At 72.3% G+C, this 55,074-nt stretch carries 39 protein-coding genes; 24 read left to right on the top strand and 15 right to left on the bottom strand.

Translation table 11 applies throughout. From position 1 onward, the window contains the following. The 3 genes from ACPXCB_RS30140 to ACPXCB_RS30130 all read left to right on the top strand — a co-directional run. Positions 1-2,099 (top strand): toxin glutamine deamidase domain-containing protein (locus ACPXCB_RS30140; RefSeq protein WP_425879377.1); only part of this gene is annotated, 2,099 nt, incomplete at its 5' end. A gap of 284 nt (positions 2,100-2,383) precedes the next feature. After that, entirely contained in the window at positions 2,384-3,175 is a 792-nt protein-coding gene (locus tag ACPXCB_RS30135) for a hypothetical protein (RefSeq protein ID WP_425879375.1), read from the top strand. After that, positions 3,132-3,428: a hypothetical protein gene (locus ACPXCB_RS30130; RefSeq protein ID WP_425879374.1), complete on the top strand. Its 297-nt coding sequence runs from the start codon at positions 3,132-3,134 to the stop codon at positions 3,426-3,428. Before ACPXCB_RS30135 ends, ACPXCB_RS30130 begins: the two co-directional genes overlap by 44 nt. A 174-nt stretch (positions 3,429-3,602) precedes the next feature. On the opposite strand, the gene ACPXCB_RS30125 is transcribed toward ACPXCB_RS30130, so the two are convergent. Then, complete coding sequence (locus ACPXCB_RS30125; protein WP_425879372.1) at positions 3,603-4,082, bottom strand: hypothetical protein; 480 nt, start codon at positions 4,080-4,082, stop codon at positions 3,603-3,605. Positions 4,083-4,622: 540 nt separating this feature from the next. Here ACPXCB_RS30125 and ACPXCB_RS30120 point away from each other — a divergent pair. The 4 genes from ACPXCB_RS30120 to ACPXCB_RS30105 all read left to right on the top strand — a co-directional run bounded on the left by ACPXCB_RS30120 (position 4,623) and on the right by ACPXCB_RS30105 (position 9,340). Then, positions 4,623-5,588 (top strand): carbohydrate ABC transporter permease, encoded by a 966-nt coding sequence (locus ACPXCB_RS30120; RefSeq protein ID WP_425879370.1) that lies wholly within the window; start codon positions 4,623-4,625, stop codon positions 5,586-5,588. Further along, positions 5,585-6,415 (top strand): carbohydrate ABC transporter permease, encoded by an 831-nt coding sequence (locus tag ACPXCB_RS30115; protein WP_311414101.1) that lies wholly within the window; start codon positions 5,585-5,587, stop codon positions 6,413-6,415. The genes ACPXCB_RS30120 and ACPXCB_RS30115 overlap by 4 nt, the downstream gene beginning before the upstream one ends. Positions 6,416-6,435: 20 nt before the next feature. Beyond that, positions 6,436-7,845, top strand: a complete 1,410-nt coding sequence (locus ACPXCB_RS30110; RefSeq protein ID WP_425879368.1) for an ABC transporter substrate-binding protein — start codon at positions 6,436-6,438, stop codon at positions 7,843-7,845. Positions 7,846-7,975: 130 nt separating this feature from the next. Beyond that, positions 7,976-9,340: a PQQ-binding-like beta-propeller repeat protein gene (locus ACPXCB_RS30105; protein WP_425879367.1), complete on the top strand. Its 1,365-nt coding sequence runs from the start codon at positions 7,976-7,978 to the stop codon at positions 9,338-9,340. Positions 9,341-9,545: 205 nt separating this feature from the next. Here ACPXCB_RS30105 and ACPXCB_RS30100 read toward each other — a convergent pair whose 3' ends face one another. Next, a complete protein-coding gene (locus tag ACPXCB_RS30100) occupies positions 9,546-12,401 on the bottom strand; it encodes an ATP-binding protein (RefSeq protein WP_425879365.1) in 2,856 nt (951 codons plus the stop codon). Next, positions 12,398-12,880 carry a hypothetical protein gene (locus tag ACPXCB_RS30095; RefSeq protein ID WP_425879364.1) on the bottom strand — a complete coding sequence of 161 codons (483 nt, stop codon included), beginning with the start codon at positions 12,878-12,880 and terminating at the stop codon, positions 12,398-12,400. The genes ACPXCB_RS30100 and ACPXCB_RS30095 overlap by 4 nt, the downstream gene beginning before the upstream one ends. A gap of 6 nt (positions 12,881-12,886) precedes the next feature. On the opposite strand from ACPXCB_RS30095, the gene ACPXCB_RS30090 reads away from it, so the two are divergent. Continuing rightward, complete coding sequence (locus ACPXCB_RS30090) at positions 12,887-13,333, top strand: response regulator (RefSeq protein ID WP_425879363.1); 447 nt, start codon at positions 12,887-12,889, stop codon at positions 13,331-13,333. 19 nt (positions 13,334-13,352) lie between these two features. Here the strand turns inward: ACPXCB_RS30090 and ACPXCB_RS30085 are convergent, their stop codons facing one another. From ACPXCB_RS30085 to ACPXCB_RS30075, 3 genes are all read right to left on the bottom strand, one after another. Next, complete coding sequence (locus ACPXCB_RS30085) at positions 13,353-14,408, bottom strand: hypothetical protein (protein ID WP_425879361.1); 1,056 nt, start codon at positions 14,406-14,408, stop codon at positions 13,353-13,355. A 153-nt stretch (positions 14,409-14,561) separates the two neighbouring features. Then, complete coding sequence (locus tag ACPXCB_RS30080) at positions 14,562-20,024, bottom strand: carboxyl transferase domain-containing protein (protein ID WP_425879359.1); 5,463 nt, start codon at positions 20,022-20,024, stop codon at positions 14,562-14,564. Between the two features lie 245 nt (positions 20,025-20,269). Beyond that, complete coding sequence (locus tag ACPXCB_RS30075; RefSeq protein ID WP_425879357.1) at positions 20,270-20,701, bottom strand: MmcQ/YjbR family DNA-binding protein; 432 nt, start codon at positions 20,699-20,701, stop codon at positions 20,270-20,272. A gap of 325 nt (positions 20,702-21,026) precedes the next feature. Between ACPXCB_RS30075 and ACPXCB_RS30070 the strand changes: the two genes are divergently transcribed. Both ACPXCB_RS30070 and ACPXCB_RS30065 read left to right on the top strand, forming a co-directional pair. Further along, positions 21,027-22,250 (top strand): multidrug effflux MFS transporter, encoded by a 1,224-nt coding sequence (locus tag ACPXCB_RS30070; RefSeq protein WP_425879381.1) that lies wholly within the window; start codon positions 21,027-21,029, stop codon positions 22,248-22,250. A gap of 106 nt (positions 22,251-22,356) precedes the next feature. Further along, on the top strand, positions 22,357-23,193 hold the full coding sequence (locus ACPXCB_RS30065; RefSeq protein ID WP_425879356.1) for a TIGR02452 family protein: 837 nt from the start codon (positions 22,357-22,359) through the stop codon (positions 23,191-23,193). 136 nt (positions 23,194-23,329) lie between these two features. Here ACPXCB_RS30065 and ACPXCB_RS30060 read toward each other — a convergent pair whose 3' ends face one another. Continuing rightward, on the bottom strand, positions 23,330-23,860 hold the full coding sequence (locus tag ACPXCB_RS30060; protein WP_425879355.1) for an SRPBCC family protein: 531 nt from the start codon (positions 23,858-23,860) through the stop codon (positions 23,330-23,332). A gap of 184 nt (positions 23,861-24,044) precedes the next feature. On the opposite strand from ACPXCB_RS30060, the gene ACPXCB_RS30055 reads away from it, so the two are divergent. Together ACPXCB_RS30055 and ACPXCB_RS30050 are read left to right on the top strand one after the other, a co-directional pair. After that, the gene (locus ACPXCB_RS30055) at positions 24,045-25,370 is read left to right on the top strand and encodes a flavin monoamine oxidase family protein (protein ID WP_425879354.1); all 1,326 of its coding nucleotides are present in this window, start codon (positions 24,045-24,047) and stop codon (positions 25,368-25,370) included. A gap of 160 nt (positions 25,371-25,530) precedes the next feature. Then, positions 25,531-26,907, top strand: a complete 1,377-nt coding sequence (locus ACPXCB_RS30050; protein WP_425879352.1) for an FAD-dependent oxidoreductase — start codon at positions 25,531-25,533, stop codon at positions 26,905-26,907. Positions 26,908-27,361: 454 nt separating this feature from the next. Here the strand turns inward: ACPXCB_RS30050 and ACPXCB_RS30045 are convergent, their stop codons facing one another. The 4 genes from ACPXCB_RS30045 to ACPXCB_RS30030 form a co-directional block, all read right to left on the bottom strand. Further along, positions 27,362-28,849, bottom strand: coding sequence for an FG-GAP-like repeat-containing protein (locus ACPXCB_RS30045; RefSeq protein WP_425879379.1), 1,488 nt, complete (start codon positions 28,847-28,849; stop codon positions 27,362-27,364). A gap of 216 nt (positions 28,850-29,065) precedes the next feature. Then, complete coding sequence (locus tag ACPXCB_RS30040; RefSeq protein WP_425879350.1) at positions 29,066-30,058, bottom strand: alpha/beta hydrolase; 993 nt, start codon at positions 30,056-30,058, stop codon at positions 29,066-29,068. A gap of 68 nt (positions 30,059-30,126) precedes the next feature. After that, complete coding sequence (locus ACPXCB_RS30035; RefSeq protein ID WP_425879348.1) at positions 30,127-32,193, bottom strand: N-acetylmuramoyl-L-alanine amidase; 2,067 nt, start codon at positions 32,191-32,193, stop codon at positions 30,127-30,129. Positions 32,194-32,213: 20 nt separating this feature from the next. Further along, a complete protein-coding gene (locus ACPXCB_RS30030) occupies positions 32,214-33,665 on the bottom strand; it encodes an FG-GAP repeat domain-containing protein (protein ID WP_425879346.1) in 1,452 nt (483 codons plus the stop codon). A gap of 295 nt (positions 33,666-33,960) precedes the next feature. On the opposite strand from ACPXCB_RS30030, the gene ACPXCB_RS30025 reads away from it, so the two are divergent. The 7 genes from ACPXCB_RS30025 to ACPXCB_RS29995 all read left to right on the top strand — a co-directional run bounded on the left by ACPXCB_RS30025 (position 33,961) and on the right by ACPXCB_RS29995 (position 46,371). Then, positions 33,961-37,236, top strand: a complete 3,276-nt coding sequence (locus tag ACPXCB_RS30025) for a DUF2961 domain-containing protein (protein ID WP_425879345.1) — start codon at positions 33,961-33,963, stop codon at positions 37,234-37,236. Continuing rightward, positions 37,236-39,359, top strand: coding sequence for a family 43 glycosylhydrolase (locus tag ACPXCB_RS30020; RefSeq protein WP_425879343.1), 2,124 nt, complete (start codon positions 37,236-37,238; stop codon positions 39,357-39,359). Before ACPXCB_RS30025 ends, ACPXCB_RS30020 begins: the two co-directional genes overlap by 1 nt. 121 nt (positions 39,360-39,480) lie before the next feature. After that, complete coding sequence (locus ACPXCB_RS30015; protein ID WP_425879342.1) at positions 39,481-41,037, top strand: sugar ABC transporter ATP-binding protein; 1,557 nt, start codon at positions 39,481-39,483, stop codon at positions 41,035-41,037. Then, entirely contained in the window at positions 41,034-42,116 is a 1,083-nt protein-coding gene (locus ACPXCB_RS30010; RefSeq protein WP_425879341.1) for an ABC transporter permease, read from the top strand. The genes ACPXCB_RS30015 and ACPXCB_RS30010 overlap by 4 nt, the downstream gene beginning before the upstream one ends. Positions 42,117-42,142: 26 nt before the next feature. Next, the gene (locus tag ACPXCB_RS30005; protein WP_425879339.1) at positions 42,143-43,144 is read left to right on the top strand and encodes a substrate-binding domain-containing protein; all 1,002 of its coding nucleotides are present in this window, start codon (positions 42,143-42,145) and stop codon (positions 43,142-43,144) included. A 63-nt stretch (positions 43,145-43,207) separates the two neighbouring features. After that, complete coding sequence (locus ACPXCB_RS30000; protein WP_425879338.1) at positions 43,208-44,740, top strand: FGGY-family carbohydrate kinase; 1,533 nt, start codon at positions 43,208-43,210, stop codon at positions 44,738-44,740. After that, on the top strand, positions 44,737-46,371 hold the full coding sequence (locus ACPXCB_RS29995; protein ID WP_425879336.1) for a fucose isomerase: 1,635 nt from the start codon (positions 44,737-44,739) through the stop codon (positions 46,369-46,371). Before ACPXCB_RS30000 ends, ACPXCB_RS29995 begins: the two co-directional genes overlap by 4 nt. A gap of 24 nt (positions 46,372-46,395) precedes the next feature. Here the strand turns inward: ACPXCB_RS29995 and ACPXCB_RS29990 are convergent, their stop codons facing one another. After that, positions 46,396-47,448 carry a LacI family DNA-binding transcriptional regulator gene (locus tag ACPXCB_RS29990; protein WP_425879335.1) on the bottom strand — a complete coding sequence of 351 codons (1,053 nt, stop codon included), beginning with the start codon at positions 47,446-47,448 and terminating at the stop codon, positions 46,396-46,398. A gap of 454 nt (positions 47,449-47,902) precedes the next feature. Here ACPXCB_RS29990 and ACPXCB_RS29985 point away from each other — a divergent pair, with 454 nt between their 5' ends. Continuing rightward, a complete protein-coding gene (locus ACPXCB_RS29985) occupies positions 47,903-48,199 on the top strand; it encodes a hypothetical protein (protein WP_327028263.1) in 297 nt (98 codons plus the stop codon). A 16-nt stretch (positions 48,200-48,215) separates the two neighbouring features. Here the strand turns inward: ACPXCB_RS29985 and ACPXCB_RS29980 are convergent, their stop codons facing one another. From ACPXCB_RS29980 to ACPXCB_RS29970, 3 genes are all read right to left on the bottom strand, one after another. Next, positions 48,216-49,487, bottom strand: coding sequence for a glycoside hydrolase domain-containing protein (locus tag ACPXCB_RS29980; RefSeq protein WP_425879333.1), 1,272 nt, complete (start codon positions 49,485-49,487; stop codon positions 48,216-48,218). 103 nt (positions 49,488-49,590) lie between these two features. Next, complete coding sequence (locus ACPXCB_RS29975; protein ID WP_425879331.1) at positions 49,591-51,051, bottom strand: SDR family NAD(P)-dependent oxidoreductase; 1,461 nt, start codon at positions 51,049-51,051, stop codon at positions 49,591-49,593. A 319-nt stretch (positions 51,052-51,370) separates the two neighbouring features. After that, entirely contained in the window at positions 51,371-51,595 is a 225-nt protein-coding gene (locus tag ACPXCB_RS29970; RefSeq protein ID WP_425879330.1) for a hypothetical protein, read from the bottom strand. 270 nt (positions 51,596-51,865) lie between these two features. Between ACPXCB_RS29970 and ACPXCB_RS29965 the strand changes: the two genes are divergently transcribed. From ACPXCB_RS29965 to ACPXCB_RS29950, 4 genes are all read left to right on the top strand, one after another. Continuing rightward, a complete protein-coding gene (locus ACPXCB_RS29965; RefSeq protein ID WP_425879328.1) occupies positions 51,866-52,243 on the top strand; it encodes a DMT family transporter in 378 nt (125 codons plus the stop codon). Continuing rightward, the gene (locus tag ACPXCB_RS29960; RefSeq protein WP_425879326.1) at positions 52,240-52,569 is read left to right on the top strand and encodes a DMT family transporter; all 330 of its coding nucleotides are present in this window, start codon (positions 52,240-52,242) and stop codon (positions 52,567-52,569) included. Before ACPXCB_RS29965 ends, ACPXCB_RS29960 begins: the two co-directional genes overlap by 4 nt. Positions 52,570-52,710: 141 nt before the next feature. Beyond that, a complete protein-coding gene (locus ACPXCB_RS29955) occupies positions 52,711-53,454 on the top strand; it encodes a glyoxalase (RefSeq protein WP_425879324.1) in 744 nt (247 codons plus the stop codon). 43 nt (positions 53,455-53,497) lie between these two features. Beyond that, on the top strand, positions 53,498-54,598 hold the full coding sequence (locus ACPXCB_RS29950) for a calcium:proton antiporter (protein WP_425879323.1): 1,101 nt from the start codon (positions 53,498-53,500) through the stop codon (positions 54,596-54,598). Positions 54,599-55,074: the final 476 nt, after the last annotated feature.

Here is a 55,074-nt window from a genome sequence, read left to right as displayed (position 1 = left end):
TCGGGGAGCACTTCGGTCGTGAGATGGCCGGCGAGGTGATGGCTGACCAGGCCGCGAGACTGGCTACCGGGCAGGGGTTGACCTCGGTGGAGGACGCGGCCCGTGCGGCGGCGTCGGGTGCGCGTGGTTCCGCCACCGCGCAGGCCGACGCGGCGTTGCAGGCACGGCTCAACGGCCAGCTCAGCGCCCTGGCCGGCATGCCGTTCGACTCGGCGGACAATGCGGCCCCCGCACAGCCCTCGTCTCCCATCGCGAGCGCGACACCAAGCGCGGAGCCATCCCACCATCCGCTCTCGGCGCCAGACTCGGCGACGTCCCGTTCTGGGCATGCCGTCGACGTTGACACGTCGCCAGTCGGCACCAGGGCCGCGGCGGGGTCGTTCACCCCTCCCGATGCAGGCGCGGCCGAATCCGGCAACCGGATCCCCGACCAGCGCGGGAGCGGATCCAGCGCCCCGTCCCGGGATTCCGACGCCGTCTCCGCCGCGTATAGGGCCGCCCCGGCGGTCGATGGTGCGCTCGCCGAGGCGCGAAACGCTCCAGGGGCGGATGCCGGGAATCGGGGCGTGGTCCCGGCGCCACAGGTCGAGGCACCGAAGGCTCCGCTCGACCCGACGCTCTCCTCCGTCGCGCCGACCGCACCCACGACAGTTGCTCCCGCCTCGTCCGGTGTCCCGGGCCCCGTCAGCGATCCGGTACCCGGTGCGGGGCTGACCGCGCAGAACACCAGCGTCGCGACAACCGCTCCGCAAACGACCGGCGGACCTGCCTCCCACGGTTCGGTTGCCAACGCAGCGCTCGCCGGCGTTCCGGGGGCGCAAGCGTCCGCGGTGATCCCCACGATGCCGGTCACGTCCGGCGAGACGGCGGCGAGAACCGCCGCACCGCAGGCGTGGTCCCCACGGGTTTCAGAGGTGGCACCGGAAAGACCTGTCGACCCGTCATCGCCTGACCGCACGCCCGACGTGGCACCACACCCGCCGAGAACGCAAGGACAGCCGTCCCCGCGTCCGCGCACCCCGGAGTGGTACGCCGCAAGGTGGGCTGCGGACCAGGACGCGTTCGAGCGACGCCGCTACCGGGGGCACTTCGAGTTCCAGCGCACGACTCATGAGCAGAATCGCCGTCTGGACAGTGCGGCGCGACTGCGTCAGGCCGCCGAACGGAGTTACGACGAGGCTCGTTGGCTGGTCAGCGAGGGTCGTCGCCTGGCGCAGGCCGGACATCGCGCCGCCGCTGAGCGCTACTTCATGGGTTCCCGTGACCGGGAGCGCTGGTATCACCAGCAGAACGATCTGGCAGAAGCGGTACTCGCCGGAGCGTCCGCCCCAGGTGTCGTCGCCGTCGCTGATGCGGACTTTCGTCGGATCAATGATGACGTCGGCACCCTGGCGTACGGTGCCGTGGAGACCGTCGACCGTTCGGCGTTGACGGGCGACGACCATCCGCCGCCGATCGACCGGTCACGCGACTACGGCCGGCCCGGCGGTCTGCGTCCGCCGCTGGCGCTGCACCAGACCGACATCGAGCGGCAGGTCCCCCGAGAACCCGACGGAAGCGTCCGCCGTAACGCCGACCCGCGAGAGGGCGGCTGGTTCGGCCTGGTCAACGACGGCGGACCGCAGGCCGACGCGACCCGCGGCATCAACTGCATCGACTGCACCCTGTCGATGTTCGACACCTGGATGCACGGCCGCCCCCGGGTGGCCGCCCCCCGCACCTTCGACGCCTACCTGGCGGGCGACGTCACACGCCCCATCAACGGCGAACGAGACGGCATCGGACGGGTGGAAGACATCACCGGAGGACGCTTCCAACGCCTCTGCCAGCCCACCCAGGACATCCAGGGCCCCCAACGACAACACGCCATCGACACCGGATACCGCAACCTCCACGCCCAACTACGCCTCGGCGGCCACGGCAGCTTCGCCTTCGTCATCAACAACTGGGAACAGGGCGGCGCCCACATCTGGGTCGCCCTCAACCAGAACGGCACCATCCTCTACCTCGACCCACAGACCGGCGCCGTGTCCACCACACCCCTCTACCGGCACCACGGCGCCGCGCACCCCACAACGCCGTCGACACCGAAGTCCTGATACTCGGCTCCGACGGCAGACCCATGCCACTGGGCGGACTACGACGAGGACGATTCAGCCAACGACCAGACCTACCGCAATACCCACCCGCCGACACCGACCAGGGATACGGCGAACTACACCTCAACCGCACGTATCTCCTGGACGGACCAGGCTCAGTAGGCTCAGGACCCCCGGTCGGTGAGGACCCGCCGGACCAGGGGGAGCCAGATGAGCTGTCACCGCTACTTGCGCAGTTGTCGCCTCAGGAGCATGCTGCCCTGGCCCTCCTGCGAAGCCAAGCCGTGGCTGCTGCTGACGAGGTCGAGGACGCGCTGGCAGATGTGGGAGCGCGGGTGACAGCGCGATTGAGGCTTGATCAGCCAATCGCCCTGCAAGATCGGGAATTCAGGGTGAAGGCCCTCGACTCGCTGATTCGTAAGTACCTTGACGAAGCGCAGGCGCTCGGCATTTCGGTGGAAGAGTTCAGTCGAGACGTGAACGACGTCCTCAGGTTCTCGTTCTCCATGCCGTCGAAAGACTGGTACAGGGACGCCGTGCGGGCGATCCTCGCGGAGTTGACCGAGATGGGATATGGTGTCGACGCCGAAAGCTGCAAGAACTTTTGGCGTACGGGCAATCGATTCTACGGGTTCAACTGCACAATCGTTTCGCCAGGCGGGCAAATTTTCGAGGTGCAACTGCACAGCGATGCATCCAGGGAGTCCTGGCTGCTGACGCATGAGGCGTACGAGGTGTTGCGTCGGAGTTCTGAGGCTCCTGAGCGGCGCATTCGTGCCCTCATGCAGATGCTTCTCGTCAACCGGAGGTCCGGGATGCCGGGCCAGGTGCCGCCAGGGCTTTCCGATGACTTCCCGGCCAAAGACGCCACTTTCGCGAAGTGGATACTTGCGAACCGTCGAGTCTGGGGCGAATACCTACGCAGGTTGGCCGATGAGGGGCGTAGCTTTTCGCAGGCCGTTGAGGACTTCGGCTTGACGGCAGAAGACTTTCCGATCTCCGACGAAATCCTCGTGCGACTGGGGAAGAGTGATGTTGACGTACTACGTAATTTACCGAGACGACGCCAAGGCTAGACCGGCGGGAATTTTCATAATGGATCCGGCCACTGAGTCCGCTGTCCTGTGGAACCATCGTAAGGCTGCCTGGACATACGACCCGGGCCTCGTTCTCAGGTTCCTCGACGATTATCGCAACCTGGACAGGTATGAGAACGTCGACAGGTCTGCGGTCGAAGGCGTGGTGCAGGAGGTCACTGGAGGCGAGTGCCTGCCGGACGAGGATTCGATTGCACTGATGCTTGAGGAAGGGCTCCGATCGGCTCAGTGAGTTCGCTGGCGATCGAGCGAGACGTTCTCGGCGGAGCAGGCACCCCTGACCTCGCCGGGCGGCAGCAGTGCGACCGGGGCGGACTGGCGTGTTCGTACGCGCGCAGCAAAAGCACGCGTTGCTCGGTGGAACAGCGCTGTCCGGGCGGTGAGTCGGGCTGGATGCGCGTACCGCTCACCGCCCCGGCTCCGGCTCCCGCTGTTCGGGCTCGTCTGCCGTGTGCCCATGACTGAGGAAGTACGCCCCGAGGGCGCCGGCGAGGGTGCCGAACACCACCACGGAATAGACGGCCAGCACCAGTTCGAGGATCTGCGCGAACGTGTCGGTCGCGCAGAGCGGCACACCGCTGATGGTGGTGAGCGCGGCGTCGTGCAGGGCCTGCCCGTGGTTCCGGTAGGAGCCGGTCACTGTCAGCAACTGCCCTGCGGTCGCGATGACCGTCACCGTCACGACGGCGAGCCAGGCCAGCCGGTCGGTGAGCAGTCGGCCGGCCGAGCGGGAGCCGCGAACGGCGGCGGCGACCACTCCGGCTCCCCGGGCCGCCCGAAGCGCGATGGCCGCGCGGGCGAACCGCAGGAAGGGTACGGCGAGGAAGATCACCTGCCACCAGTTCTGCTTCCAGAACTGCCGGGCAGTGCCGAGCCATCCAGGCACGCAGGACGAACTCCGCCACGAACACGGCCCACAGGATCCAGTTGGCGACCGTGAGGACGCTGCTGAGTGCCTCGTCGTGAGTGACCGACTGTACGAGCACCAGCAGCAGGAACCCCATCGGCTTGTCGAGCCGGCCGGTGAGGCCGTCAAGACGGGAATCCTCCTCTCGACGGTTCCGCGCCCCGGTTGCACGTCCGCCCTCGGGTCGGCGGCGGTCGCCGTGATCGTCGGAGTGGCCTGCCGGCACGGTCACGTACCGCAGGGGTGCTCGGCATCGGTGGGACCGGGCCGGACCGCCCGCGACGCGTCCAATCCGCAGCGGGCACGTTGCGGGCCACCGGCCACGATCGTCTGCATGGTCTGGCTCCTCGGGCCGGTGGTGTCGGGACGCGGTGTCGACAACCGACCGTAGGGGCTCGACCACGCCCGGGCTGCCCGTTTGCGTCAAGAGCCGAGATATTCGCGGCGCCTGCCCCCGCGCTGACGGCACATCCCGCCCGAATGATGTCTATCCCTCAATGTCGTTGGTAGGGTGCTGCGGTGCCTCCCCCTGCCACCGTCGGCGCGCCACCGGGCGACCGCTCCCTGACCTCAGATTCCACGCCCTCCACCGCCCGACAGGTGCGGCGCGCACGCTTCAGCGAGTCCGGTCTCGCGTGGCTGATGCTGCTGCCCTCGGTGGGGGTCTTCGCACTGTTCGTGTTCTGGCCGCTCGGGCGGACCCTGTACCTGTCGGTGCACGGCAACGACATCTTCGGCGCCGCGTCGGAGTACGTCGGCGCGGCGCACTACCGGGACATGCTGTCCGGTGAGTTCGGCAAGGTGCTGGCCACGACGGCGCTGTTCACGCTCTTCTCGGTGGTGCCGGCCGTGCTGGGCGCGCTCTTCGTGGTGCTGCTGCTGGAGGCGCGCATCCGGGGCGTACGGGCGCTGCGCACCGCGTTCGCGCTGCCGTTCGCGTTCTCGGTGGCGACCGCGTCGGTCATCTTCGCCGTCATCTACAACCCGGCGATCGGGGTGGCGAACGGCCTGCTCGGCTCCCTCGGCTTCGACCGGGTCAACTGGCTCACCGACCCGTCGATCGCGTTGCTCGCCGTCTGCGCCGCGACGGTGTGGATGAACTTCGGCTACAACATCCTCGTGCTCTCCGCCGGGGTCTCGGCGATCTCGCCCGAGGTGGTGGAGGCGGCGCGGCTGGACGGCGCGACCGGCTGGCGGCTGGCGACGCGGATCACCGTTCCGCTGCTCTCCCCGCAACTGTTCTTCCTCGTCGTGATCTCCACGATCCACGCCCTGCAGAGCTTCGGGCAGATCCACATCCTGACCAAGGGCGGGCCGGACCAGGCCACCACGACCCTGGTCTACTCGATCTACGAGAAGGCGTTCGCCTTCGGCTCCTCCGACTTCGGCGCGGCCAGCGCGCAGGCCGTCGTGCTGCTGGTCATCATGCTCGGCTGCACGGCCGTCCAATTCGGCGTCCTCGAACGGCGGGTCCACTACCGATGAAAAAGCTCAACCTCGGCCGGGTCGCCGTCTACGTCGTGCTCGGCCTGGCCGCGATCCCCGTGCTGTTCCCGGTCTACTACGGGTTCGTCGGCGCCGTGATGGGCCCCGGCGACCTGGCGACCTATCCGCCCGCGCTGGTGCCGAGCGCGCTGCACTGGCAGAACATCACCGACGTGTTCCGCTCGGTGCCGCTCGGCCGCTTCTACGCGAACTCCGCCGTGCAGGCCGGGATCATCACCGTGGCGCAGGTCGTCACCAGCATCTTCGCCGCGTACGCCTTCGCGTTCCTGCGCCTGCCGGCGAAGGCGGCGACGTTCAGCCTCTTCCTCGCCACCCTCATGGTGCCGTGGGAAGCGATCATCATCCCCAACTACCTGGCCATCTCCGACTGGGGCCTGACGCGCGGCGGGCTGACGTACCTCGGCCTGGTGCTGCCCTTCCTCGCCTCGGCGTTCGGCACGTTCCTGCTGCGGCAGGCGTTCCTGCAGTTCCCGACCGAGCTGCGCGACGCCGCGGTGATCGACGGGTGCGGCCACTGGCGGCTGCTGTGGCGGGTCATCGTGCCGCTGTCCAAGCCCTCCATCGCGGCGGTCGGGGTCTACGTCTTCCTCTCGGCGTGGAACCAGTACTTCTGGCCGCTGATCCTGATCCGCGACACCGAGTTCCAGACGCTGCAGATCGGCATCTCCCAGCTCAACGACGCCGAGGCGGCGCAGCCGGGCCTCGTCCTCGCCGGCGTCGCGTTGTCCCTGATCCCCACGCTGGCCGTCGTGATCTTCGGCCAGCGCTACATCGTCCGCGGGCTGACCGCCGGGGCGCTGCGTTGAACCATCGAGAAGGAGAACCAATGAGAAGACCTCGGCTCCGCCGGACCGCGGCGGCGTTCGTCGCCGTCGTGGCCGCCGCCGCGCTCACGGCCTGCGGCGACTCCGGGTCCGGCACCGACGGCGGCAGCGGCGCGCTCGACGCGCCCGGCGCCGAGGTGCTGGCGAAGGCCACGGACAAGACCACGATCGAGTTCTGGCACGCGATGAAGGGGGCCAACGCCACCGCCGTCGACCAGCTCGTGGCCGACTTCAACGCCCAGAGCGGCGGCAAGGTCGAGGTCAAGGCGGTCTTCCAGGGAAGCTACGACGAGACGATCGCGAAGTACAAGGCGTCGGTGCAGCAGAAGAGCACGCCGGCCCTGGTACAGATCTACGACATCGGCAGCCGCTTCATGGTCGACTCGAAGCAGGTCGTGCCGATGCACAAGTTCATCGAGAAGGACGGCTTCAACGCCGGCGACATCGAGCCGAACATCGCCAGCTACTACTCGGTCGACGGCAAGCTCTGGTCGATGCCGTTCAACTCCTCGACGCCCCTGCTGTACCTCAACAAGGAGGCGTTCGAGCGGGCCAAGCTCGACCCGACGAAGCCGCCGAAGAACCTCGACGAGATCGGCGAGCTGGCGAAGAAGCTCACGATCAAGGACGCCAGCGGCAAGACCGTCCAGTACGGCTTCAACGCCGCCATCTACGGCTGGCTGGTGGAGCAGCTGCTCGCCACCGACGGCAAGGAGTACTGCGACAAGGGCAACGGGCGCAGCGGCCTGGCCACGAAGGTGCAGTTCGACCAGGAGACGGCCGTACGCGTCGCGCAGTGGTGGACGGACCTGGTGAAGGGCGGCTACGCGACGAACACCGGCCGCAAGACCGACGACGCCCAGGCCGCCTTCAAGTCGGGCACGGTCGCCATGCACCTGGAGTCCACCAGCGTGCTGCGCGGCTACGTCGACGCCGCGAAGGGCAAGTTCACCGTGCTCACCGCCCCGTACCCGAAGGTGAGCGCCTCCTCCACGGGCGGACCGATCATCGGTGGCGCGTCGCTGTGGATCAACGGCGTCGGCCACAACGACAAGGAGAAGCGGGCCGCCTGGGAGTTCGTGAAGTTCGCCTCCGGCCCGGTCGAGCAGGCCAAGTGGCACACCAGCACCGGGTACGTGCCGATCAACGCCAAGGCGCTCGACGAGCAGATCGACAAGGACTGGATGGCGAAGTTCCCCCAGTTCCGCACCGCCGTCGACCAGCTGCACGCGCTGCCGCCGTCGGTCGCGTCGGCCGGGTGTCTGCTGGGCGTGATGCCGCAGGCCCGCAAGGCCTCCGAGGACGGCCTCGAGGCGGCGATCGTCGGTAGCAAGCCGGCCGAGCAGGCCATGAAGGACGCTGCGGCGAGCGTGCAGGGCGCCATCGACAGCTACAACAAGTCGGTCAGCTGACCACCGCACCGCGCTGATCGTCGAGAAGGGCCAGTTCCGGCGGGACTGGCCCTTCTCCGCTGCCACCCCCACGTCGTGGGGTGCGGGCGGATCCTATGGTGGGCTCTGCCACCGATCGAGGGAGAGACCGTTGTCACCGTCGCACCGCCCGCCCCGTCTGAGCGTCGCAGGGGCAGCCCTGAGCCTGCTCGTCGGGCTCGCCGCCTGCACCGGGCCACGGGCGGAGCCGCCCGAGCGGCCGGCGCCGGGGATCGCGGTGACCCAGGAGAGCCTGCGTGGCGGCGGGACCGGAGCGGAGGGGGAGGGCCCGGAGCCCACCTGGTCGGTGACGGCCAGGCGGCTCGACCAGCCGTTGACGCAGCTCGGCCAGGTCGTCGTCGTGCCGGACGGGCGGGAACTGCGGGCGGTGGACCGCTTGACGGGGCAGGACCGCTGGCGTCACCCGTTCCCGGTGGCCTACCAGTACGCGGTCGCCGGCGACCTGATCGTGCTCAGCGCCAGCAACGGAGGGTTGCTGGAGGTGCTCGACGCGGCCACCGGCGCCACCCGCTGGCGGGCCGAGGACACCCAGGACGTCGTCGTGCAGCAGCAGGTCGTGTACGACCGGGAGTGCGTCGGCACCGGACAGTCCGCGAAGTGTGTCGTCATCGCCCGGGACGTCCGCGACGGTCGCCAACTGTGGAAACTGCCCGCCGACCGGTTCGCCCGGGTGAGCGACGAGGCGCTCGGCGTCCGCGCGCCGTACGCCGCGCCCACCCAGCGGTACGTGTCGGTGCGGCTGAACGGGCGCACCTACACGAGCGTCGCGCCCACCACCGGCAAGGCCGGCGCCGGACGCCTGCCGAGCCGGGCCTGGCACGGCTTCGTGGCCGGCAACCTGCTGGTGACCACCGACCACGATCCGCCCCGGGACGACCGGCGGTGCACCGTCAGCATCGCCACCGTCGACGCGGCCACCGGCGCCGGAGGCTGGTCCGGCGAGGTCTTCAGCGGGCGACGCGAGGACGGCGAGTGTGCCAAGCGACTGGCGCACGACCGCAGCGGGCTGACCCTGATCGGGGGCGGCACCCGGCTCGTCGCGGTCACGGACGCCGGCCGGCCGCAGGTGGTCGACCTGCGGACCGGCAGGACGCAGTGGGAGGGCGTCGCCCCCGGCGTACCGATCGACGGGGACGAACGGTCCGTGCTGGTGCGGCGCACCGCCGACGAGGGCGAGCTGGCCCTGCTCGACATGGCCACCGGCGCGACGCGGTGGAGCGCGCCGGACCCGGGACTGTCCGGCACCTCGGCCAGCTGGCGGTCGAGCGTGACCGGACGCCTCGTGGCGGTCAGCGGCGCGGTGCAGGAACGACCGGTCGTGCTCGTCCACGACGTGTCGACCGGTCGCCAGCTCGGCCGGTACCCCGGTTGGCTCGCCGGCGCCGGGGACGACTGGGTCGCGGTCAGCCACTCCGGGGGCTCGGACGGGATCGCACTGGACCTGTACGTCTTCTGACCGGCGCGGCGGGCCGGTCCCGGTCCGCCCGCCGCGTCCACCACCGCCGCGCACGAGGGCCTGTGTCGAGGTCGGTGCCAGGGCTTGAGCTGCTGGCGCCGCCCGTACGTTGCCCGAGGTCGACGCCGAGCCCGCGGCACACCTGCATCGGCGGCTGTGCGGGACCGGTGGACAGGGGTGCCGGTGACGGCGGCCCTGCGGCGCCTCACGTGTCGTCCGACGCGGACCGGGCGGCTCCGAGATCGCCCCGCAGCGACCTGCCCGACCTGGCGTCGGCGATCGCGAGCCGCATCAGGACGACGAACGCCACCTGGTGGACCTCCGGCGGGAAGACATGGAGCGGGATCGTTCCCGGGTGGAGATCGTCGAGCCACCGCTGCACCATGGTGGCGCTCTCGCTCTCGCCGACGCCGGTGAACGCCTCGATCGCCTGTCGAAAGCGGCGCCGCGCCTCGTCCGCCTGCCTCGTCTCGAGCAGGGCCAGGCACAGACTGATCAGCGCTCTACCCTCGCGGTGCCGGTCGCCCGTCGCCCGGTGGATCCCGGCGGCCCGGACATGGGCGGTGACCGCGTCCTCGAACCGCCGAGCCGCCCGCAGGCTGTTGCCGAGGTTGTTCGACGCGATGCCCTCACCCTGCCGGTCACCGGCCTCGCGGTACGCCTCCACAGCCTGTTCGTAGGCATCGGTCGCTTCGTCGAACCGTTCCGCCTCCTGCAGGGCCACGCCGAGATTGCTCAGCGCGATGCCCTCACCGCGCCGGTCGCCGGCCTCACGGTACGCCTTCGCGGCCCGAGTGTGGGCGGTTGCCGCCTCGGCGCACCGCCCGCATCTGCGCAGGGTCAGGCCGAGGTTGGTCAGCGCCGTGCCTTCGTCCTGGCGGTCGCCGTTCTCGCCGAAGAGCGCGGCGGCCCGGGTGTGGGCGGTGATCGCCTCGTCGAACCGTTCCACCGCCCGCAGCGCCGAGCCCAGGTGGTACTGCCCCTCAGCTTCGTGGTGCCGGTCGTCGAGCTCGCGGAAGATGTCGATGGCTCGGGTGTGCGCGGTGATGGCCCGCTCGTGCTGCTGCAACTCCTGCAGGTCCGCACCGAGGTTGTTCAGGGCGATGCCCTCACCCTGCCGGTCGCGGGTCTCGTGGCAGATCTCGGCGGCCTGGGTGTGGGCGGTGACCGCCTCGTCCCACCGCCCCACCGCCCGCAGGGCCTGGCCGAGATTGTTCAGCGCTATGCCTTCGCTGTGCCGGGCGTCGATCTGACGGTAGATGTCCAACGCTCGGGTGTGGGCGATGATGGCCTCGTCGAACCGTTCCACTGCCCGCAGGGCCAGGCCGAGATTGTTCAGCGCCATGCCTTCGTCGTGTCGGTCACCGGTCTCCCTGATGAGCTCGACGGCCTGGGTATGGGCGGTGACTGCCTCGTCGGACCGGCCCGCCTCGTTCAGGGCCAGGCCGAGGTTGCTCAGCGCCATGCCTTCGCCGTGCCGGTCCTCGGCCTGCCGACATAGGGCGCGGTAGCTGTCGGTGAGCGTGATCAGCTCGGACAGATGTCGACGGAACGACAGGAACGCGTGCAGGAGGGATCCCAGCGCGATGCTCGCCGTGCGGTGCCCGTGCGTTGCCGCAGTCGTGCAGACGGCGACCAGGTTGGGCCGCTCGGTCTCCAGCCAGGCCAGGGCCTCCACCCGAGTGGGAAAGGTGACCGTGACCGGGGGTGGCCGCACCTGTCCGGCGGCGGCGTAGATGGTCTCGATCCGGGCTACGGCGTCCGCGGGGACGGAGGGCGCGGCGAGCGCGGCGGCGACCGGCGGCGGCTGCAGATGGGCACTCGCGGCGGCGGTGGCTGCGACATAGTAGGTGAACAGCCGGGCGCGGGCGGCATCCGGAACATCGGCTCCGGCCGCCGCATCCGCCTGCTCCTCGGCGTAGAGGCGGACCAGGTCGTGCATCCGCCATCGCCCCCAGCTGGGGCCTGCCTCGACGAGGTGGGCCCGGGACAGGTCCTCCAGCAGTGCTTCGGCCCGGTGCACATCGGTGTCGACCAGGCACGCGGCGGCATCGGTCCCGACCTCCGGGCCAGGATTGACCGGCAGCAGCCGGAACAGGCGGGCCTGGGTGGTGCTCAGTTGCCGGTAGGACAGGTCGAACGCGGCGCGAACCGCGCGGTCCTCCCGGCTCAGCCGGTCGAGCCGGGTGTGCGCGGCGCGTAACGCCTCGGCGAGGGAGGCCAGCGTACGGGTACCGGAGTCGCCCAGCAGGCCGGCGGCGATGTGCAGAGCCAGTGGCAGACCCGCGCACAGCCCGGCGATCTCGGCGGCGGCCCGTGGCTCGTCCCGCACCCGGGCGTCGGCCGGGCCGCGCGCCTGTTCCAACTGGTCGGCCATGAGCCGCACGGACGCATCGACGTCCAGCACGTCGAGGTCACGCAATCGGGCCCCGATCGCCAGGGTGTGCCGTGAGGTGATCAACGTGGCGGTGCTGTCGTCGCTCGGCAGCAGCGGGGTCACCTGGGCGGCCGTGGCAGCGTTGTCGACGACCAGCAGCAACCGCCGGTCCTGTGCGGCGTAGGCGGCCAGCACGCTGCGGAACAGCCGGCTCCGGTCCTGCTCCTCGGCGGGGATGTACTCCCCGGGCAGGCCCAACGCCTGCAGCAGGCCGAGCAGCGCCTCGCCCGGCGACAGTCGTCGTCGCGGGTCGTAGCCGAACATGTCCACGAACAGGACTCCACCGGGGAACCAGCCCGGCTGCCGTTGCGCCCGGGCGGCTACCTGCACGACCAGCTCCGTCTTGCCGACCCCGGCCAGCCCTGCCACTGCCGAGACCGGTCCCGCTCCGGCGCTTCCGCCGGGCGCCAGCTCCTTGAGCAGCAGCTCGACCTCGGCTTCCCGGCCGGTGAAGGACTTCGCGGCCCGGGGCAACCCGGCCGGGGTGACCTGCGGAGGCAGGGTCACGGTGATGGTGTGACCCTGGATCACCGCGTTGAGGAACACCCCGCCCGTGATCGTGTTCGATGTCGCCCCGCCCGCCCGTCGGCCGAAGAGCCGGCGACCGAACCCGTCACCCTTCACGCCACCCCGCCCCGGGACGGACCGGCCTCGTCGTTGCGGACCGGCGGGTCGAGCGGTTGCCGGCCGACGTCACGAGCCTGGGTGACCGGACCGTGGAACGTTCCGGTCCTGATCGTGTTGGTCACCCGGCCGGCACCGGCGACGGCCGCCGGGGACGTGAGGGCGGGCGCGGTCGTCGCGGACGGCGAGGACGGGCCCCCGATCGTCAGGTCGCGGGCCTGGACGACCGACTGGGCGAACTCACCGCCCTGGATCGTGTTGTCGACCCGATCGCCCGGCCCGGCCCCGGCCTGCGACATCGACCTGCGGGTCGACGCCGCGGTGTGGACCGACAGCGCCAGACCCAGCACGCTGACGAAGATCCCAAGTGCGCTGGCCCACTTGTCGGCCGCCGTCACGCCGATCTGGACGAACACCACGCCGAGGCCGACCAGACCCAGCGAGCAGATCGCACCGGCCGTCCATCCCACGATTCTCACACCACGATGGGTCATCGCTCCATCATCTACGGTCACCGCCACCGGCGGAACCGCGGCCGGTGCCGGCAACCATGGTCGTGGGCCTGCCCTGGCGTCGTCCTGCTCGACCTGCGCATGCCGCGGCGGGACGGCATCTGGGTCCTCCGACGGCTCCGCGAGCGCGGGGCGGACGTGCCGGCGCTGGTGCTCACCACCTTCGACGACGACACCCTCGTCCTCGACGCCCTGCGCGCCGGAGGGCGGGGCTACCTGCTCAAGGACGTCACGCTGGAGCAGCTGACCCGGGCGTCCTGCGGTAGCACCGACCGGGGCCCGCGTCCGGTCAGCACGCGGCTGGGGACCCGACGTTGTGGTCCCCGGCCTGCACCGGCCGGGGACCACACTGGAACTACCTGCTACTTGGCGGCGGCGGACGGCCGCGGCTTGACGCGGAACGAACCCAGGATGATGTGACGCATCTGTGCACCTCCTCTCAACTGGTGGTGGTCAGAGACCGGGCGTGTTCGAGGGCGTCCGTCAGCTCGTCCTCGTTCACGATCAGCCGTTCTGTCAGCAGGCAGGTGCCGACCGGCGTCGTCACCAGGCTGCTGCCGGCCCTGCGGTGGACGTCCACGCGGGAGGCGGCGCCGGGCCGCTCGTCGAGCGGGAATCCGAAACTGAGCCGGTGCACGCCCTGCCGGCCGGGGCGGCGCGTGTCCTTCTCCCGGCGCGCCAGCGGCTTGAGCGCGTCGGCGGTGCGCCGCCAGCGCTCGGACACGCTCACCCACTCATCCGTACGGACGACGAGCTGACGCAGCTCGGGTGCGAGTGCCAGGCGTGCGGCGTGCTCGCAGATCACCTCGGTCAGGTCGTCGCCCAGCCGCTGCTCCAGGGCTTCGGCCAGGACCAGCAGGTCCAGCAGGTCCTTGATCCGGAACTTGCGCTGGAACCGCTCCTCGGCCACGGCAAAGAGCCCGCACAGGTCGTCCTGTTCCACCGGCGCGACGCGCACCGGGACGCCACGAAGGTCGCCGGCGAAGGTGAACGTGGTGACGTCGGCGCCCATCGGCTTGTCGAGGTGCGGCTCGGCCGCGGGCCACTTCATCGCCACGCCGACGTGCGGCTCGTCGAGCCCCTCCAGGATGCTGACCGCCTGAGGTACGGCCCCCCAGCGGTCGACCAGATCCCGTACGCAGGACCACAGGACGTCCTGGTTGGGGGCGAACAGGTCGACGTCTCCCGACTGCCGCAGCAGCCCACGGGGATAGTGCCGGGCGATGCACGGGCCCTTGAGGACCGTGGCCCCGTACCGGCCGGCCAGCTCGGCGCCGGTCGCGTGGAGGGTCTCGACGCGTTGCTCCCACCGGCGCAGGTACGCGCCCTCCGCCTCGTTGAGCTCGACGCCCCGGGCCACCGCGGACGAGAGCCAGGTGGCGAGGATGCCCTTGCGGTTGGCCATGTCGGCGACCCGCCAGGTGGGCAGGTCCGGCGGTGCTCCGAGCAGGCGGTCCACGACGTCAAGATCGACCATGAAGATCGTCAGCCTCACCGCGAGATCGGTCCATCGCGGTGAGGCTGACGTCGGCGGCCATATTTTCTCGATATCCGCTGCCGGTCGACGGTCGGCAGGGCGCCGGAGGGCGAGCGGCGGCGGACAGCGTGACGCGCCACGGCGAGGAGCTCGCCGTGGCGCGTCGCCGCGTCAGCGCAGGCGGCCCTCGATGGCGTCGATGATGCGCGGGCGCAGTTCCGCCGCGCGGATGACGGCGTCGACGGAGCCGACCTCGACCGCGCGCCGGATGTTGTGCACCCGGTCGAACTCGGCGGCCACCTCGCCCAGCTTCTCCACGCGCACCGACGAGCGCAGCTCGTCGAGCTCCGCGGTCAACGCCGCGCGGTCGGTGCCGGAGGCCGCCGCGACGCGGGCCTCCAACTCCCGCACGCGAGGGTCGGCCGCGGTGCGGGCGTTGACGTCGCCGGAGAACACCACTGCGGCGGCGGGGGCGCCGCCGAGGACCGAGGCGAACGAGCCCTCCAGCGCGAGCACGGTCATGTTCGGGTTCAGCGCCTTCGAGAACACCACGAACGCGCCACCGTGGTACCGCGAGATCACGCAGAACACGATGGGCCCGCGGAAGTTCACGATCGCCCGGCCGATCTCGGCGCCGTACTCCAGCTGGAGATTGCGCATCGACTCGGGCGAGCCGTCGAAGCCCGACAGGTTCGCCAGCACCACCAGCGGCCGGTTGCCGCTGGCCGCGTTGATCGCCCGCGCGGCCTTCTTCGACGACCGCGGGAACAGCGTGCCCGCGGTGTAGGTGTCCGGGCCGTCGGTGGGCGGGAAGCCGCGCCGCGGCACCGACCGTGACTCGATGCCGATCAGGCACACCGGCATGCCACCGAGGTGTACGTCCTGCACCGCCACGGTCTCCGCGTCGGCCATGCCCGCCCACCGTTCCAGCACCGGGTGGTCCTGGTCGGAGAGCGCCCGCATCACGGTCCGGATGTCGAACGGCTTCTTGCGGTCTGGGTTGGTCTCGGCGGAGAAGATCTCGCCGACGGTGGTGAAGTCGCTGCCCGCCACGACGTGCGGGAAGGCGGAGACGTCGCGGTCGACCGGGTCGTTCGTCCGCGCCCGCCGCGGCCCCTGCTCGCCGGGCGCGACGTACGTGTGCTCGTAGTGCGCCATCAGCACGTCCCGCGCGGCGGCCAGGTTCGGCGCCCAGTACTGCGCCTGCCCGTTCGGGCCCATCACCCGGTCGTAGCCGCCGATGCCGAAGTTGTCCTCGGCCGACACGCCACCGGAGAAGTCGAGCGACTGCTTGCCGGTGAGCACCATCGCCGAGTCGGGCGTCATCACCAGGACGCCCTTGGTGTGCATCAGCATCGTTGCCTCGGCGTTCCAGTACGGCTGCGCCCCGACGGTGATGCCCGCGACCACGATGTTGATCTCGCCGCCGTCCTGGGTGAACTCGACGATCCGCTTGAGCGCCGCGGCCACCCAGTCCATGTTCTCCGTGCCCGACTCCATGGAGATCCGGGCGCCCGCGGACAGCGCGTACCACTCCAGCGGCACCTGCATCCGCTCAGCCAGGTCCAGCGCGGCGATCACGCGGCGGCACTCCGGCTCCGACAGCGCGCCGAGGGCCTTCGTCGGGTCGCCGAGCAGCACGACCCGGGTGACGCCCTGCGGGTGCCGCCGGGTCGGCGTGGTCACCACGCCCGCCACGATCGCCGCGCTGTTGCGCCCCTTCGGCCGGGCGACCGGCACCAGCGCGTGGTCGTCGTCGAGGTCGTGCTCGACGAAGGTGCCGAGCAGGCCGGTCAGCTCGTACGGGTAGACCGCGTTGCGGCTGCTCGCGCGCAGCACCTTCTGCCGGTAGTCGTCGAGCGGCTCGACCGGCTCGTCCGACGGCTCGCCGACGGTCAGCGCGGTGCCGCCCGTGGCGTCGAACGAGACGCGTACGGCGATCTTGGTCAGCTCGCCGGTCCGGCGGTCGCGCTGCCGCGCGATGAACAGGATCTCCTCCAGCCCGGCGCCCGCGGTCGTGGGCAGCACCCGCCGGGCGATCATCTCCAACTCAGCGCGGGTGAGGTCGCTCGGCGGCCAGACGTAGACCACGATCCGGTTCGTGCTGAAGCGCTTCCTCGACGGCCGCCGCGACTGCGCGCGACGGATCGAGTCGAGGCACGTGGCGAGGACGTCCTCGGCGGTGGGCAGCGCCACCAGCCGCCCGTCGTGCTCACGCAGCTCGGTCAGGTCGCGCACCTGCGCGAACGCGACGAGGCGGTCATCCGACGGGTTCTCCCGCGCCACGCACTGGAAGAGGTAGACCTCCTCGTCCGACGACGGCAGCCGGGTGAGGTCGAACTTGCTCAGCCGCTCCATCTGCATCCGCTGCGCGATGTACGGGTGCAGGCCGCGGATCAGCCGCTCCTCGATCATCCCGATGGTCGACGGCCGGAAGGTGAAGTGGTGGTGCATGACCGCGCCGCTGCGACCCGCGACGGTGGTGGTGAGCCTGCGGACCTGGTGCGGCAGCGGGTGCGCGTTGACGACCTCGTGCAGCGCTGCGGCTATCGCGTCGAAGTCCGCCGGTTGGTTCTCCCACGCCAGATAGATGTCGGCGTCGATGGCGTCGTGGCTGCCCGCCAGCTCGGCGAGGCCGCGCAGCGCGCTGCCCAGCGCCTCGAAGCCCACGGCGGCGGAGACCACGCACGAGCCCGTCCGCTCGGCGACCACGAACGTGCAGCCCTCGACCTCGCTGGTGCGTACGCCGGTGAGGTCCTTGTTGCCGTAGTAGCGCCGGGTCAGCACCTCCAGCATGACCGCGTTGTCCACGTCGTCGCGGACGAGCCGCTGGCCGAGCAGCCGCACCAGCGGCTCGGTGGAGCGCACCATCTCGGCGACGCGCTCGGCGCGGTCCGGCGCGTCCGGGTGCGCGTCGAGGTGGCGCAGGTGCCGGCGCACGTCGGCGTAGACGCGGGCGCGGTTGCGGCGCAGCAGCGGCTGGGCGAACCAGGCGAACACCACGCCGCGCGCGAGGTCGCAGACCACCGGGAAGCGGACCTGCGTCGCGGCCACCAGCCGCTCCAGCGCGAGACCGGCGGGCTCGCGCAGCGACTCGTCCGGCGGCGGCTCCCGCAGCCAGGCGCGCAGCAGCGTCGCGACGACCGTGGCGTCGGCGGACGCGCGTTGCAGGGCGAGGAAGATCCGGAACACGGCGGCTTCGAGCTCGGGGCAGCGCTCCAGCTCCGTGACGCCGTAGTGCCCGAGCGCCTTGGCGAGCTTGGCCTGGAACGTCTCCGGCAGCCCGGCCCGGTCGACGTCGAGGTACTGCAGGTAGGTGTGGAAGTACTCGCGGGCGCTCGGCACGTGGCCGGCGCCGCCGCCGTCCTCGCCCGTCGGCCGGTTGCGGCTGAGCTCGGTGAGGTCGGCGAACACGTCGATGAGGCCGAGTTCCTCGGCCAGCGGCCGGTGGCCGTCCTCGGTGGCCGCCCGGCGCGCGGCGAGGTAGTCGTCGAGCAGCCGGCGCTCGTCGTGCGGGTCGACGTCGAAGCCGAGCAGCAGGCTGCGCAGGTCCTCCTGGCCGCGCGTGGCGCGCTCCCGCGCCGGGATCCTCGCGGGCGCCTCGGGCAGGTCCAGCTCGACGGACTCGGTCACCGAGGTCTCCCCGGCCTCGGCGTCGTCGGCGAGCGGCTCCAGCCGCAGCAGCGGCGCGCCGGTCTCCACCTGGGTGCCCACGGAGACGACGCATTCCTTCAGCCGCGCCTTGAACGGCGCCCGCAGCACCGTCTCCATCTTCATGCTCTCCAGCACCAGCACCGGCGCGCCCGCCTCGACCTCGGCGCCGACCTTCAACGGCGTGGCGACGACCAGCGCGGGGCTGGGCGAACGCAGGACACCGCCCTCGTCGCGGGTGACCCGGTGCGCCACGCCGTCCACCTCGACCAGGTGGATCGGCCCGTGCGTGCCGATGAGCAGGCGGTAGCGGGTGCCGTTGACGACGACCTGCCCGGTGTGCCGGTCGAAGCGGTCCAGTTCGACGTCGGCGGTGCGCACGGTGCCGCCCGCTTCGACGCCGACGCGGAACCGGTGTGCGCCGACCCGCGCGACGCGTACGCGGTAGTCGACGCCGCGCAGCTTGAGGTCGAGCGGCCGGCCGCTCTCGTGCTGCACCTGCGGGCGTCCGCCGAACGCCGTCGACAGCAGCCGCTGCCGCTCGACGCGCTCCTCCTCCTCGTACGCCTCGATGGCGGCGGTCGCCAGCGCGACGGCGGAGTGCCGGTGCGTGACCAGCCTGCCCTCGCCCCGGACGCGGTCGATCCAGCCGGTGTCCGCGCTGGCGTCGATCACCTCGGGCTGGTCGAGCAGGTCGAGCACGAAGCTCTTGTTCGTCGCGCCGCCCTCGATGATCACCGTGGTCTGCGCCATCGCCCGGCGCAGCCTGCCGAGCGCCTCGTCGCGGTCGCGCCCGTACGCGATGATCTTCGCGATCATCGAGTCGAAGTCGGCGGGGATGGTGTCGCCCTCGCTGACGCCGGTGTCCACGCGGATGCCCGGCCCGGCGGGCAGGTCCAGCCGCGCGATGCGGCCGGGGGAGGGCGCGAAGTCGCGGTCGGGGTCCTCGGCGTTCAGCCGGGCCTCGATGGCGTGCCCGCGCTCCGCCGGCGGCTCGCCCTCGAGCCGCCCGCCCGAGGCCACGTGCAGCTGCGCCCTGACCAGGTCGAAGCCGGTGGTGGACTCGGTGATCGGGTGCTCGACCTGCAGGCGGGTGTTGACCTCCAGGAACGCGAACAGCCGGTCGCCGGGGTGGTAGAGGAACTCGACGGTCGCCGCGCCGCGGTAGCCGACCGCGACGGCGAGCCGTTCGGCCGACGTCTTGAGCTCGGCCGTCTGCTCAGGACCGAGCACCGGCGACGCCGACTCCTCGATGACCTTCTGGTTGCGCCGCTGCACCGAGCAGTCGCGGACACCGAGCGCCCACGCGGTGCCCTGGCCGTCGGCGATCACCTGGACCTCGACGTGCCGGGCGCCGGTGACCAGGCGTTCCAGGAACACGACGCCGCTGCCGAACGCCCGCGCGGCCTCCTGGCTGGTGCGCTCGTAGGCGTCGGCGAGCTCGGCCTCGTTGGTGATCACGCGGATGCCGCGTCCGCCGCCGCCCGCGGTCGCCTTGAGCATCAGCGGGTAGCCGATCTCGGCCGCCGCCGCCAGGGCGGCGTCCAGGGTCTCGACCGCGCCGCGGCTCCACGGCGCGACCGGCACGCCGACCTCCTCGGCGATCAGCTTCGCGCCGATCTTGTCGCCCAGCTTGCGCATGGCGTCCGGGCTCGGTCCGACGAAGGTGACGCCGATCCTCTCGCACAGCTCCGCGAACGCCGGGTCCTCGGCGACGAAGCCCCAGCCGACCCACGCGGCGTCGGCCCCGGTCTCCACCAGCGCGCGCTCCAGCACCTTCAGGTCGAGGTACGGGCGCGCGGACGCGGGACCGAGGTCGTAGGACAGGTCCGCCTCGCGGACGAAGGTGGCCGTACGGTCGACGTCGGTGTGCAGGGCGACGGTCTCGATCCGTGTCCCGGTCTCCGCGACGATGTCCCGTACGGCGTGGATGAGCCGCATGGCGGCCTCACCACGGTTGACGATGGCGACACGACTGAACACCGACCGAGCCCTCCTTTAGACCAATGATGCGCGGGCCGCGACGCGGCGGCACCTTCGGCAGTGTCCACCCTCGTGCCTGTGGATCAAAAGGTCAGGGGTCCGAATCCGTTCGGCGAACGGACGATGTTGCGGCGTTGACCAGCCAAAACGCCGGACGGAACCGTCATCGTTTCCCGGCATGTGTTGCGGCCGTCCACTTCGTGGGAGGGTGATGCGCCGGCGGTGCGCAGGTGTTACCGGCGGGTTCAGGTCGAGCGGGGTCGCGACGGGGCCTCAGCGCGGTGTCGCGACGGGGCCTCAGCCGGGACCGGTGTGCCGTCGAGGTCGTCGAGGAGCGAGCCCGGAACACGCATCCGCCACGCGTCGGTGACGAGTTCCGTCAGGCGGTCGACGTCCACCTGCGCCAGCCGCAGCATGACCAGGGGCAGCCCCTCGTACGCGGGCGTGCTGAAGAAGACTTCGGGCTCGCCGAGGAGCAACGCCTGCTTCTCCGCCTCGTCGCCGACGTAGAGCACCGCGACGTCCGTCCGGATCAGGCGCGAGGTGCCGGGTCTGCGCTCGGGGTAGGACCAGACGAACCCCTTGTCGGCGACCCGGAAGTCGAAGCCCTCGCTGTCGATCTCGACCACGTGCGGCAGCGCCAACGCCAGGTGCCGGACGTCGTCGGCGTCAGCCATCGGGGTCGCTCCGCACCATCGTCTCCCACACCCGCGCAGACTAGCTGCCGCGGGTGACAACATGGTGCTGGCGGCGAGGGCCCGACCGGTGGGACCCGCCTGCGCGTGGCGGATCCGGTCGCCGTTCGACCGCCGCCGCCCGACTGTGAACTCCGTTACCTCGCCGCCGAGCGGGAATGAGATCACCGGATCCGGATTTGGAGCCAGATGTGACTCCTGCACTCTTTCCAGCCCGGCTGCGCACCGACCGGTCGGCGGCGAGCCGATGACGGCCGCCGTCGACGCCCCCAAGGGGCCGGCAGCCCCGCTGACGCCCGGTGACCTGATGAGCCCCCGGCAACGCCTGCGGCTCGTCCTCGTCCTCGGGTCGCTGATCGCGGTGGGTCCGCTGACCATCGACATGTATCTGCCCGCGCTTCCCACGATCGTCGACGAATTCCAGACCACGTCGGCGGCGGTCCAGTTGACCCTCACCGGCACACTGGCGGGCCTCGCCCTCGGCCAGTTGCTGATCGGCCCGCTGTCCGACGCCGTCGGCCGGCGTGCGCCGCTGATCGCCGGCATCGCGCTGCACGTCGTGGCGTCGCTGCTCTGCGTCGTCGCGCCGAGCATCGCGGTTCTCGGCGCGTTGCGGGTGGTGCAGGGCCTCGGCGTCGCCGCGGCCTCGGTGGTCGCGATGGCCGTCGTCCGTGACCTGTTCGACGGTGCGGCCTTCGCGAAGCTGCTCTCCCGGCTGCTGCTGGTCATGGGGGCGGCGCCGATCCTTGCGCCGACCCTCGGCGGCGGGCTGCTGCGCTGGACGGACTGGCGCGGCGTGTTCGTGGCGCTGGCCGCCTTCGGCGTGCTGCTCGTGGTGGTCGCCGCGTTCGGCCTGCGCGAGACGCTGCCCGCCGAGCGGCGCCGGCGCGGCGGCGTGGTCGCGACGGTCGGCGTGTACGGCGCGCTGCTGCGCGACCGTACGTTCGTGGGCCTGGTCCTGGTCGCCGGGCTGGCCATGGCCGCCCTGTTCGCGTACGTCGCCGGGTCGTCGTTCGTCTTCCAGGACCAGTACGGCCTGGACGAGCAGCAGTTCGGGCTGGCCTTCGGGGCGGGCGCGGTCGGGCTGATCGCGGCGACCCAGTTCAACGTGCGGCTGCTGCGCCGCCACTCGCCGCAGCGGATCCTCGTCGTCGCCCTCGCCGCGGGGAGCGTGGCCGGACTGGCACTGCTGGCCTTCGCCGTGACCGGGTTCGGCGGGCTGCCGAGCCTGCTGGTGTCGTTGTGGGTGGTGCTCGCGGCGGCGGGCCTCGCGATGCCGAACGCGCCGGCCCTGGCCCTGTCCCGCCACGGCGAGGCGGCCGGCACGGCCTCCGCCCTGCTCGGCGCCGTGCAGTTCGGCGTCGGTGCGCTGGCCGCGCCCCTGGTGGGCGTCCTGGGCACCGGCGCGGTCGCCATGGCCGTCGTCGTCGCGGGGGGCATGCTGGCGGCGACGGCGGTCCTGTTCGTCGTCGTGCGGCCGTCCCGGCTCGCCGGCCTCGAGTCGGACGCGGTGGTCCTGGCAGCGCACTGAGCGGGCCCGCCGCGCGCTGCGCGGAAAGCAGTTGTCGGCGGAACGGGTGGCGGCCTAGCCTGCTGGCTGTGTACGCCCCCTGCCGGCGGATGCGCCGGGTGCGCCGGTGAGCAGCCGCCTTCGTGAGATCGCCCGACAGACGGTGGCGATCGCCGAGTCGGGCCGGTACCGCAACGGCGCCGGCGACGAGGTCGTCATCGGTGCGCAGGTGCGGGCCGCGGTCGCCGGCACCCGTCACCACCTTCCCGACGGGACGCTCACCGTCGGCGGCACGCCGGTCGGGGCCGGCGACGTCCAGGTGACGCACGAGTCGACGTTGCAGGCGGCCCGCCGGCTCGGTCCGGATGCGGCGTGTCTGGTGTTCGCGTCGGCCAAGAACCCGGGCGGCGGGTTCCTCGGCGGGGCGAAGGCGCAGGAGGAGAGCGTCGCACGATCGTCGGCGCTCTACCCGTGCCTGCTCGCCGCGCCCGACTTCTACGCGTTCCACCGCGGCCAACGCGACCTGCGGTACAGCGACCGGGTCATCTACTCCCCGCGGGTGCCGGTGTTCCGCGACGACAAGGGCAAGCTGCTCGACGTGGCGTACCAGACGTCGTTCCTCACCGCCGCGGCGCCGAACCTCGGCGCGATCGTCCGCAACCAGCCCGCGCACGCCCCCGACGTGCCGGCGGTGCTGCGCCGCCGTGCGCGGCGGGTGCTCGAGGTGGCCGCCGCGCACGGGCATCGGACGATCGTGCTGGGCGCGTGGGGGTGCGGCGTGTTCCGCAACGACCCCGCCACGGTGGCGGACGCCTTCGCCGACGCGCTGCGGGTGGTCGACCGGTTCGACCGGGTGGTGTTCGCCATCCGCGACAACCTGTCGGGTACGCCCGTGTACGGCGCGTTCGCAGAACGTTTCGGCACCTCCGCGCCGGGGCCGGCGGGCGACGCCCGTCGGGGTTGAGCGGTCCGGCCCGACGCCGCGCCGAGGCCCGGCCCGGCGGTGGCCGCGCAGCCGCCACCGCCGCCCAGCCCGCCAACGGGTTCAGTCCGCCACCGCCGCCCAGCCCACCCCCGCGTTCAGCCCGCCGGTGCCGTGGTCAGCGTGGCTGCTCGGCGAGGTCCCGGATGCCCTGCAACGTGCCGGTCATGGCGTCCCGCAGGGCGCCCAGCCGGCGTGCGATGACCTGCTCCTCGTTTTCCGGGGCCCGGTCGATGACCAGGCTGAGCCCGGTGCGGCCGGGGCCGATCCGCACGGAGTGGGACAGCCGGCACCCGCCGTCCTCGGCCGTGAGGCGGAACTGCCAGGTGGCACCCGGTTGTGCGGGATCGGTGGGGCCGCCGCCGAAGCGGTTGTCCGGGTCGAGCACGACCCAGCCGAAGGCCCGCGGCTCGTCGAACCGCACGATGTGCGAGATGGTGCGCCACTCGCCCAGCGCCGGATGGTGGTTGTGCCCCTCGAACCGGGCGCCGAGCGTCGGCCCCCGGCTGCCGTCCAGCCAGCGCACCCGGCGCAGCTCCGGACTGAACCGCGCGGGCAGCTCGATGTCCGTGACCAGCTCCCACACCCGGGCGGGATCGGCTGCCACGTGCAGGTCGCACTCGACCGCCGGGCCGTCGACGTAGCGCACGGCATCCTCCTTCGTGTCCTTCACTGACTTCCGGTCCGCGCGCCGCACCCACCGCCGTAGGACGGGCGACATCCGCACCGGACAAGGATGGCCCTTCCGGGGCCGACCGCGCAGCCCCGTCACGCTCACGCGGGTCGATGGCGAGTGCCGGTCATGGCGGCGGCGTAAACGGGTATGCCGTCGCATGGGAACCGAGGTGGCCGTGGTCGGTGCCGGCTTCTCCGGGCTGGCCGCCGCGCTCGCGCTCGCCCGCGCCGGGGTGCGGACGCGGGTGCTGGAGGCGCGCGACCGGGTGGGCGGGCGGGTGCTCACCCGGTGGCTGGCCGACGGCACCCAGCTCGACCTGGGCGCCCAGTGGGTCGGCCCCACCCAGGACCGGGTCAACGGGCTCCTCGCCCGGTACGGGATCGCCACCTTCCCGTCCGCCGCGCACGGCGCGTCGCCGGTGATCTTCCCCGACGGCCGGCACGCCGGAGCCCCCGAGGCCGCCGGGCGGGTCCTCGACCTGCTCGACGCGTACGCCGCGCGGGTCGACCCGGCTGCGCCGTGGGCGGGGGCAGAGGCCGCCGAGTGGGACCGTACGACGCTGGCCGGCTGGCTGCGCACGGCCGCGCCGGGCCCGGCCACCGCCCGGTACCTCGGGCGGCTGCTCGCGGGCGGGCTGCTGGCCGCCGGCCCGGACGAGATCTCCGTGCTCCAACTGGCGTTCTACCTGCGCTCCGGCGGCGGCAGCCGGGCGCTGCTCGCGATGGCCGGCGGCGCGCAGCAGGACCGGATCGTCGGTGGACCGCCGGTGCTGGCCGAGGCGCTGGCCGCCGCCCTCGGCCCGGACGCGGTGCGGCTGTCCGCGCCCGTGCGGGCCATCGCGCAGGACCGTGCCGGCGTGGTCGTGCACACCGACACCGACCGCGTCGAGGCGGAGGCGGTGGTGGTCGCCGTGCCGCCGACGCTGGCCGGCCGCATCCGGTACGACCCGCCGCTGCCGCCCCTGCGCGACGCGCTCACCCAGCGGATGCCGATGGGCTCGGCGATCAAGGTGCACGCGGTCTACCCGGAACCGTTCTGGCGCGGCGACGGCCGTTCCGGCGTGGCGTTCTGCCTCGCCGGGCCGGTCACCGAGACGGTGGACAACAGCACCCCGGCCTCCCCGCGCGGGGTGCTCACCGCGTTCAGCTACGGACCGGAGGCGAACGCGCTGCGCCGGATGCCGCCGCGGGACCGCAGGGCGCGCCTGCTCGACGCCCTCGCCGCCGTCGCCGGCCCGGCCGCCCGGCGGCCCGAGGAGTTCGTCGAGTACGACTGGTCGGCGGACGAGTGGACGCGCGGTTGCTTCTGCGGGGCGCCGACCCCCGGCTCCTGGTGCGGCTACGGCCCGGAGCTGCGCCAGCCGGTGGGACGGGTGCACTGGGCCGGCACGGAGACCGCCACCCGGTGGGCGGGTTACCTGGACGGGGCGATCGAGGCCGGCGAGCGGGCGGCTGCGGAGATCCTGGCGCGCACGGGCTGCTGACCCGCTCGGCCACCCCGCGAACCTGCTCGAAGGTGGCCGATGTCTGTGCGACGATCGTCGGGCGTCGTGCCGACCGGTCCGTCCCGCCGGTCCGCCCACGCACCGGTCGCTGGCAGGCATGCGGGAAGGCGCCCCCACCTCGTACCCCTTGGAGAGCATGATGTCCTCGTCCCCGGCGCGGGTCCTCGCCGCGCTGAACGCGGTGCGGCCGCCCGACCAGCCGTCCCCGGTCATCGGCAGGGCCGTCGTGGTCGGCGGCAGCGTCGCCGGGTTGCTGGCGGCCCGCGTGTTGTCCGACTACGCGGAGAGCGTCGTCATCGTCGACCGCGACGATCCACACGTGACCGGCGGTCGGCCGGGCGTGCCGCAGGGATCGCAGCTGCACGCGCTGCTGCCCGGCGGCTTCCTCCAGCTCGAACGCCTGTTTCCGGGATTCCGCGAACGGGCCGTGGCCCAGGGGGCGGTCGAGGCGCCACCGGCGGCCAGGCGGAACTACCTCGACGGCCGGCTGAAGGTCGTCGTACCCGACGACGCCGACAGCCTGGCGGGCACCCGGCCCCTCCTGGAGGGGTTGATCCGCGAGCAGGTGCTGCGGCTGCCCAACGTCAAGACGGTCACCGCCCGCGCCACGGGTCTGGTGTGCGACGGCGGCGTGGTCACCGGCGTCCACTGCGAGACCGGCGGGGCGACGGGCGTCGAGTCGGGTGACCTCGTGGTGGACGCGATGGGACGTTCGAGCAGGCTCTCCGAGTGGTTGGAGCAGGCCGGCTGGGACCGGCCCGCCCTGCGGCGGATGACCGTGGACCTCAACTACGCGACCGCCCTGTTCCGGCGCCCGGAGGCGGAACCGGAGGCCACGGTCGTCCTGGCACTGCACACCGCGAGGATGTCGTCGGACGTGGCCGGCGCCGCGTTCTTCGCCGTGGAGGACGGCCGGTGGATGGCCATGATGGCCGGCTACGGCGCCAACCGCCCGGGGCGCACCGCGGACGACTTCGTGCGCCGGCTGCGGGAGCAGTTCCCGCCGGAGTTCGGCGAGGTCGCCGCGAACGAGATGCTCGGCGAGGTGCGGACCTACCGCCACGCCGACAGTCGGCGGCGGGACTTCCACGGGCTGAGGCGCCTGCCGGCCGGGCTCGTCAGCGTCGGCGACGCGGTCGCGTCGTTCAATCCGGTGTACGGGCAGGGGATGACGGCGGCGGCGCTGCACGCGGCCTGCCTGTCGGCGTACCTGCGGTCGGGCCCGGATCTGGGCGCGCCCGCGCGCCGGTTCTTCGCCCTGCAGAAGGTCGTGGTCGACGTCGCCTGGTCGATGTCGACCTCCGCCGACCTGGCGCTGCCGCACGTCGACGGGCCCTACCCGCGCGGCTACCGGCTCTCCAGCTGGGCCAGCAGGCAGATCGTCTCGGCGACCGTCACGGACGTGCCGACCGCCCGGCGCTTCAACGAGGTCGTCTCCATGCTTGCGCACCCGCGCTCGCTGGCCACCCCCGGCGTGATCCTGGGCGCGCTGCGCGCCAACCGACGGGCCCGCTGACCGCGCCGTCCGCCCGCCCCGGCCGCCCGCGTCCCGTCGCCGCTCCGGCCCAGGCGTCCTGCCCGCAGGGGATCGCCAGCTTCGAGCCGCAGGTCAACGGCACGTTCGCCGGGACCGGCATCAACATCCGCACCGGGCCCGGCACCGACTGCACCTCGCGCGGCCAGGGCCAGCCCGGCCAGACCGCGACGTTCCGCTGCTGGCGAACCGGACACGACGGCGCCCGCTGGACCTACCTGCACAACCGCGCGACCGGCGTGTCGGGCTGGTCCCGAAGCGACCTGCTCTCCGGCGGGGGCGCCAGGGTCTCGTGCGGCATCTGATCCGCAGCGCGGGGGCCTCCCGAGGCGACGTCGCCTCGGGAGGCCCCCGCCCCGGTCAGTCCGCCAGGTCCACGGCTGTCCGAGACCCGGCACCCCCGCCCCGGAGCCGCGACACAGGAACCAGAGCCACCTCAGAGGGTGGTTTCGCCGTTGAGGCCGAAGTAGTCGTGCCATTTGGTGGCGGGGTTGAAGGTGGTGCCGGTGGAGAGTCCTACGTAGACGTCGTTGGTGCTGCCTTTGGTGAAGACGATGATGTCGTCTTTGTTGTCGCCGTTGACGTCGGCGAGGTAGGGGAATTCGCCGTTGAGGCAGAAGTGGTCGTGCCATTTGATGGTGGTGCCGGCGAAGGTGGTGCCGGTGGAGGTGGCGGCGTAGACGTCGGCGTTGGTGTCGCAGGTGAAGGTGACGATGTCGTCTTTGCCGTCGCCGTTGATGTCGCCGACGCGGGGTTGTTCGGTGCCGACGGCGAACAGGTCGTGCCATTTTTGGGGTGCGCTGAAGCTGGTGCCGGTGGAGAGGGCGACGATGACGTCGGCGGCGGTGTTGGGGCCTTGGGTGAAGGTGATGATGTCGTCTTTGCCGTCGCCGTTGACGTCGCCGAGGGCGGGGTGTTCGCCGGGGATGGAGAAGTATTCGTGCCACTTCACGGCGGTGCCGGTGAACGATGTTCCGGTGGAGAGGGCGACGTAGACGTCGGCGTTGGTGTCGTGGGTGAAGGTGATGATGTCGTCTTTGCCGTCGCCGTTGACGTCGCCGACTGCGGCGACTTCGTTGTGTGGGGCGAACCAGTCGTGCCATTTTTGGCCGGTGGCGAAGCTGGTGCCGGTGGAGAGTGAGACGTGGACGTCGGCGAGGGTGCCGTGGGTGAAGGCGACGATGTCGTCGCGTCCGTCGCCGTTGAAGTCTCCGGTGAGGAGGGTTTCGCCGTTGAGGCCGAAGAAGTCGCTCCATTTGATGGAGGTGCCGGCGAAGGAGGTTCCGGTGGAGGTGGAGACGTAGACGTCGTTGAGGGTGCCCTGGGTGAAGGCGACGATGTCGTCGCGGCCGTCGCCGGTGAAGTCCGTGGGCGAACCCGCCAGATACCGACCACCCGACGGGGACGGGCCGCAGTTGTCGCTGACCAGGTACTTCTGGTTGTACTGGCCGGGATACGGCGCCAGCGACGTCCCGTTGATCATGATCGTCTGCCCGACGCCGTTGTAGAGCTGCTCGTAGTGGATGTGCGCGCCGGAAGAGTTGCCGGTGCTGCCCGTGGTCCCGATCTGCTGGCCCTGCTGCACGTACGCCCCGTCGGGCACGGAGTAGGCGCTGAGGTGGAAGTAGTAGGTGGTCCACCCGCCGCCGTGGTCGATGACGATGTAGTTTCCGGCGCCGCTGGGCTGCGAGTACCGCCGGGCGACCCCGGCCGCGGAGGCGAGCTGCGGCGTGCCGGCGGTGGATCCTCCGTCGGCCCGCACGAAGTCCAGGGCCAGCCGGACCTCGGCGCTGTGGTGTCCGTACGTCCACCGCTGGCCGCACGGGAACGGGGCCTTGAAGTTCGGCGCCGCGAGCGCGGGGGACGACGTGGCCACCGCCCCCGTCAGTACGCCGACCACCAGGGTGAGTAGGGAGACCAGGATGCGACGCACCCTGCTCCTCGAATGCCGTGACATGGGTGACTCCGGTCAGGGAAGAGTCGGACGGGTGGGGCGCGCACCAGCAGGCCCCGCTCGGGCTCGTCGCGCGCGGAAGGAGACCAGCCGTCGGAGCCGGAAGAGACCCCGACGGAGGTGGGCGTTGCTAGAGCTGACGACGCGCCGCCGACGGTGTGTGGGCGGCGCGTCGTCAGCCGGGAGTCAGCCCGCGCGGCGAAGACGTGCGAGCATCCCGTTGAGGTCCTGGGCGAAGATGTGCTGCCGGAAGAAGTGACCGCCGGGCTCCTCGCGCCACTCGTGGGGAATACCGGCGCGGCCGAGGGCCGCCCGGAACTCGCGCTGGCCGGCGAGTACCTGATTCTCGTTCACCGTGTCGAACCAGTTGACCGGGTCCGGCGAGGTGCCGGCGACCAGGAAGATGCGCTTGTGGCGGTAGCTCTCGATGCGTTGGATCGGGTTGTCGGCGCTGACCCGCGCCTCGTCCCACAGCGGCGCGCCGTAGACGGTGCCGCCACCCAGGTCCTTGACGGCCGAGGAGGCGTTGGCCCAGTGCACGACGAGCCCGAAGTCCCGGCGCAGGCTGGCCGGGCCGGAATGGGAGCTGACCGAGCAGAAGTGCCCGTAGTACTTGGCGGTGTACTTGAGAGCACCGAACCCGCCCATCGAGAAGCCGGCCACGGCGCGGCCGTTGTACTCGGCGAAGGTGCGGAAGTTCGAGTCGATCCACGGCAGCAGCTGCGCCATGTGGAACGTCTCCCAGTTGCGGGGCCCGGCGAAGCTGCTGACCGGGTTCGAGTACCACCCGGTGGAGGCGTCCGGCATGACGACGATGAGTTCCCTGCCGGCGGTCAGGTTGATGATGTTGTGGTGCATGTGGAACTCGCGGAAGTCGGATCCGCCGCCGTGCAGCAGGTACAGCACCGGGTAGCGCTTGCCGCTGGTGTGGTAGCCGTCGGGGAGCAGGACGTTGACCGCCGGGTCCCACTCGATGGCGTCGGTGGCGAACCGGTAGTACTGGAGCCGGCCGTAGTTCTCGTGCCCGACGATGCGCAGACCGTGGCCGTCGCCGGCGGCGGAGGCCAGCCCCGGGGCGGCGAGGGCACCGCCGAACGCGCCCGCGGCGGCGACGCCCGCGGCGCCGGCGAGCAGCCGGCGGCGGCTGACGGACTTGCGGCCAGCAGGGATGTTTTCCATGAATTCCTCCATCGGGGTGGACCGCGCCGGATGGCGGCACGGAGCGTATTCCGTCTATGTGGGACGTCTCAGAGGGTGGTTTCGCCGTTGAGGCCGAAGTAGTCGTGCCATTTGGTGGCGGGGTTGAAGGTGGTGCCGGTGGAGAGTCCTACGTAGACGTCGTTGGTGGTGCCTTTGGTGAAGACGATGATGTCGTCTTTGTTGTCGCCGTTGACGTCGGCGAGGTAGGGGAATTCGCCGTTGAGGCAGAAGTGGTCGTGCCATTTGATGGTGGTGCCGGCGAAGGTGGTGCCGGTGGAGGTGGCGGCGTAGACGTCGGCGTTGGTGTCGCAGGTGAAGGTGACGATGTCGTCTTTGCCGTCGCCGTTGATGTCGCCGACGCGGGGTTGTTCGGTGCCGACGGCGAAGAGGTCGTGCCATTTCTGGGGTGCGCCGAAGGCGCTGCCGGTGGAGAGGGCGACGATGACGTCGGAGGCGGTGGCGGGGCCTTGGGTGAAGGTGATGATGTCGTCGCGTCCGTCGCCGTTGACGTCGCCCAGGGCCGGGTACTCGCCGGCGATGGAGAAGTATTCGTGCCATTTCACGGCGGTGCCGGTGAACGATGTTCCGGTGGAGAGGGCGACGTAGACGTCGGCGTTGGTGTCGTGGGTGAAGGTGATGATGTCGTCTTTGCCGTCGCCGTTGACGTCGCCGACTGCGGCGACTTCGGTGTGGGGGGCGAACCAGTCGTGCCATTTGGTGCTGGGGTTGAAGGTGGTGCCGGTGGAGAGTGAGACGTGGACGTCGGCGAGGGTGCCGTGGGTGAAGGCGACGATGTCGTCGCGGTTGTCGCCGTTGAAGTCTCCGGTGAGCAGGGTTTCGCCGTTGAGGCCGAAGAAGTCGTTCCATTTGCTGGAGGTGCCGGCGAAGGAGGTTCCGGTGGAGGTGGAGACGTAGACGTCGTTGAGGCTGCCCTGGGTGAAGGCGACGATGTCGTCGCGTCCGTCGCCGGTGAAGTCCGTGGGCGAACCCGCCAGATACCGACCACCGGACCCGCCGCCCGCGTTGACCAGGGAGATGTAGTGGTTCCAGTTCCAGTGCGGGCCCGGGTCGGTGTGGTCGTTGCCCGGCAGCTCGTGGTGCCCCTTGATCGCGGTACGGTTCTTCGGCAGGCCGTACTTGTCGCAGAGATAGCGGGTCAGCGCGGCCGACGAGCGGTACATGGACTCGGTGAACCAGCTCGGGTTGTCGACGAAGCCCTCGTGCTCGATGCCCACCGAGTACGGGTTGGCCGACCGCGCGTGGTAGGCGGTGTCGCCCTCGCGCACCATCTGGGTGATCTCGCCGTTGCTCGACTTCACCACGTAGTGGGCGCTCACTCCCGCCGACGGGTTCTGGAACCAGCTGACCGTGCCGGCGTACGAGCCCTGGGTCACGTGCACCACGACCGTGGTGATCCGCGAGGAGCGACCCGCCGCGTAGTTGCCGCCGTACGCCGAGATCCACCGGGCCGGCGCGTACTCCGGCACTGCCGCGGCGAGAGCACCCGGTGCCGCCGCCCCGGCGGGGGCGACGCGGGCGTACCGGCCGAGTTCCGGTTGCATCCGCTGGGGCGTGACCCGCACGGAGGGCGCGGTGATGCCGACCCGCAGGAGGTCGTAGACGTGGTCGGCGTACAGGCGGGCCGTCGCGTCGTCGGCGGCGTGCGCGTACCGCGCGACCACCGGGTACCAGGCGGAGATCCGGTCCCGGTCGGCGGCCGTGAGCCGCTCGGCGTCGGCGATGTCCCGCAGGAGGGCCGCGCCGCCCCTGATGTTGGCCGAGGTCACCGACTTCAGGGCGGCCACCGGTTGCCCGGTCAGTGCGGCCGCCCGTTCCAGCGTGCGCTGGCGGGGGTTGCTGACCAGGTGCATGACGCCGTAGCCGTTGGCCTGGCTGGGCTGCCCCTCGTGCCCGTCGAGCCGGGTCTCGCCGTAGCCGACGGCGACCAGCAGGTCCCTGGGTACGTCGAACTCGCCGGCCGCCCGCGTGAAGGCCGTGTCGAGCGGACCGGCGGATCTGGCCGGCGCCGCGGCGGCCGGCGCGACGGGGCTCAGCAGCGCCGCCGCGAGGACGACGGCGGCACCCCCGCGCCAGGAGAGTCTGTCGGGTCTCATGGTGGTCTCCCGTCCGCGGGTCACAGGGTGGTCTCGCCGTTCAGGCCGAAGAAGTCGTGCCACTTGGCGCTGGCGCCGAAGGTGGTGCCGGTCGAGAGTGCGACGTGGACGTCGTTGGTGGTGCCCTTGGTGAACACGACGATGTCGTCCTTGCCGTCGCCGTTGACGTCGGCGAGGTAGGGGAACTCGCCGGCGAGGCAGAAGAAGTCGTGCCACTTGACGGTGGTGCCGGCGAACGACGTGCCGGTGGAGGTGGCGGCGTAGACGTCGGCGTTGGTGTTGCAGGTGAAGGTGACGATGTCGTCGCGTCCGTCACCGTTGATGTCGCCGACGCGGGGGAGTTCGGTGCCGACGGCGAACAGGTCGTGCCACTTCTGGGGCGCGCCGAAGGCGCTGCCGGTGGAGAGGGCGACGATGACGTCGGAGGCGGTGGCGGGGCCCTGGGTGAACGTGATGATGTCGTCGCGTCCGTCGCCGTTGACGTCGCCCAGGGCCGGGTACTCGCCGGCGATCGAGAAGTACTCGTGCCACTTCACGGCGGTGCCGGCGAACGAGGACCCGGTGGACAGCGCCACGTACACGTCACCGGCCGCGTTGTGGGTGAAGGCGACGATGTCGGCGCGGCCGTCGCCGTTGACGTCGCCGACCGCGCCGATCTCCGCGCCGGGGGCGAACCACTCGTGCCACTTCTGGCCGCCGCCGAAGCTGGTGCCGTTCGACAGCGCCACGTACACGTCGCCGGTGTTGCCGTGCGCGAAGGTGACGACGTCGTCACGGCCGTCGCCGTCGACGTCGCCGGTCGAGGCGGTCTCGCCGCCGATGGAGAAGAAGTCGTTCCACTTCACCGAGGTCCCGGCGAAGCCCGCGCCCGTGGAGGTGCTGACGTAGACGTCGGCGAGGGCGTTCTGGGTGAAGCTGACGATGTCGTCGCGTCCGTCGCCGCTGACGTCGGTGGCGGACCCGCCGGCGATGGCGTGGGTCCGTGCCGCCTCGTCGAGCAGGGTCCGCGCCTTCGTCGCCACCTGGTCGTAGCGGTCGGGGAAGCCGGAGCGCTGCACGCACTGGGCGACCTGGCCGGCGGTGTAGCGGGGGTTGTTGCGGTCGCAGACGATCGCCCGGGTGACGTACTGCGTGGTGGCGTAGACCGGGTCCATGATCTGCTCCGGCGTGCCCCAGCCGTAGTCCCACCGCTGCTGGAACACCCCGAGCGAGGACTTGTCGCCGCACGGCAGGTTGTTCATGTGCGACTCGACCCAGCCGGCCTCGAACGCGGAGAGCATGACCTTGTCGTTGACGTTGTGGGCGCGGGCGACCCGGTAGACGATCACGCTGATCGCGGGGTCGTGGTTGGCGGGGATGGAGGTACAGGCCAGCGTGCCGATCGGGGCGTCGGCCTGCGCCGGCGCGGTCGCCACGACCGACGCCAGCGCGGTGCAGAGGCCGACCAGCAGGGCGAGGGGAGTACGTCTCACGATGCTCCTCTGAGGGGTGTCAGCGGTGCGGCGAGCGGTCCCGCCACGGAGGCGCGCTGCCGCCAGGAGGGCCGCCCGGGCTGACGGGTGCGTCGCCGCGTCGACACCTCCCCGTCGGTGGGAAATCGATTGCCGAGGAGTATCGCCAGGACCCCGACGGCTGTCAATGCGTCCTGGAATCTTCCTTCGGCAACTGAGCGGTGGCGGTAAAGTATTGACATCTCGCGATGCCCCCCGGTTAACTCCCGAGCAATCGATTTCTCGCGGCTCCGACGGTCATCCTGGAGGGACATCCATGAAGCCCCACCTCCGCCGCTGGCTGGCTCTGGCCGCGGCGCTGGCGACCATGATCCCCCCGGCGGCGGCGCACGCCGCCGAGCCCGCCCCGGCCCCGCGCGGTGTCGGAGCGCTCGCCGTCGTCGACGACAAGGGCCCGGTCGGCTGGGACGTCTACCGCCGCCTCGACCGGCTGCCCGAGCTGGCGGCCGGCAGCCGCACCCGGCAGTTCTCCAGCTTCGCCCGGGACGGCTCCAACGACGACGGTTTCGTCGGCACCTACTCGTGCCTGCGCCAGGCCGGCGGCTGCGTCATCGCCGAGGACCGCGGAGCCGGCGAGGTGCAGTCGATCTGGTTCACCCGCGACGAGGGCAACGTCAGCGCCACCGGCTGGATCCGCGTCGAGCTCGACGGCGTCACGGTGGTGGACACCAGCCTCCAGCGCCTCGTCGACGGTGGCCTCGGCCCCCCGTTCGTGTGGCCGCTGGTCACCAACGCCGACCAGACCTCCGGCGGGGTCACCGTCAAGGTCCCCATGCCCTACCGCGAGTCCATGCGGATCACCACCCAGTTCAATCCGCTCTTCCACCACGTCACCTACCGCACGTTCGCCGACGCGGTCGGGGTGCCCACGTTCGACCCCACCGACCCCGCCGCCGACGTGGTCGAGAAGCTGCGCGCCGCCGGCCAGCGCGACCCGAAGCCGAGCCAGCCGGGCGCGAGCATCAGGACCGCCCGGGTCGACGTCCCGGCGGGTGGGCAGTCGACACTCGCCACGCTCACCGGCCCCGCCGCGGTCACGGCGCTGCGGCTGCGGCTGCCCGACGCCGCCGCCACCGCGCCGACGCTGTCGGGCCTGCGGCTGCGGATCGCCTTCGACGGGCGCGCCACCGTCGACAGCCCGGTGGGCGAGTTCTTCGGCGCCGGACTCGGCGAGCGCTCCGTACGCTCGCTGATGTTCGCCATGGACTCCGCACCCGGCGGCTGGTACAGCGCCTGGTGGCCGATGCCCTTCCGCTCCACCGCGACGATCTCGGTCGCCAACACCACCGGCGCCCCCGTCGCCGGCGTCCAGGCGGAGGTGACCACCGCGCCGGGCACCGCCTGGACTGGCGCCCTCGCCCCCGACGGCGCCGCCGGCTACTTCACCACCCAGTCCCGTCGCGCGGAGACGGTCGGGGGCGGCGACTGGATCGTCGCCGACCAGGCCGGCCGGGGACGGTTCGTCGGCGTGTCCCAGACCGCCCGCGGCCACATCACCGGCGGCAACACCCGCAACTACCTGGAGGGCGACGAGCGCGTCCACGTCGACGGCTCGCCCACGCCGCGGATCTACGGCACCGGCACCGAGGACTTCTACGAGTCCGGTTGGTACTTCAACCGCGGCGAGTACAGCGGCGTCTTCACCGGCAACACCGCCCACCTGCTCCGCTCCGGCGGCTGTGCCGACGAGTGCGACGCCATGTACCGGCTGATGATCGGCGACGCGGTGCCCTACGCCACGGCGCTGCGCTTCGGCATCGAGCACGGCCCCGCCAACGACATGCCGGCGAACTACGCCTCGACCGCCTTCCTCTACACCCAGCCGACCGTCGCCCTGCGCCGCACCGACACGCTGGTCACCGGCGACGCGGCCAGCCGCGCCGGGCACGCCTACACCGACTCCGGGACCCAGTACCCGCTGACCGCCGCGTACGAGGGCGACGACGACAACGCTCCCGTCGCCGGCCAGGTGCGCGCCACCGGCGGCGCCGCCAGCTTCCGGCTCGCCGTGGACCCCGCCAACCAGGGCGTACGGCTGCGCCGGCACGGCGACCAGGCCGGCGCGTACCAGCAGGTCGCCGTGTCGGTCGACGGCCGCCCGGCCGGCGTGTGGCGGCAGCCGCTGGGCAACGACCGGCAGCGCTGGCTGGCCGACGAGTTCGTCCTCCCGGCCGCGCTGACCGCCGGACGCTCGGCGGTCACCCTCACCCTCACCCCGGCGGCCGGCGCACCGGCCTGGACGGCGGCCCGCTACGAGGCCGACAGCATGGTTCCCCCGTTCCTCGACGCCACCGCGCCGGGCGCGGTCACCGGGCTCGGCCTGGCCGGCGGTCGGGTGCACGCCCTCGGCCTGTCCTGGTCGGCGTCGCCGGACGACGTGGGCGTCGCCGGCTACCGGGTCTACGCCTCGCGCAACCCCGGCGTCGCGACCACCCCCGCCAACCTGGTCGGCACGACCCGGACGACCACCTTCCGGCACGGCCCGCTGCCGGCCGGACAGACCCGCCACTACCGGGTCGTCGCGTTCGACGGCGCCGGCAACGCCTCCGCGCCCTCGGCCGAGGTGTCGGCCACCACCCGCACCCGCAACACCAGCGACGCCAACGGTGACCGCCGCGACGACGCCGTCGCGTTCACCCGGGGCGCCACCGCCGACGTGACCACCTCGGTGTCGGACGGCACCCGGTTCGTGCCGGACGGCCGGAGGTGGAACGACTTCTTCGCCGTCGGCGAGGAGATCCCGTTCACCGGCGACGTCGACGGCGACGGGCGCGCCGACGTCATCACCTTCACCCGGGGCGACAGCGCCGACGTCTACGTGGGGCTCTCCACCGGCACGACGTACGCCGCCGGGGCCAAGTGGCACGACTTCTTCGCCACGGGTACGGAGATTCCCGCCGTCGGCGACGTCAACGGCGACGGGCGCACCGACATCATCACCTTCACCCGGGGCGCCGCCGCCGACGTGTACGTGGCGCTGTCGACCGGCAGCGGCTTCGGCCCCGGCGTCAAGTGGCACGACCACTTCGCGCTCGGCGACGAGTTGCCGGCGGTGGGCGACGTCGACGGCGACGGGCGCGACGACATCGTGACGTTCACCCGGGGCGCCACCGGCGACGTGTTCGTCTCCCGCTCCGACGGCACGCGGTTCGTCGAGGACGGCTGGAAGTGGCACGACTCGCTGGCGCTCGGCGACCAGCTGCCGGCGCTGGGCGACGTCGACGGCGACGGGCGCGACGACGTGGTGACGTTCACCCGGGGCACCACCGGCGACGTGTTCGTGGCGCTCTCCGACGGCACGCGCTTCGTCGCGCAGGCCGGCAGGTGGCACGACTGGTTCGCGGTGGGCGACGAGCTACCCGGCATCGGCGACTTCAACGGCGACGGAAGGGCGGACCTCGTGACGTACACGCGGGGAACCAGAGCGGACACGTACGTGGCGCTGTCGACCGGCGGCGGCTTCGGTCCGGGTGTCAGGTGGCACGACCAGTTCGCGCCCGGCACCGACCTGCCCCGCCCGAGCGTGTCGTGATGCGCGCGCCCCGGGTGCTCGCGGTGCTCCTGCTCGGCGCCGCCCTGCTGGCCGTCCCGGCCGCGCCGGCCGCCGCCGAGGACGTCGTCCGGGTCGAGGCGGAGTCGCTGACGGTGACCTCGTCGACCGCCCCGGTCGAGGCGCAGGCCAACTGCTGCGGGGTCGCCTGGTCGGCGGGCCGCCAGCTCTGGCTGCGGGCCGCCCGGGCGGGGGACTCGGTCACCGTGTCGCTGCCGCCGGTGCCGGCCGGGCAGTACGACATCGGCGCCGTGCTCACCCGCGCCGCCGACTACGGCACCCTGCGCTTCGCCGTCGACGGGGTGGCCGTCGGTCAGCTCTTCGACGGCTACGCCCCGACCGTGCGGCGCGTCGAGGCCGTACCGCTGGGGTCGGCCTCGCTCGCCGCGGGCAGTCACCGGCTGACGGTGACGGTGACCGGCCGCTCCGCCTCCTCGACGGGGTTCTTCGCGGGTCTGGACACGCTCACCCTGCGCCGCGTCGGCCCGCTGGCGACGGTCACCACGACGGCGTACGAGACGGTGGCCGAGACGCCGGCGCGCGGGCCGCTGACCCGGGTCTTCGACCCGGGCGTGGGGGAGCCGACGGCGTGGTACTACAACGACCACACGATCGTGCGCGACCAGCGGACCGGGCTGTGGCACGCCTTCGCCATCACCCACGCCGAGCCCGGCGCGCCCCAGGACGAGAAGAGCTTCGGCCACGCCACGGCGCCCACGCCCACCGGGCCGTGGACGAAGCAACGACCGGCGCTGACGGCCGACCCGTCGAGGGGCGAACAGTGGATCTGGGCGCCCCACGTCGTCCACGACCAGGGCACCTACTACATGTTCTACGCGGCCGGCAGCCCCGACTACGCGAACTACCGGATGCACCTGGCCACCTCGACCGACCTGTCCACCTGGACCCGCAGCCCCGCCAACCCGCTGTTCACCGACGGCTGGGAGGCGCGCGACCCGATGGTGACCCGGGTCGGCGACCGCTGGGTCATGTACTACACGGCGACCTCGAACCCGCAGGGCGGCAACCACGTCGTCGCGTACCGCACCAGCACCGACCTGCGGACGTGGAGCGGCCGGGGCGTCGCGTACGCGTCGCCGCACACCGGCCGGGCCGCCGGTCAGACGGAGTCGCCGTTCGTGGTGCGCCGGGGGGACTGGTGGTACCTCTTCGTCTGCTGCGACGGCACCGACTACGGCGCGGCGTACCGACGCACCGCCGTCTACCGCAGCCGCGACCCCCTGCGCTTCGAGGGGGCGGAGAAGGTGACCGTGCTCGACGCGCACGCCGCCGAGGTCGTGGTCGACGGAAACAACTGGTACCTGAGCCACGCCGGCTGGGGCCAGGGCGGCCTGTGGCTCGCCCCACTGACCTGGTCCAGCCAGGTGGTCGCCCGCGGCTACCAGGTGAGCACCGGCTTCCTGCGCGCCGACGTGCGCACCTGGCCGCACACCCGGATCGCGTCCCTGGCGGTCGACCCGGCCGGCGCGGGGGCGTACCGGCCGGCGTTGGACTCGTCGCACCGGGGCACCGGTCCCTACCTCTCGGTCGGCCGCTTCGACGTGACGGACCGGGCGGGCCCGCCGGCAAGGGTGGACGTCTCCGCCGACGGCTCCCGGATCAACCTGGTCGGCATGCGGATGGGCGACGAGCCGGTCACCGCCGACTGGCTGCTGACCGTGGCGCCCCGCTGGACCGGGCCGGCACTGCAGAGCGACGTCACCTGGTCGGTGACCGGCCAGACGACGGCGCCGGTGTGGGAGGTGGCGTTCAACGTCGACGGTGCCCTGCCGGCGGTCGGGGATCCCGCCGTGGCGGCCCGGCCGACGGGGGACGTGCCGGGGATGCCGACGTGGTCGATGACCTCCGGCGCGGATCTGTCCCTCGTGGCCGCCCACCGCTGGGCCTCGGCGTGGCGCGGCGACAACACCTGGTACGACGCCGGCCACGCGATGGCGGCCTGGCAGCCGCTGTGGCGCAACGGGGGCACCGCGTGGCCGCCGGGGTCGTACCCGGGCGGGACGTGGCGGTTCGCCGCCAGCGGGGTGGGGCGGGACACCGCGTTCGCCGAGACCGTGCACGCGGCGGTCAACGCGGTGCCCTGAGGGGCCGCCGGTGCGGGTCGGGCGGCGGGGTGGCGGCCCGGCCCGCACTGGGGGCGTTGACAGCACTTCGACGCCCGTCTATGTTGCCAGAAATCGATTTCCGATCTCTCCGGAGGCCAGCGTGAGCGACCAGGTGATCGTCGCCATGTCCGGCATCACCAAGCGCTTCGGCGGCGTCCACGCCCTGCGCGGCGTGGACCTCGTCCTGCGCGCAGGCGAGGTCCACGCCCTGCTGGGGGAGAACGGGGCCGGGAAGTCGACCCTGATCAACATTCTCTCCGGCGTCGTCACCGACTACGACGGAAAGATCTCGGTCGGCGGCCAGCCCGCACGCTTCGCCGGCCCGGCCGCCGCCCAGGCCGCCGGCATCGCCACGATCCACCAGGAACTCGACCTGGTGCCGGCGCTCTCCGTGGCCGAGAACCTGGTGCTCGGCCGGGAACCGCGCACCCGGCTGCGGACGCTCGACCGGCGGGCGATGACCCGCGCCGCCCGGGACTGGCTGGGCCCGCTCGGCGCCCAGATCGATCCGCGCCGGCCCGTCGGTTCGCTGCGCGTCGGCGAGCAGCAGCTCGTCGAGATCGCCAAGGCGCTCTCCCTCGACGCCCGCGTCCTCGTCATGGACGAGCCGACCGCCGCGCTCGCCGACGCCGAGGTGCGGCGGCTGATGTCCACCATCCGCGCGCTGCGCGAGCGCGGCGTGGCTGTCGTCTACATCTCCCACCGCCTCGAGGAGATCGAGGACATCGCCGACCGGGCCACCGTCCTGCGCAACGGCGAGGTGGCCGGCACGCTGCGCCCGGACCGCGCCGACCGGCAGCGGATCATCACGCTGATGGTCGGCCGCCCCGCCGAGGCGCTGTTCAGCGCGGGATCCGCCGGGCCCGCCCGCCCCGCGGGGCCCCCGGTGCTGGAGGTCGACGACCTCGCCGTACGGCCCCGGGGCACCCGGCCCGGGCGCTGTGAACCCGCCGGCGTCAGCCTGACCGTGCGCGCCGGGGAGATCGTCGGCCTGGCCGGCCTGATGGGGGCGGGCCGCACCGAACTGCTGGAGACCCTGTACGGCGCGGGCCCGCCCGGTCGCCGCAGCGGCCTGGTCCGGCTGGCCGGCCGCCCGTACGCCCCGCGCGGCCCCCGCGCCGCCCTGCGCGCCGGCGTCGGCTTCGTGCCGGAGGACCGCCGCCGCTCCGCCCTGGTGCTCGAGCACCCCGTCGGCCGCAGCATCGTCCTGGCCGCCCTGCGCCGGCTCAGCACCGCCGGGGTCGTCCGCGCCGGACGCGAGCGGGACGCGGTGCGCCAGCAGGTCGCCGCCCTGGCGATCAAGACGTCGTCGGCCGGCGCGCCGGTCGGCTCGCTCTCCGGCGGCAACCAGCAGAAGATCGTCTTCGCCCGGCACCTGCTCACCCGCCCCCGCCTGCTGCTGCTCGACGAGCCGACCCGGGGGGTCGACGTCGGCGCCAAGGCGGAGATCTACCGGCTGCTGCGCCGCCTCGCCGACGACGGGATGGGCATCCTGCTCGCCTCGTCGGAGCTGCCCGAGCTGACCGGCGTCTGCGACCGGATCGTGGTCCTGCGGCGCGGCCGGGCCGTCGCGGAACTCGCGGCCGACGGGTGCACCGGCGAGGACATCCTGACCGCGGCCATGGGCGGCACGGCCGCCGGAGGGGACGACCGATGACCCACCTGCGCGCACCGGACCAGGGGCCCGGCGCGCCGCTGGCACCGGCTGGCGGCGACCCGGCGGCCGGCGCCGGCCGGTGGCGCCGGACCGGCGGCCGGGGCGACCTCGTCGAGCGGCTCTTCGCCGTGCAGAGCCTCTTCGCGCTGCTGCTGGTGTTCGTGCTGGCCATCGCCGTCTCGCCCCGCCGCGACGGTGAGATCCTCTTCCTGTCCACGGAGAACCTCGGCAACATCGTCCGCGCGGTGTCCGAGATCGGGATCATCGCCATCGGCATGACGTTCGTCGTCCTGCTCGGCGGCATCGACCTCTCCGTCGGCGCCATCCTCGGCCTCTCCGCCGTCGGCACCGCGACGCTGATGGTCGACTCCGGGCTCGGCATCCTGCCCGCCGTCACCGTCGTACTGCTGATCGGCGCCCTCTTCGGCGCGTTGCAGGGCTACGCGACGGCCCGGCTCGGCATCCAGTCGTTCATCGTCACCCTCGCGGGACTCCAGGTCGCGCGCGGCCTCGCCCGGATCTGGTCGGGCGGGCTCGGCATCCCGATCGCCTACGGCGACGGCCCGCAGGAGGCGCCCCCCGCGTTCGAGATCCTCAACGGCACGATCAACGGGGTGGTGCCCGTCCCGGCGGTGCTGTTCATCGGCATCGGGGTGGCCGCGATCGTCGTGCTGCGCAAGACCGCGTTCGCCCGCCACGTCTACGCCATCGGCGGCAACGAGAAGGCGGCCCGCCTCTCGGGGGTGCCCGTGCTGCGGGTCAAGGTCGCGGTCTTCGCGATCGCGGGCCTGCTCGCCGCGGTGGCCGGCATCATCCACGCGGGACAGCTCAACCAGGGCAGCCCCAACGACGGCGCCGGCTACGAACTCGACGCCATCGCCGCCGTGGTCATCGGCGGCACCAGCCTCGCCGGGGGCACCGGGTCGATGGGCGGCACGCTCGCCGGGGCGCTGCTGCTCGGCATCCTCAACAACATCCTCGCGCTCAACAACATCGACGCCAACGTGCAGCTACTGATCAAGGGTCTGGTGATCGTGGCCGCCGCCGGGCTGCAGAAGCTTCGCCGCAGCATCGTCTGAACCGCCACCGAACAAGGAGCGTCATCATGCGCACCCGTACCGTCCTGCTCGCGCTGCTGTGCACCGGCGCGCTCGTCACCTCCACCGCGTGCAGCGTGGAGAAGCCGTCCGACGGCGGCGACGCCACGGCCGCGAAGTGCGGCGCCGGCAAGGACTTCCTCATCGGCATGTCGCAGGCCAACAACGCCGAGCCCTACCGGCAGGTCATGAACAACGACGTGCAGACGGCGGCGAAGTCCGTCCCCGGGTTCACCGTGGTGGTCGCCGACGCGGCGCAGGACAACAGCAAGCAGGTCGCCGACGTGGAGAACTTCCTCACCCAGAAGATCGACCTGCTGGTCATCTCGCCGAACGAGGCCAAGCCGCTGACCGCGGTGGTGCGCAAGGCGTACGACCGGGGGGTCCCGGTGATCGTGCTCGACCGCAAGGTGGAGGGCGAGGCGTACACGGCCTTCATCGGCGGGGACAACGTCGCCATCGGCAGGGCGGCCGGCGAGTTCTACGCCACCACGCTGCTGCCGGCCGGCGGCAAGGTCATCGAGATCGCCGGGCTGCCCGGCTCCACGCCGGCGGCCGAACGCGCCCAGGGTTTCCGGGAGGGCATCGCGGCCAACCCGAAGATCGAGGTCGTCGCCTCCCAGCCGGGGGACTGGCTGCGGGAGAAGGGCCAGTCGGTGGCCGACGCGCTGCTCAAGGCCCACCCGGACGCCGCCGCCGTGTACGCCCACAACGACCCGATGGCCGAGGGCGCGTACCTGGCCGCGAAGGCGGCCGGGCTGCACACGACTGTGAAGTTCACCGGCATCGACGCGCTGCCGGTGCCGTCGGGCGGGATCAAGGCCGTCGAGCAGGGCCGGCTCGCGGCCACCTTCCAGTACGCCACGGGCGGGCGGGAGGCCGTCGACCTGGCCCGTCGGATCCTGGTCGACTGCGCCGAGGACATCCCGCGTACCACCACCCTCGACACGATGCGCGTCACGAAGGAGAACGCCGCCGAGACGTACGCGAAGCTCGGTGGCGTCGCCTGACCGCCGAGCCGGCGCGGCCCGGCGGGCCACGCCCCGGACCTGGAAGAGCGGGGGAGACCTGGCATGACGGTGGCCGCGGTGCTCGGGGTCGACATCGGCACGTCCAGCAGCAAGGGCGTCCTCGTCGACCTGTCCGGGCGCGTGCTGCGTTCCCGCGTCCGGGAGCACCGGGTGGACCGGCCGCGACCCGGCTGGGTGGAGATGGACGGCCGCATCTGGTGGGAGGAGTTCGTCGCCCTCACCCGTGAGCTGCTCGCCCCCGGCGACGCCCACGTGGTGTCGGTCGGGGTCAGCGGGATGGGGCCGTGCGTGCTGCTCACCGACGCCGCCGGCACGCCCCTGCGGCCGGCCGTCCTCTACGGCGTCGACACCCGGTCCACGCCGCAGATCGCCCGGCTGACCGAGCGCTTCGGCGCGGACGAGATCCTGCGCCGGTGCGGCTCGACGCTGTCGACCCAGGCGGCGGGGGCGAAGGTCGCCTGGGTCGCCGACGCCGAGCCGGAGCTGTTCGCCCGGGCCCGGCGGCTGTTCATGCCGAGCTCCTGGCTGCTCTGGCAGCTGACCGGTCGGTACCTGCTCGACCAGCACTCGGCCAGCCAGTGCACGCCCCTGTACGACAGCGCGGCGCAGACCTGGTACCGCCCCTGGGCCGACGAGATCGCCCCGGGGCTGGAGCTGCCCGAGCTGCGGTGGCCCGGCGACGTGGCGGGGGCGGTCACCGCCGGGGCCGCCGCGACGACCGGGCTGCCGCCGGGCACCCCGGTCGTGACCGGGACGATCGACGCCTGGTCGGAGGCGGTCAGCGTGGGCGCCCAGGGCGTCGGCGACCTGATGCTCATGTACGGCACCACGATGTTCCTCGTGCACACGGTGCCGCACCCGCTGACCAGCCCGTCGCTGTGGGGCACGGTCGGCGCGCTGCCGGGCACCCGCAACCTGGCCGGCGGCATGGCGACCTCCGGGGCGATCACCGGGTGGCTGCGGGAGCTGTTCGACGCCCCCGACTACCCCGAGCTGCTGCGCCTGGCCGAGCGGTCCGGGCCGGGCGCTCAGGGGCTGCTCATGCTGCCGTTCTTCGCCGGCGAGCGGACCCCCATCCTCGATCCCGACGCCCGGGGCGTCATCGCCGGCCTGACCCTCTCCCACGGGCGCGGCGACATCTACCGCGCGGCGCTGGAGGCGACCGGGCTGGCCGTACGCCACAACATCGAGACGATCGAGGCGGCCGGCGGCGACATCCGCCGCGTCGTGGCGGTGGGCGGCGGCACCCGGGGCGACCTCTGGACGCAGATCGTCTCGGACGTCACCGGCCGGTCACAGCACATCCCGTCGGTCACCATCGGCGCGAGCTACGGCGCCGCGTTCCTCGCCGCCGGCGCGGTGCAGCGGGTCGACATCCACCGGTGGAACCCGATCCGGGAGGTCCGCGAGCCGCGCCCGGCGCTGGCCGCCGACTACGCGGAGCTGTACGGGCTGTACCGGCAGCTCTACGCCGGCTCGAAATCCGTCGCCCACGCGTTGGCCGCCCGGCAGACGCGCCTCGCGACCCCGCCCCAGCCAGGTACCGACGAGCCAGTGGAGGAAGTCAACCCGTGAACAACTACACCATGCCGGTGCTGGTCGATCCGCCGGCCGCCGCCCCCCGGACGGTCTACACGGTCGCCAGCGGCGACCTGCGGCCGGCCGCGAACGTCACCGGGTGGCCGACCCAGCAACGCCTGGAGGCGGACCTCGCCGACGCGGTGGCCGCCCTGGGCTGGCAGACCCGGCGGGCCCATCCGGTGGACGCCGGCGCGGGCCACGGCTTCATCGACAGCCAGCGCGCCGGCATCGAGATCTTCCAGGGGATCCCGGTCGACGCCCCGCTCGTCGTCGTGGAGGCGGTATGGCAGTACAGCCACCACGTGCTGGCCGGGCTGCGCGCCCACCGCGGCCCGATCCTGCTCGTGGCGAACTGGAGCGGGGAGTTCCCCGGCCTGGTCGGCCTGCTGAACCTCGCCGGCAGCCTCACCAAGGCGGGCGTGCGGTACTCGGCGCTGTGGAGCGAGGACTTCACCGACGAGTGGGCGCGCGACGGGCTGAAGGCCTGGTTGGAGACCGGCGAGGTGCTCCACGACGAGAGCCACGTGCGGGACCTGCCGCCGTTGCCGCCCGATCCCGAGGTCGCGCTCGGCGTGGCGCTGGCCCGCCAGTTGCAACGCCGGCCGGCCGTCGTCGGCGTCTTCGACGAGGGCTGCATGGGCATGTACAACGCGATCATCGACGACGAGCTGCTCAACCCGCTCGGCGTCTACAAGGAGCGGCTGTCGCAGAGCGCGCTGGTGGCGGAGATGTCGCGGGTGAGCGACGAGGAGGCGCACGCCGTGCGGGCCTGGCTCGACGCGGCCGGCATGACCTTCCACACCGGCACGGACGAGGCCACCGAACTGACCGACGCCCAACTGCTCAGCCAGTTCAAGATGTACGTCGCCGCGCTGCGCATCGCCGACGACTTCGGCCTGGACGCGGTCGGCATCCAGTACCAGCAGGGGCTCAAGGACACGGTGCCGGCGAGCGACCTGGCCGAGGGGCTGCTCAACGACGTGTCCCGGCCGCCGGTCACCAGCCGGGACGGCACGCGCGAGCTCTACGCGGGGCGGGCCCTGCCGCACTTCAACGAGGTCGACGAGGGCGTCGCGGTGGACTCGCTGATCACCAACCGGATCTGGACCGCGATGGGGATGGACCCGGCCACGACCCTGCACGACATCCGCTGGGGCGAGTCGTACGGGACGGACTTCGTCTGGGTGTTCGAGATCTCCGGCTCGGTGCCCGCCTCGCACAACGGCGGCTACGACCGGTCGTACAGCATGCGGCAGCCGCCGATGTACTTCCCGCTGGGCGGCGGCACCCTCAGCGGCGTCTCCCGGCCGGGCGAGATCGTCTGGTCGCGGATCTTCATCATGGACGGGGTGCTGCACGCCGACCTGGGCCGGGGCACCGTGGTGGAGCTGCCGGCCGCCGAGACGCAGCGCCGGCTGCGGGCCACCACCCCGCAGTGGCCGATCATGCACGCCGTGCTGCACGGCGTGGGCCGCGACCAGTTGATGGCCCGGCACAAGGCCAACCACGTCAACGTGGTCTACGCCGACGACGCCGACGCCGCCGACCGTGCCCTGCGGGTCAAGGCCGCGATGCTCGACGCGATGGGGGTGCGGGTGCACCTGTGCGGCGACGTGGCGCTGTGACCCGGCGGTGTCCCCGCCGCCGGCTCACCGGGCCCGGGCGGGCCCAGCCGCGCCGGCCGCGGGCTGTCCGTCCGGCGGGGGCAGGGACCGGACCGAACTCTCGCGGACCCGCAGGGTCGTCCGCAGGATGACGGTCGAGGACGCCTTCGCGGGGTTGGCGATCCGCTCGGTGAGCAGCGACGCCGCGGCCCGCCCCAGGTCGTACGTGGGCTGCGCGACGGTGCTCAGCGAGGGCCGCACCAGGTGGGCCCAGGGAATGTCGTCGAACCCGACCACGCCGCACCGCGTGGGCACGGCGACGCCCCGGTCGACCAGGCACTCCACCGCGCCCACCGTCATCAGGTTGTTGGTGACGAAGACCGCGTCCGGCGGCTCGGCCGCGTTCAGCAGGGAGGCCATGGCCCGGTAGCCGCCGTCCTCCCGGAAGTCGGCGTACCGAACCAGGTCCTCCGACACGCTCCGGCCGGCGGCGCGCAGGGCCTGCTGGTATCCGCGTAGCCGCTGGACGGCGGTGGAGATCCGCCGCGGTCCCGTGACGCAGGCGATCCGGCGGTAGCCGCTGTCGATCAGGTGGGCGGTGGCCGTCTCGGCGCCGTGGACGTTGTCCACGAGCACGGTGTCCACGGCCACCCCGTGCGGCTGCCGGTCGATGGCCACGACCGGCATTCCGGCCTCGGTGAGCCGGTTGATCAGGGCCGGTCGTCCCGACGGCGAGATGATCACGCCGGCCATCCGCTCGGCCAGGGCCGCCGTCACGTAGCGGGTCTCTTTCTCGGGATCCTCGTCGCCGTTGCACAGGACCACGGAGAAGCCCGCCTCCTGCGCCACGTCCTCGATGCCGCGCACCAGCGCGGTGAAGAACGGGTTGCCGATGTCGGAGATGATCACGGCCCAGAGACTGGTGCGTTGCCGGCGCAGGCTGCGGGCCACCGCGTTGGGCCGGTAGTCCAGGTCGAGCACCACCTGGCGTACCCGCGCGGCCAGGTCCGGATCCACCGACGAGTGCCCGTTGAGCACCCGGGACACCGTCGACGCCGAGACCTCGGCCACCCGGGCCACGTCGTAGATGGTCGTCATGCGGTCGTCCCCTGTCGGTGTCTCGCGCCCAGTCCGCACCGGACCCCCGGATGCGGCCGCACGAGCAGCACCCTCCGTTGCGGCCCGCCGCCCGAGAGTGGTCGGCCCTGAGATCCTATCTGGCAGGGAATCGATTTCTTGGGCGTCGTGGCCGCGCGCCGGGAAGGTGTCGTCCGCCTGCCGCGTACGGCGCTGCGCCACAGCGGCCGGCGGCGCGCGCACCGCCGGCCGGTCCGGTCGCCGGGGGCGAAAGGCCACCCGGGGACCGGACCTTCGACTTCACGGGCTGCCACATCGCCCGCAGGGAGATGGGCTGGCAGGCTGTCGAGGTGCGCGACGACATCCTGTACGGCCGCGACAGCGACAGGCAGCGGCTGCTGCCCCGCACTGGTCGAGGGCGAGACCCTCGGGCCCCCGGTGACCGGCCGGGCGTGACCGACCACCGGAGGGCGCCGTGGGCGGGGCGCGGGACGTGACGCCGGGCGGCGCGGACGACCTCGCGGGGGACACCGCCCGGACCATTGGGCTGGCGAGCCGGATCCTGCTCGCCTACTTCGACGACGACATGGGCCAGGTCGCCGCCCTGGTCAACCCCCGGCCGCAGGAGGCGGTCGAGGCGCTGATCATCCTGGCCCAGTCGGCGATGGTGCAGGCCACCGGCGGGCCCGCCGAGGCGATCACCAGGCTGCGCGAGTTCGCCGTACGGGCCGAGATCGAACTGGGCGAGAACTACCCGGATCGACGGCGCTGACCCGGGAGCCGTCGGGTCAGGCGCGGGTGATGCGTACCGCGTCGGCGACCACGTAGCCGCTGCCGCTGGTCCAGCGGCTCACCCCGACCTTGTTGCCGTCGCCGGCCGCGAGCGTGAAGACGCCGATCGACACCCACCGTCCACCGTTGACGCGCTGGTCGACCGACACCGACCGGTTGCCCGAGGCGGTGGCGACGACGTACGGCGTCTGGGCGTTGTATCCGGGGTCGGCGGGGTACCAGACCGAGATCTCGTAGCTCCCCGTCTCGGGGACGTTCGCTCGGTACCAGGCGACGTCGCTGGCCGAGGTCGGGTTCGCGAACCGGTAGTCGGTGCCGAAGCGCTGCCCGGAGTACGACGACGTGCTCCAGTTGGCGCCCGCCGTGAACCGGCCGGACGTGGTGTTGTCGATCGTGGTGGTCCACTGCTGCGGGGGCGGCTGCTGGGACGTGCTCACGTCCAGGTAGTTGCGGTCGATCTTCATCGTCACGCCGCCCCAGGTCTCCGTCACGTCCCCGGCGTACTGGTGCAACCGCTGGTGGTTCGCGTAGTAGGCGTCGGAACAGTAGCTCCCGGCGTCGGTGTCGGCCACGCCGTTCCACCAGGCGATCCAGATCTGGTCCAGCCTGGTGTAGCTCGCGTTGTTGTACTCCAGGCAGACGTCCCTGATGCCCGAGGATCCGCTGGAGTACATGCCGGCCAGGTAGCCCTTGGTGTGCAACCGCTCGACCCACCCGGACAGGAACGACAGCACCGCGGCGCGGCACGACGCGGTCGTCGGGTAGTGCTCGATGTCGTTGTAGATGGTGCTGCCGGCGCCGATGCCCAGCGCCTGCGCGGCGCTGGTGGCGCTGTCGGCGGCGGTGCGGCCCTGCGAGCGCGCGGTGGCGGGGTCGGCGGACATCTTCGGCGCGCGGGTGCCGCAGGGCGCCTGGTAGCCGAGTTCGATGGGGATGAGCCGCCAGCCGTTGGCGACCTGGTTGGTGACCCAGGTCGCCGTCAGGTTGGGCTGCGCGCAGGTCCGGCTCGCGCCGCTGATGTAGATGCCCACCGCGCGGTACGGCGAGCTGGCGCGCCACGCGTTCATCGCCGACTGCGACGGGGCCGTGCAGGTGTCGAAGCCCTTACCGACGAAGGTGCCGGGCTGCGGACCGACGGCGGACACCGCCACGGACTGCGGCTGTGGCTTCTGGGCCGGCGCCGACTCGGCCACGGCCGCCGAGCCGAGCGTGATGGTGAGCCCCGCCGCGGTGGCGACGCCCAGCAGCCAGGTGGTGGTCCTTCTCATCCCGGTCTCCCTCGAAGGTTTCCTTGCACGAGGTTGAAGTCAGTGAAGAACTTTTACACACCCATCGAAGGTTGGCAATAGTGTCAGATTGGTGACGCGTCGGTTACCAGTCGCAGGGCGCGTAGTCCTTGAGGAAGCAGCCGTACAGGTCCTCGCCCTGCTCGCCGCGGACGATCGGGTCGTACACCCGGGCCGCGCCGTCGACCAGGTCCAGCGGGGCGTGGAAGCCGGCATCCGCCAGCCGCATCTTCGTCGGGTGGGGCCGCTCGTCGGTGATCCAGCCGGTGTCCACGCTGGTCATCAGGATGCCGTCGGTCAGCATCTCCTGGGCGCTGGTGCGCGTCAGCATGTTCAGCGCCGCCTTGGCCATGTTGGTGTGCGGGTGCCCCGGCCCCTTGTAGCCGCGGCCGAACTGGCCCTCCATCGCCGACACGTTCACCACGTACTTGCGGCGGGCCTTCGCCGCGGCCATCGCCGGCCGCAGCCGACTGACCAGTACGAACGGCGCCGTCACGTTGCACAGTTGCACTTCCAGCAGCTCGACCGGGTCGACCTCCTGCACCCGCTGCACCCAGCTGTTGACCGGGTCGAGGTCCGGCACCAGGCCGCCGGCGTCGATGGCGGTGGCCGCCGCGATCCGTTCCGGCGAGGCGGAGCCGCTGGTCAGCGCGAGGGCGGTGAGCGCGTGCGGGGTGAGCGGGGTCGACTGCGGCGAGGCGGTCAGGCCGCCCGCCGTCTCGCCCCGCCCGGCCGGCTTGGCGAAGGTGACGATCTCCGGCAGGGGGCCCTCCGGCAGGGCCGCCGCCTCCGCGGCGACGAGCTGCGCGTACGCCCCGGGGCTGCGCCGCACGGTCTGCGCCGCGTTGTTGATCAGGATGTCGAGAGGCCCCTGGTCGCTCACCGAGTCGGCGAGCGCGATCACCTGGGCGGGGTCACGCAGGTCGATTCCGACGATCCGCAGGCGGTGCAGCCACTCCCCGCTGTCGGGCATCGCGGCGAACCGGCGCACCGCGTCGTGCGGGAACCGCGTGGTCACCGTGGTGTGCGCGCCGTCGCGCAGCAGCCGCAACGCGATGTACATGCCGATCTTCGCCCGGCCGCCGGTGAGCAGCGCACGCCGGCCGGTCAGGTCGGTACGGGTGTCGCGGCGCTCCCGGTTCAGCGCGGCGCAGGGCGGGCAGAGCTGGTGGTAGAAGGCGTCCACCTCGCGGTAGCGCTGCTTGCAGACGTAGCAGCCGCGCGGGTTGTGCAGGAAGCCCGCCGTCGTGCCCTCGGTGGGGGAGGCGAGCGGGATCCCCTGGGTCTCGTCGTCGATCCGGCCCGGCGCGCCGGTGGCGGTGGCCGCCGTCACCGCGCGGTCGGCCGCCGCGATCGCGTCCCGCCGCTCCTCGCGCCGGCGCTGCTTGATCACCTTGTAGAGCCGCGCGGTGGCCCGCTGCACGCGTACCACGTCGGGGTGATCGGGAGGCAGGTCCTCCAACGCCTCGAAGACGCTGAGACAGGTCTCCAGCTGGCTCCGGTCGATGCCGTTGGGGCCGGTTTCGGTGATGTTGTCCGCCGTCATGCCGTCGCTGTCTCGTCCCGTTTCCGCGCCGTGTCTTCCCGGCCCACGCCAAGTCCGACCCGGAACTGTACGTCACCGCCCGGCTGCCGGCGCATCCCGCGCCCGTCGACCGGCCCGTGGCCCGCGCTCGGGCGGACGATCCGCGCGCCCCGGACCGCGCCTGCCCGCGGGTGCACGACGACGGCCGTACGGCGAACGCCTCCGCCCTCACCCGCGCCGACGGGACGGGCGCTCGTCGGCGATGCCGGCGGGCGGGCGCCGCCTGGTCACGCCGGGCCGGCGCCGTGCCGGCCCGGGCGTGGGGCGGCGCTCCCCGTCCTCACCGCGTCGCGGCTGCCGGTGCCGCCGTCCGCTTGTCCTGGGCAGCCGCGCCGCCGGGGACCGGTGCCCCGCCGGTGCCCGCATCGGCGAACGCGCTGTCGCCGAGGCCCGAAACACCAGCGACCGCCGCCTCGTTCGCGGCGCGGCGGCGGCGGGCCCGTACGACGGCTGCCGTCGCCACCATCGCCGCCAGGGACATCGCTGCCGCCTGTAGCAGCGGCACCCTCCTGCTGCGTCGACGCCTCATGCGCACGACCCCTCTCAGTTCTTGAGTCCGACCTTGTTCACATCGTGGGGACACCGCGGCGGTGGCGAGGGGCGATTCGCCGCAATCGACACGGTCGGGTCATGCTGTCGCCCTCGCTGTCCGGGCTGGTCCGCGCCGCACCGCCGTGCCGGGCGGTGACGGGGCCCGGGCGGTCGGCCCTCGGCCGCTGCGGTGTCCCGCCGTGACCGTGCTCATCGAAGAACTGACCGTGGAAGGCGACGACCCGTGAAGCAGTGGCTGTACCTCGCCGGAGCCATCGGCCTGGAAGTGAGCGGGACCCTCGCGTTGCGCGCGGCCAACGACCACCCCGCGTGGATCGCGCTGGTCGTCGTCGGCTACACCCTCTCCTTCGCCCTCATCTCGCTGGTCCTGCGGGAGGGCATGCCGATCGGCGTCGCGTACGGCGTCTGGGCCGCCAGCGGGGTCATCCTCACCGCGCTGCTGGCCGCGCTGCTGTTCGGCGACGCCCTGACCTGGGTGATGGGACTCGGCTTCGCCGTCATCGTCGCCGGGGTCCTGCTCGTCGAATTCGGCTCCCACCGGGCGGAACCGGGGCGCACCGCGCCGCACGACGTCCACCACGAGCCCGAGGGGGCACGATGAGCTGGGTCTTCCTGGCCGCCGCGATCGCCTTCGAGGTCACCGCCACCATGGCACTGCGTGCCTCCGATGGGCTGCGCAGGAAGGCCTGGGCGCCCGTCGTCGTCGGCGGCTACGTGACGTGCTTCGTCTTCCTCAGCCTGGCCCTCCGCGCCGGCATGGCCGTCGGCGTCGCCTACGGCGTCTGGGCCGCGGCCGGCATCGCACTGACCGCGATCATCGCGCGGCTCGCCTTCAACGACCCGCTCACCAAGGTCATGATGCTCGGCATCGGTCTCATCGCCGCCGGTGTGCTCCTCGTCGAACTCGGCGCCACGTCGGCGCACTGAGCCCGCACCCCGACCCTTCGGCGTCGTCCGCCGGGCGAGGCCGGTCACGCCCGTCCTCGCCCCGCCCGGGGGCGTGCGTGGCGCCACGCACGTTGGCACAATGGCCGGGCTGTCGACCCGGACGGGGAGTGGGTGCCGACGATGACCGAGAACCACGTCCAGCCGAACGAGACCACCGTGCCGTTGCTGCACTGCGTGTCGGCGGAGGAGACCCTGGCGTTCTGGCGCGCGCTCGATTTCGAGGTCACGTACGAGCAGACGAAGCCGTACGTCTACCTGGCGTTCCGGTGGAGCGGGTTCGAGCTGCACTACGGCGGCGCGCCGAGCGGCGTGGACCCGTCGGCCGAGAACACCGGCGGTTGCCTGGTGATGGTCGACGAGGTCGCGCCCTACCACGCGGCGTTCAGCGAGGCGATGCGCCGCACCTACGGCAGGGTGCTCGCCAAGGGACGCCCCCGGATGACCCGCTACCGTGCCGGTGCGTCGCGGTTCAGCGTCGTCGATCCGTCGGGGAACACCATCATCTTCATCCGACGCGACGAGCCGGCGGAGCTGGAGTACGGCGGCTCGAAGCGGTTGCAGGGGCTGGCCCGGGTCCTCGACAACGCGCGGATCCTGCGCGAGTTCAAGACCGACGACCTGGCCGCCTTCCGGGCGCTCAACTCGGGGCTGCGCCGGCACGGCGAGGCGGCGCCGGCCGTCGAACAGGCGTTGGCGCTGGCCGGGTTGATCGAGCTGTCGCTCGCGCTGGGGAAGCCGGAGCTGGTGCCCGACTGGGGCGGCCGGCTCGCGACCCTCCCGTTGACCGCACCGGAGCGGGCGCGGGTACGCCAGGCGGTCGCCGATCCCGCCGTGCTCGGGCCCTGGTTGCCGGACCCGGACTGACGGACCGGGGCCGGATGATCGCCGCCTCTGCGAAGGTGGGGGCATGGCCGCCCTGTCCCGTGCTCGTCTGGCCGACTGGACCGTCGTCACGCCGCTGCTGGCGATCCTGGTGCTGATCCTGACCTGGGGGCGTGACCTGTCCGGCCCCGTCGTGGTCGTGGTGGCCGTGTTGCTGGCCGGGGCGGTGCTGGCCGCCGTGCACCACGCCGAGGTGGTGGCCCACAAGGTGGGGGAGCCGTACGGCTCGCTCGTGCTCGCCGTGGCCGTCACCGTCATCGAGGTCGCCCTGATCGTCACGCTCATGATCAGCGGCGGCGAGAAGACGCAGTCCCTCGCCCGCGACACCGTCTTCGCCGCCGTCATGATCACCTGCAACGGGATCCTCGGGTTGTCGCTGCTGCTCGGGGCGCTGCGCCGCCGGGTGGCGGTCTTCAACTCCGAGGGCACCGGCGGCGCGCTGGCGACCGTGACCACCCTCGCCGCCCTGAGCCTCGTCGTGCCGACCTTCACCACCAGCCGGCCGGGCCCGCAGTTCACCCCGGCACAGCTCGCCTTCGCCGCCGTGGTCTCGCTCGCCCTCTACGGCCTGTTCGTCATGGTGCAGGCCGGCCGCCACCGCGACTACTTCCTGCCCGTCAACAGCCAGGGCCGGGCACTCGACGCGGCGGGACACGCCGAGCCGCCGTCGGACCGGGCCGCCCTGCTCAGCCTCGGCCTGCTGCTGGTGGCACTGGTCGCCGTGGTGGGCGACGCCAAGTCGGTGTCCCCGGCGATCGAGTCCGCCGTCGCCGGGGCGAACCTGCCCCCGTCGTTCGTCGGCGTGATCATCGCGCTGCTGGTGCTGTTGCCCGAGACGATCGCCGCCGCCCGGGCCGCCCGCCGCGACCGCGTACAGATCAGCCTGAACCTGGCCCTGGGCTCGGCCATGGCCAGCATCGGGCTGACCATCCCCGCGATAGCGATCGCCTCGATCTGGTTGGAGGGCCCGCTGCTGCTCGGCCTCGGCGGCACCCAGGTGACCCTGCTCGCCCTCACCGTCGTCACCGGCGTGCTGACCGTGGTGCCGGGGCGGGCCACGGTGCTCCAGGGCGGCGTGCACCTGGTGTTGCTTGCCGCCTTCGTCTTCCTCGCCGCCAGCCCCTGAGCGTCGCCGCGACCACGCGCCGGGCCCACGTACCGTCGCGGCAGGTCTGGTGTTGATCGCCAGCCGCGCCACCAACGGCAGCTCGCCACGAGCTTCGAGGAGCGACCGGCGGTACGCGCCACATTCGACCTGTCCTACCGGATGCTCCGCGAGCCCGACCGTCGGCTGTTCCGCCTGCTCGCCCAGGTGCGCGCCCTGTGGACGACGCTTGGCCCAGAGGACGATTTCGAACTGCGGCGCGTTCCATAGCGGAGTCGGCGCGGCCCCGACGGTCGTAATCGGTCGACATACGAGTAACGCGTTCGGAACTGTTCCGAACGGCGCAGACCCTTTCCCGCATCACCAACCACCGGCAAGACTCATGGCAGATACGGCCACGCAGGACGACTTTCTCGTACTGCGAGCCACAACTGGAGGAAAGGAGCGGGCAAATGAATGCACGCCTGAATCGAAAACTGCCGGCAGCCCTGGCGGGG

The organism is Micromonospora sp. DT62 (assembly GCF_049847285.1).
GTDB lineage: Bacteria > Actinomycetota > Actinomycetes > Mycobacteriales > Micromonosporaceae > Micromonospora > Micromonospora reichwaldensis.
Note: the sequence above shows the minus strand (reverse complement) of the source record. Positions and strands in the feature narration are given on the sequence as shown.

Bases quoted from the DNA above. Each gene is read 5' to 3' on its own strand.
- ACPXCB_RS30130 (WP_425879374.1), top strand. From the start codon at position 3,132: ATGTTGACGTACTACGTAATTTACCGAGACGACGCCAAGGCTAGACCG.
- ACPXCB_RS29980 (WP_425879333.1), bottom strand. From the start codon at position 49,487: ATGAGAAGGACCACCACCTGGCTGCTGGGCGTCGCCACCGCGGCGGGG.
- ACPXCB_RS30025 (WP_425879345.1), top strand. From the start codon at position 33,961: ATGAAGCCCCACCTCCGCCGCTGGCTGGCTCTGGCCGCGGCGCTGGCG.
- ACPXCB_RS29950 (WP_425879323.1), top strand. From the start codon at position 53,498: ATGGCCGCCCTGTCCCGTGCTCGTCTGGCCGACTGGACCGTCGTCACG.
- ACPXCB_RS30035 (WP_425879348.1), bottom strand. From the start codon at position 32,193: ATGAGACCCGACAGACTCTCCTGGCGCGGGGGTGCCGCCGTCGTCCTC.
- ACPXCB_RS30055 (WP_425879354.1), top strand. From the start codon at position 24,045: ATGGGAACCGAGGTGGCCGTGGTCGGTGCCGGCTTCTCCGGGCTGGCC.
- ACPXCB_RS30115 (WP_311414101.1), top strand. From the start codon at position 5,585: ATGAAAAAGCTCAACCTCGGCCGGGTCGCCGTCTACGTCGTGCTCGGC.
- ACPXCB_RS30075 (WP_425879357.1), bottom strand. From the start codon at position 20,701: ATGGCTGACGCCGACGACGTCCGGCACCTGGCGTTGGCGCTGCCGCAC.
- ACPXCB_RS29990 (WP_425879335.1), bottom strand. From the start codon at position 47,448: ATGACGACCATCTACGACGTGGCCCGGGTGGCCGAGGTCTCGGCGTCG.
- ACPXCB_RS30010 (WP_425879341.1), top strand. From the start codon at position 41,034: ATGACCCACCTGCGCGCACCGGACCAGGGGCCCGGCGCGCCGCTGGCA.
- ACPXCB_RS30000 (WP_425879338.1), top strand. From the start codon at position 43,208: ATGACGGTGGCCGCGGTGCTCGGGGTCGACATCGGCACGTCCAGCAGC.
- ACPXCB_RS29960 (WP_425879326.1), top strand. From the start codon at position 52,240: ATGAGCTGGGTCTTCCTGGCCGCCGCGATCGCCTTCGAGGTCACCGCC.
- ACPXCB_RS30020 (WP_425879343.1), top strand. From the start codon at position 37,236: ATGCGCGCGCCCCGGGTGCTCGCGGTGCTCCTGCTCGGCGCCGCCCTG.
- ACPXCB_RS29975 (WP_425879331.1), bottom strand. From the start codon at position 51,051: ATGACGGCGGACAACATCACCGAAACCGGCCCCAACGGCATCGACCGG.
- ACPXCB_RS30050 (WP_425879352.1), top strand. From the start codon at position 25,531: ATGTCCTCGTCCCCGGCGCGGGTCCTCGCCGCGCTGAACGCGGTGCGG.
- ACPXCB_RS30070 (WP_425879381.1), top strand. From the start codon at position 21,027: ATGAGCCCCCGGCAACGCCTGCGGCTCGTCCTCGTCCTCGGGTCGCTG.
- ACPXCB_RS30040 (WP_425879350.1), bottom strand. From the start codon at position 30,058: ATGGAAAACATCCCTGCTGGCCGCAAGTCCGTCAGCCGCCGCCGGCTG.
- ACPXCB_RS30110 (WP_425879368.1), top strand. From the start codon at position 6,436: ATGAGAAGACCTCGGCTCCGCCGGACCGCGGCGGCGTTCGTCGCCGTC.
- ACPXCB_RS30090 (WP_425879363.1), top strand. From the start codon at position 12,887: ATGGGTCATCGCTCCATCATCTACGGTCACCGCCACCGGCGGAACCGC.
- ACPXCB_RS29955 (WP_425879324.1), top strand. From the start codon at position 52,711: ATGACCGAGAACCACGTCCAGCCGAACGAGACCACCGTGCCGTTGCTG.
- ACPXCB_RS30005 (WP_425879339.1), top strand. From the start codon at position 42,143: ATGCGCACCCGTACCGTCCTGCTCGCGCTGCTGTGCACCGGCGCGCTC.